This window comes from Micromonospora haikouensis (assembly GCF_900091595.1).
GTDB lineage: Bacteria > Actinomycetota > Actinomycetes > Mycobacteriales > Micromonosporaceae > Micromonospora > Micromonospora haikouensis.
Genome location: NZ_FMCW01000017.1, coordinates 57,672 through 115,342 on the forward strand (window position 1 = coordinate 57,672; position 57,671 = coordinate 115,342).

General features: G+C 74.4%; 41 protein-coding genes and 2 pseudogenes (2 of these 43 cut by a window edge). 20 read left to right on the forward strand and 23 right to left on the reverse strand.

Annotated elements, in window-relative coordinates; all coding sequences use genetic code 11:
* The 4 genes from GA0070558_RS33445 to GA0070558_RS18425 all read right to left on the reverse strand — a co-directional run.
* On the reverse strand, positions 1 to 2,028 hold the 5' portion of the coding sequence (locus GA0070558_RS33445) for a hypothetical protein (protein WP_176734262.1). The gene continues 405 nt to the left of window position 1, outside the view; only the first 2,028 of its 2,433 coding nucleotides appear in the window; it begins with the start codon at positions 2,026 to 2,028; its stop codon lies off the left edge, out of view.
* Positions 2,029 to 2,082: 54 nt separating this feature from the next.
* A complete protein-coding gene (locus GA0070558_RS18415) occupies positions 2,083 to 2,871 on the reverse strand; it encodes a hypothetical protein (protein WP_077937379.1) in 789 nt (262 codons plus the stop codon).
* 84 nt (positions 2,872 to 2,955) lie between these two features.
* Complete coding sequence (locus GA0070558_RS18420) at positions 2,956 to 3,258, reverse strand: WXG100 family type VII secretion target (RefSeq protein WP_091281709.1); 303 nt, start codon at positions 3,256 to 3,258, stop codon at positions 2,956 to 2,958.
* A gap of 27 nt (positions 3,259 to 3,285) precedes the next feature.
* Positions 3,286 to 3,606, reverse strand: coding sequence for a WXG100 family type VII secretion target (locus tag GA0070558_RS18425; RefSeq protein ID WP_074478817.1), 321 nt, complete (start codon positions 3,604 to 3,606; stop codon positions 3,286 to 3,288).
* Positions 3,607 to 3,879: 273 nt separating this feature from the next.
* Between GA0070558_RS18425 and GA0070558_RS18430 the strand changes: the two genes are divergently transcribed.
* From GA0070558_RS18430 to GA0070558_RS18450, 5 genes are all read left to right on the forward strand, one after another.
* On the forward strand, positions 3,880 to 4,296 hold the full coding sequence (locus GA0070558_RS18430) for a YbaB/EbfC family nucleoid-associated protein (RefSeq protein WP_091281714.1): 417 nt from the start codon (positions 3,880 to 3,882) through the stop codon (positions 4,294 to 4,296).
* On the forward strand, positions 4,293 to 5,090 hold the full coding sequence (locus GA0070558_RS18435; protein ID WP_091281719.1) for a hypothetical protein: 798 nt from the start codon (positions 4,293 to 4,295) through the stop codon (positions 5,088 to 5,090). The genes GA0070558_RS18430 and GA0070558_RS18435 overlap by 4 nt, the downstream gene beginning before the upstream one ends.
* 6 nt (positions 5,091 to 5,096) lie before the next feature.
* On the forward strand, positions 5,097 to 19,925 hold the full coding sequence (locus GA0070558_RS18440) for a DUF8616 domain-containing protein (RefSeq protein ID WP_091281722.1): 14,829 nt from the start codon (positions 5,097 to 5,099) through the stop codon (positions 19,923 to 19,925).
* 151 nt (positions 19,926 to 20,076) lie between these two features.
* Positions 20,077 to 21,141 (forward strand): hypothetical protein, encoded by a 1,065-nt coding sequence (locus GA0070558_RS18445; RefSeq protein ID WP_091281726.1) that lies wholly within the window; start codon positions 20,077 to 20,079, stop codon positions 21,139 to 21,141.
* 6 nt (positions 21,142 to 21,147) lie between these two features.
* Positions 21,148 to 21,924, forward strand: coding sequence for a type VII secretion system-associated protein (locus GA0070558_RS18450; protein WP_256092007.1), 777 nt, complete (start codon positions 21,148 to 21,150; stop codon positions 21,922 to 21,924).
* Here GA0070558_RS18450 and GA0070558_RS18455 read toward each other — a convergent pair.
* Positions 21,813 to 22,778: a GlcNAc-transferase family protein gene (locus GA0070558_RS18455; RefSeq protein ID WP_091281729.1), complete on the reverse strand. Its 966-nt coding sequence runs from the start codon at positions 22,776 to 22,778 to the stop codon at positions 21,813 to 21,815. The two genes, GA0070558_RS18450 and GA0070558_RS18455, sit on opposite strands and share 112 nt — an antisense overlap.
* A gap of 30 nt (positions 22,779 to 22,808) precedes the next feature.
* Positions 22,809 to 23,723, reverse strand: a complete 915-nt coding sequence (locus tag GA0070558_RS18460) for an AfsR/SARP family transcriptional regulator (RefSeq protein WP_256092008.1) — start codon at positions 23,721 to 23,723, stop codon at positions 22,809 to 22,811.
* A gap of 303 nt (positions 23,724 to 24,026) precedes the next feature.
* Between GA0070558_RS18460 and GA0070558_RS18465 the strand changes: the two genes are divergently transcribed.
* The 9 genes from GA0070558_RS18465 (at position 24,027) to GA0070558_RS18505 (ending at position 34,804) form a co-directional block, all read left to right on the forward strand.
* Positions 24,027 to 24,893, forward strand: coding sequence for a hypothetical protein (locus GA0070558_RS18465; protein WP_141722244.1), 867 nt, complete (start codon positions 24,027 to 24,029; stop codon positions 24,891 to 24,893).
* Positions 24,871 to 26,097, forward strand: a complete 1,227-nt coding sequence (locus GA0070558_RS18470) for a sensor histidine kinase (protein WP_091281738.1) — start codon at positions 24,871 to 24,873, stop codon at positions 26,095 to 26,097. Before GA0070558_RS18465 ends, GA0070558_RS18470 begins: the two co-directional genes overlap by 23 nt.
* Entirely contained in the window at positions 26,094 to 26,756 is a 663-nt protein-coding gene (locus GA0070558_RS18475) for a LuxR C-terminal-related transcriptional regulator (RefSeq protein ID WP_091281742.1), read from the forward strand. Before GA0070558_RS18470 ends, GA0070558_RS18475 begins: the two co-directional genes overlap by 4 nt.
* A 225-nt stretch (positions 26,757 to 26,981) precedes the next feature.
* Positions 26,982 to 29,555 (forward strand): hypothetical protein, encoded by a 2,574-nt coding sequence (locus GA0070558_RS18480; protein ID WP_091281746.1) that lies wholly within the window; start codon positions 26,982 to 26,984, stop codon positions 29,553 to 29,555.
* Entirely contained in the window at positions 29,552 to 32,821 is a 3,270-nt protein-coding gene (locus GA0070558_RS18485) for a right-handed parallel beta-helix repeat-containing protein (protein WP_091281939.1), read from the forward strand. Before GA0070558_RS18480 ends, GA0070558_RS18485 begins: the two co-directional genes overlap by 4 nt.
* Before the next feature lie 11 nt (positions 32,822 to 32,832).
* A complete protein-coding gene (locus GA0070558_RS18490) occupies positions 32,833 to 33,153 on the forward strand; it encodes a hypothetical protein (RefSeq protein WP_228986943.1) in 321 nt (106 codons plus the stop codon).
* 80 nt (positions 33,154 to 33,233) lie between these two features.
* On the forward strand, positions 33,234 to 33,857 hold the full coding sequence (locus tag GA0070558_RS18495) for a helix-turn-helix transcriptional regulator (RefSeq protein WP_091281752.1): 624 nt from the start codon (positions 33,234 to 33,236) through the stop codon (positions 33,855 to 33,857).
* 191 nt (positions 33,858 to 34,048) lie between these two features.
* Positions 34,049 to 34,378 carry a hypothetical protein gene (locus GA0070558_RS18500; protein WP_218107023.1) on the forward strand — a complete coding sequence of 110 codons (330 nt, stop codon included), beginning with the start codon at positions 34,049 to 34,051 and terminating at the stop codon, positions 34,376 to 34,378.
* 33 nt (positions 34,379 to 34,411) lie between these two features.
* Positions 34,412 to 34,804, forward strand: coding sequence for an ABC transporter ATP-binding protein (locus GA0070558_RS18505; protein ID WP_141722245.1), 393 nt, complete (start codon positions 34,412 to 34,414; stop codon positions 34,802 to 34,804).
* A gap of 25 nt (positions 34,805 to 34,829) precedes the next feature.
* On the opposite strand, the gene GA0070558_RS18510 is transcribed toward GA0070558_RS18505, so the two are convergent.
* The 4 genes and pseudogenes from GA0070558_RS18510 to GA0070558_RS18525 form a co-directional block, all read right to left on the reverse strand.
* Positions 34,830 to 36,035 (reverse strand): IS256 family transposase, encoded by a 1,206-nt coding sequence (locus tag GA0070558_RS18510; protein WP_256092013.1) that lies wholly within the window; start codon positions 36,033 to 36,035, stop codon positions 34,830 to 34,832.
* Between the two features lie 101 nt (positions 36,036 to 36,136).
* Positions 36,137 to 37,345 carry a hypothetical protein gene (locus GA0070558_RS18515; RefSeq protein WP_141722246.1) on the reverse strand — a complete coding sequence of 403 codons (1,209 nt, stop codon included), beginning with the start codon at positions 37,343 to 37,345 and terminating at the stop codon, positions 36,137 to 36,139.
* Complete coding sequence (locus tag GA0070558_RS18520; protein WP_256092009.1) at positions 37,342 to 37,695, reverse strand: PadR family transcriptional regulator; 354 nt, start codon at positions 37,693 to 37,695, stop codon at positions 37,342 to 37,344. The genes GA0070558_RS18515 and GA0070558_RS18520 overlap by 4 nt, the downstream gene beginning before the upstream one ends.
* A 98-nt stretch (positions 37,696 to 37,793) precedes the next feature.
* Positions 37,794 to 37,988, reverse strand: a pseudogene (locus GA0070558_RS18525) (transposase domain-containing protein); the annotation flags it as partial.
* A gap of 192 nt (positions 37,989 to 38,180) precedes the next feature.
* Here GA0070558_RS18525 and GA0070558_RS18530 point away from each other — a divergent pair.
* Positions 38,181 to 38,735, forward strand: a complete 555-nt coding sequence (locus tag GA0070558_RS18530) for a P-loop nucleotide/nucleoside kinase family protein (RefSeq protein WP_091281769.1) — start codon at positions 38,181 to 38,183, stop codon at positions 38,733 to 38,735.
* Positions 38,736 to 38,769: 34 nt separating this feature from the next.
* On the opposite strand, the gene GA0070558_RS18535 is transcribed toward GA0070558_RS18530, so the two are convergent.
* Complete coding sequence (locus GA0070558_RS18535; protein ID WP_091281772.1) at positions 38,770 to 39,738, reverse strand: aldo/keto reductase; 969 nt, start codon at positions 39,736 to 39,738, stop codon at positions 38,770 to 38,772.
* A complete protein-coding gene (locus GA0070558_RS18540) occupies positions 39,735 to 40,544 on the reverse strand; it encodes an SDR family NAD(P)-dependent oxidoreductase (RefSeq protein ID WP_091281775.1) in 810 nt (269 codons plus the stop codon). Before GA0070558_RS18540 ends, GA0070558_RS18535 begins: the two co-directional genes overlap by 4 nt.
* 174 nt (positions 40,545 to 40,718) lie before the next feature.
* Between GA0070558_RS18540 and GA0070558_RS18545 the strand changes: the two genes are divergently transcribed.
* Complete coding sequence (locus tag GA0070558_RS18545) at positions 40,719 to 41,723, forward strand: LLM class flavin-dependent oxidoreductase (RefSeq protein WP_091281779.1); 1,005 nt, start codon at positions 40,719 to 40,721, stop codon at positions 41,721 to 41,723.
* Positions 41,724 to 41,751: 28 nt separating this feature from the next.
* Here GA0070558_RS18545 and GA0070558_RS18550 read toward each other — a convergent pair whose 3' ends face one another.
* From GA0070558_RS18550 to GA0070558_RS18590, 9 genes and pseudogenes are all read right to left on the reverse strand, one after another.
* The gene (locus GA0070558_RS18550; RefSeq protein ID WP_091281783.1) at positions 41,752 to 42,696 is read right to left on the reverse strand and encodes an acyltransferase domain-containing protein; all 945 of its coding nucleotides are present in this window, start codon (positions 42,694 to 42,696) and stop codon (positions 41,752 to 41,754) included.
* 178 nt (positions 42,697 to 42,874) lie between these two features.
* Entirely contained in the window at positions 42,875 to 43,327 is a 453-nt protein-coding gene (locus GA0070558_RS18555; protein WP_091281789.1) for a protein phosphatase, read from the reverse strand.
* A gap of 25 nt (positions 43,328 to 43,352) precedes the next feature.
* Positions 43,353 to 44,261, reverse strand: coding sequence for a hypothetical protein (locus tag GA0070558_RS18560; RefSeq protein ID WP_077937354.1), 909 nt, complete (start codon positions 44,259 to 44,261; stop codon positions 43,353 to 43,355).
* 65 nt (positions 44,262 to 44,326) lie between these two features.
* Entirely contained in the window at positions 44,327 to 45,637 is a 1,311-nt protein-coding gene (locus tag GA0070558_RS18565) for a M48 family metallopeptidase (RefSeq protein WP_218107024.1), read from the reverse strand.
* 111 nt (positions 45,638 to 45,748) lie between these two features.
* Positions 45,749 to 46,051, reverse strand: a complete 303-nt coding sequence (locus tag GA0070558_RS33450) for a hypothetical protein (RefSeq protein WP_091281797.1) — start codon at positions 46,049 to 46,051, stop codon at positions 45,749 to 45,751.
* Between the two features lie 100 nt (positions 46,052 to 46,151).
* The gene (locus tag GA0070558_RS33455; protein WP_077937351.1) at positions 46,152 to 46,577 is read right to left on the reverse strand and encodes a hypothetical protein; all 426 of its coding nucleotides are present in this window, start codon (positions 46,575 to 46,577) and stop codon (positions 46,152 to 46,154) included.
* Between the two features lie 182 nt (positions 46,578 to 46,759).
* Positions 46,760 to 48,392 (reverse strand): annotated as a pseudogene (locus tag GA0070558_RS18580) (ABC-F family ATP-binding cassette domain-containing protein).
* Between the two features lie 223 nt (positions 48,393 to 48,615).
* On the reverse strand, positions 48,616 to 49,410 hold the full coding sequence (locus tag GA0070558_RS18585; RefSeq protein ID WP_176734263.1) for a class I SAM-dependent methyltransferase: 795 nt from the start codon (positions 49,408 to 49,410) through the stop codon (positions 48,616 to 48,618).
* A 129-nt stretch (positions 49,411 to 49,539) separates the two neighbouring features.
* Positions 49,540 to 50,592, reverse strand: a complete 1,053-nt coding sequence (locus GA0070558_RS18590) for a LacI family DNA-binding transcriptional regulator (RefSeq protein WP_218107025.1) — start codon at positions 50,590 to 50,592, stop codon at positions 49,540 to 49,542.
* Between the two features lie 486 nt (positions 50,593 to 51,078).
* Between GA0070558_RS18590 and GA0070558_RS18595 the strand changes: the two genes are divergently transcribed.
* Positions 51,079 to 53,178 (forward strand): cellulase family glycosylhydrolase, encoded by a 2,100-nt coding sequence (locus tag GA0070558_RS18595; RefSeq protein ID WP_091281804.1) that lies wholly within the window; start codon positions 51,079 to 51,081, stop codon positions 53,176 to 53,178.
* 102 nt (positions 53,179 to 53,280) lie between these two features.
* Here GA0070558_RS18595 and GA0070558_RS18600 read toward each other — a convergent pair whose 3' ends face one another.
* A complete protein-coding gene (locus GA0070558_RS18600; RefSeq protein ID WP_091281807.1) occupies positions 53,281 to 54,108 on the reverse strand; it encodes a PIG-L family deacetylase in 828 nt (275 codons plus the stop codon).
* 73 nt (positions 54,109 to 54,181) lie between these two features.
* Here GA0070558_RS18600 and GA0070558_RS18605 point away from each other — a divergent pair, with 73 nt between their 5' ends.
* Positions 54,182 to 54,895, forward strand: a complete 714-nt coding sequence (locus tag GA0070558_RS18605) for a hypothetical protein (protein WP_091281810.1) — start codon at positions 54,182 to 54,184, stop codon at positions 54,893 to 54,895.
* Between the two features lie 96 nt (positions 54,896 to 54,991).
* On the opposite strand, the gene GA0070558_RS18610 is transcribed toward GA0070558_RS18605, so the two are convergent.
* A complete protein-coding gene (locus GA0070558_RS18610; protein WP_218107026.1) occupies positions 54,992 to 55,810 on the reverse strand; it encodes an IclR family transcriptional regulator in 819 nt (272 codons plus the stop codon).
* 141 nt (positions 55,811 to 55,951) lie between these two features.
* Between GA0070558_RS18610 and GA0070558_RS18615 the strand changes: the two genes are divergently transcribed.
* Together GA0070558_RS18615 and dmpG are read left to right on the forward strand one after the other, a co-directional pair.
* Positions 55,952 to 56,887: an acetaldehyde dehydrogenase (acetylating) gene (locus tag GA0070558_RS18615; protein ID WP_091281812.1), complete on the forward strand. Its 936-nt coding sequence runs from the start codon at positions 55,952 to 55,954 to the stop codon at positions 56,885 to 56,887.
* A protein-coding gene (gene dmpG / locus GA0070558_RS18620) for a 4-hydroxy-2-oxovalerate aldolase (RefSeq protein ID WP_091281819.1) crosses the window boundary here: on the forward strand, positions 56,884 to 57,671 show its 5' portion. The gene runs 226 nt beyond the window's last position; the window shows 788 of its 1,014 coding nt (coding positions 1-788); its start codon is at positions 56,884 to 56,886; its stop codon lies off the right edge, out of view. The genes GA0070558_RS18615 and dmpG overlap by 4 nt, the downstream gene beginning before the upstream one ends.

Consider the following 57,671-nt stretch of genomic DNA (forward strand, 5'->3'; position numbering starts at 1 on the left):
CGACGGCACGGGCAGCGGCACCGGCACCGGCAGGTCCTGGTGCCAGCCCGGTTCGGGGTCGAGCAGTTCGGCGGCGTCCGGCCGCTCCGGCGCGGCACGCCCGTCGGGATCGGCCGGTGCGGCCGGCGGCGCCACCACCGGCGGCAGGCCGGATCCACCGGCCGGCGCGCCCTGCGGGGCGTCCGGCGCGTCGACGCCGTCCGGCACCGGAGGCTGCCAGGTCTGCGGCTCGCCCTCGACCAGTCCGGAGGCGTCCGGACGGTCGGGCGCACCGCCCCCCGCGCCACCGGGCGCACCCGACGGCGGCGGCAGGAACGGGGGCACGCCGCCGGTGGCCGCCGGGGCGGGCGGCAGCGGGGACGCGCCGAGCCCGCTGCCCCCGGCCTCCGTGCCGCCCGGCGAGTGCGGCACGTCGACGCCGCCCGAGAGCGGCGGGTCCCAGGTCTGCGGCTCCCCCTCGACCAGGCCGGACGCGTCCGGACGGTCGGGCGCACCGCCCCCCGCGCCACCCGGCGCACCCGACGGCGGCGGCAGGAACGGGGGCGCCCCGGAGGTGCCGTCCGGCCTGCCGCCACCGGTCGCGTCGGGCGGATCCACGCCGCCGAGCACCGGCGGGGCGAGCCCACCGGGCCCGTCCACGCCGGGCGGGTCGACCGTCGGCGGAGCGTCGACGCCCGGTGCCTCGAACCCCGGGAGCCCGCCGCCGTTCTGGCCGTCCGGCACCCCGCCGCTGCGGGGCGGTGGCGTGCCGGTCGGTGCCGACGGCGGCCCGCCGGGCCGGTCCACGCGCGGCGGGGGCGTGGTCACCGGCGGCGTGCCGCCGGGCGGTCGCGGGGAGCCGACCGGCAGGGGCGTCGGCGGCCTCGTCACCACCGGAGGGGACGTCACCGGCGGCCGCGTCGTCACCGGCGGCGTCACGACCGGGGCCGTCACCGTGGGCTTCGGCGGCGGCGTCACCACCGGGGACCTCGACGGCGGCCTCGTCACCGGCGGCGTCACCACGGGCGCGGAGGTCGACACCGGCGGCCTCGTCACCGGCGGCGTCGCCACCGGGGGGACCGTCGCCGAGGGTCGCGGCGTCACCGGCGGCGTCACCACCGGGGCCGTCAACGACGGCTTCGTCGGCGGCGGCGTGACCGTCGGCGGCTTGGCGGTGGTCGTCGGCGGCTTGGTCGAGGTGGGAGGCGGCGTGCCGGTCGGCGGCTTCGTGGGCGAGGGTTTCGGGGGCGGTGGCTTCGTGGTCGTCGTCGGCGGCTTGGTGGTGGTGGCCGGCGGCGTCGTCGTGGGCCTGGTCGTGGTCGTCGGCGGTGTCGTCTGGAAGTTCTGGCTCGGGGTCGGTGGGACCACCCGGCCGTACGTGAGCTGGTACTGACCGGCGAGCGTGTCCACCACCTCGAACATCTGGGCGGTCATCGGCTTGACGTACTCGGTCGAGCTGATCGCGACGAGCCCGGTGTCGGTCACCCCCGCGCCGTTCGCCTTGGCGATCTCCGCCCAGCCGACGTCGATCGTCTCCATGGCGTTCTGCGCCCAGGCGAGGTAGTTGGCGCTGTTCCAGAGCTGGTCGGGAACCGATCCGGTGCCCCCGCTGCCGCCCCCGCCCGCGATCCGTTCAGCGTTGGCCCCGAGGTAGTCGGCGAACAACTGCATCTTGGCGAGGAACGCCTCGGCGGCCACTCCCGCCCACGCCCGGTCCTCGCCCGCGATCGCGTGCGCCTGGTCGTAGATGAACGACTCCAGCCAGGACAGCAGCTCGTACGCGTACTGAAAGGCGCCGTAGGCGTCGGCGAGGGACTGCGCGTCAACGATGCCGCTGGCGATAGCCGTCTTCTCCGCCCCGGAGATGGCGGTGGCCGACACCCCGACGACCGAGGCCTTCAGCTTCTTCCACTGCGGCGGGTCGCTGTTGGCCCAGTCGACGTAGTCGTTGAGATCCTTGGCGGTGGCCGCCGTGCTGCCGAAGACGGCGTCCGGATCGATGTTCGGCCGCTTCCAGTCGGCATCGGGGTCGGAGTTGTTGTCCGCCACGGTTCATCCTCGATCCATCTGAAGTACGACCGGCTGGCTACGGCCGGCTCTTCCCTACGGCTGGTCGGTGGTGCCCTCGTCGTCGCCGTCGCCACCGGTCGAGCCGCCCGGCACGCCCGAACTGTTGTTGCCGTAGTCCTTGAACATGCCGATCTTGGACCAGGTGTCCCGCATGGCGTTGTCGAACCTGGCGGCGGTCAGCTTGTTGAGGTCCTCGGCGCTCTCGTATTCCCGCAGCATGGCGCGCAGGTTCCTGGCGAGGCCGACGAGTGCCTGGTCGACCGCGTTGAGGAAGCCGATGGTGTCGCCCTTGAGGCCGTAGTTGGTGGTGGAGCCGCTGGGTCCGGTGATCACCTCCCGCAGGGCGACGGCGTGACCGAAGGTGCCCGGTTTGATGTCCAGCACCGACAGTTTCCGCACCGCCTGGGTGAGTGACCCGTCCTCGGTGATGCTCTCGATCTGTCGGCAGAAGTATTCGATGGCCGCCGAACTGATGACGACCTCGCCCCGGTCGCCCGACCTTCCGTACACGCCCGTCGGCGGCTCGAAGTCGATGGGCGGCTTGTCCGTGTAGTGGCGCTCCGGGTCGTAGTCGCCGGGGTCGGGGGCCGGATTCTCGACGAGCTTCTCCCACTTGTCCTGCGGGAGGATGTGGTCCCGGTAGTAGATCCAGATGTTGGTCTCGTACTGGGTGTACTCGTTGTCCATGAAGTTGTCTGCGGCGTCCTCCCGCATACGCACCACGGTGTCGAACGCCCAGCCAGGATAGTGATCGCCGTCGAAGCGGTCGAGCAGCCTCAGGCTCTTGATGGCTTCGTCGTTCGGCGTGCTGTAGTCGACCATCTGACCTCCAGAACACGATGACCAGGAATGGCGCCGGCCGGGTGGGCGTCGAGGCCGCCGTCACGCGGCAGCCCCGACGCGCGGTCACCCGCCCCGGACGTCGTTCCAGATCTTCGCCGCGTTCTGTTCGGTGGTGCCGTAGTTGTCCGCGATGCTGAGCAGCGTCTGCCGCGCCGAATCCAGCGCGACCGTCATCTGGGCGGCCGCCGCGTTCCAGGCCGCCTTCGACACCTGGTACTGCTCCTGCGCCGCGCCGGTCCATTCGCCGAGCGTCCGCTCGACATTGCCCTCCATCTCGGCCAGCGCGGAGGTGATACGCCCGTTGATCCCGTTCATGTCGGTCAGCGTGGCGTCGGCCTGGGTGAAGCTGAAACGGTAGTTCGACATCGGTCAGATCCTTTCTCGACGGTTCGGTCAGAAGCCCGGCAGCGCCTGCGCGAAGGACGCCGCCGTGGAGGACGCCTCGTCCTCGGCGGCCGAGTAGGACCGGGTGTTGACACCCATGGTCTCCATGATGGTCAGCAGCTCGTTGATCACCTTCTGGAACGCGTTCTCCCAGGCGTCCATGGCCGCGTTGAACTGAGCCGACGCCTCCCCGGTCCAGGACGCCTGGAGCATTCCCATCTGGTCGTTGACGTTGCGCAGGTGAGTGGTGAACTCCTCTGCCCGGCTGGCGAACTCCTGGGCCGCCTGCTGCATGCCCGGTTCGTTGGTCTGCACCACTGGCATCGTCACAGCGAATCTCCTCCGAACGGTCGTTCCGCGATGACACCGCGCGGTCGGCGATCCGGTTCCGCGGGCGTCGGCGACAGTTTTGCCAACCGACCTACCCGTCGGGAGGCTTCCGCCGACGGGACTGCCCGTTCGACGCCCCGGATTGCCTCCCGGTGCCCTGTCGGCACACTCGGGAAGATCCGCTGCCTGTTCCGCCCTGATCAGTCGTCGGCGCCTTGGCCACGGCCGCCGCCGGTCCTGTACTGGGGGCCGCGTCCGGCGAAGGAGGAGCGCGTGGAGTTCAGCGAGCGCATCGAAAGCCTGTTCCAGCGGTACCAGCAGCAACGCGACGGCCTCGGCGCCCTGCGGCGACGGATGCGGTCGATCGCCGTCACCCGCACGTCGCCGCGGCGCGAGGTGTCCGTGACCGTGGGGCACAACGGCGTCGTCTCGGACATCTCCTTCCCCACCAACGCCTACCGCCGGCTCGCGCCGGCCGAGCTGCGCACCCTGCTCATGCAGACCATCGGGGAGGCGAGGGAGGAGGCCCAGTCACAGGCCGCGGCGGTCATCGCGCCCCTGCTGCCGGACGGGCTGAACGCCCGGGACCTGATCAGCGGCGACGTGGACACCGACACGCTGCTGCCGCCGCAGCCACGAATGGTCAACAGCGTCCGGCAGCAGCTGGGGCTGGGGCGGGTGTCGGGATGAGCGGCGACCTCTTCGTCGACCCGGAGGGCCTGGGCCGCCTCGGGGACCAGTACCGCGGCCGGGCGGACGCGTTCCGCCAGCTCCAGGCGTACATCGAGGCCCTGCGCCACACGTACGGGACCAGTTGGGGCACCGACGACCTGGGCCAGCAGTTCGCCGAGAAGTTCGTCGCCGGGCTGCTCGCGCTGGAGAACATCGTCGGCGCGGCGGCCGACACGCTCGACTACACGGCCGACGGCCTGACCGTCTCCGGCACGACCTTCCGGGGCGCCGACGACGACGCGTACGGCGCCGGCCGCAAACTCGGGACCGTCTTCGGGAACCTCCGCCCGAACTCCGGCACCAACCCCGCCACGGACAACCGCCGCTACGAGAAGCTACGGCCGGCGCTGCTGCGTACCGTGCCGGACCGACTGGAGCCGGAACGGCTGAGGCCGGGGCTGGTCCTCACCGTGCCGGCGGGCACGCTCAGCTCCTCGGTCCTCGCCCCGGCGCTGCCGCCGGACGCCGAGGTCATGGTCGGCGGCGTGCCGGTGGGCGACCACCAGCAGGTGGTGTACTTCCGGGAGGTCGCGCCGGGCACCGTGCGGGTGGACACCAACCACTACCGCGCGATCACCCCCCTGCCGCCCGGGACGGACGTGCGGCTGGGCGGCACGCCGTTCGAAGTGAAGGACGGCTACCAGCTGTTCCTGGTGGAACGCGCGCCGGCCGACGGTCCGCCCGCCGGGCCCACGTACGTCGACTACCACCCCGACGGCACGTCCGAGCCGTACGGCACGGCTCAGGGATAGCGCCCGATGCCCGACCTGCACATCTCGACCGACCCGGAATGGCAGTGGGTCTACGACGCCATCCTCTACGGCGTCGGCGAGGAGTACCCGGAGGCCGACCCGACCGCCCTGCGCCAGATGGGTGACGAGCTGCTCGCCTTCACCAACACCCTCAACGAGGAGGTGGCCGGGACCGCCGGCCTCGCGGGCAACATGCCCGCGCTCCTGAGCGGCGACGCGGCGCAGGCGTTCGAGCACTTCGCGCAGAGCCTCACCACGAACGTGCCGGTCGCCGGCGACATCTCCACCGCCCTCGGGCAGAGCGCCTACGACTTCGCCCTCGACGCGGAGCAGACGCAGTACAACATCGCCATCGCGATGTTCACCACGCTGTGGGACGTCTTCCTGGCCCTGTCCGGCGGAGCGAGCGCCTTCATGGTGCCGGCCCTGATCCGGACCGGCAGCGAGATCGTCAGCACCCTGATCGCGCAGTTGCGCAGCCGCATCCTGCAACGCATCGCCAACCTGACGTTCGACGCCATCGGCGAGGGTTTCGAGGAGCTGTGGCAGGGCCTGGCCGCCCAGGGCCTGCAGATGGCCGAGGGCAACCGGGACAAGATCGACGGCAACGACGTGCTGCTGGACTTCCTCGCCGGCATGCTGATCGGGGCGACGGCGAGCGGCGTGATGCAGGCCGGCGCGAAGTGGTTCCCCAAGGTCGGCACCCACCGGTACGGCCAGGAGATCTTCGCCGCAGCCGGCGAACTCCTCGGCGAGACCTTCCTCTGGGGGATCCTCGGCGGCGACTTCAACCCGGGTGCCACAGTGACCTCGTCCGTCATCACCGGCTTCACCCAGCAGTGGGCCGAGGACGTCGGCCAGCACGTCCGACCCGGGCCGCAGTCCGGGCCCGGCGGCCACGGCCAGGGCGGAGACGGCATCGGGGACCCGGCCGGCCTGGATGGCCCGAAGACCGACCGGTCCGGCCCCGGGCAGGACCCGTACGACTCCCCGGCAGAGAAGTCCGGTGCCGACGGGCCGGGCGGCGACCCGCCCCCGTACGAGCAGCCGCCCTCGCACGACGACGTGACCGGGGGCCCGTTGCCGGTGACGGACGGTGGGGTGCCCGGCGGGCCGGAGCGCGAGCCCGGCGCGCAGCGCTCCGGCCCGCCGACGAACGTCGACGACGAGCCGGAGCCGCGCTCGACCACGGGCGGCTCGACGGACCCCACCGACCGCCGCGAACCCCCGCCCGTGACCCGGGACCCCGTCGCCGAGGCCGGGCCCCGCACCCGCGACGAGACGCCGCCGACCCGCGACGGCGCGCCAGGCGGCCCCGCGCCCCTGGACCCCGCGCCTGTCACCGGCCCGCCCGCCACCCACGAGTCCGTCACCCGCCCGCCCACCGGCCCGGGTGACCTGCCCGCCGGCAGGGACGCGCCGCCCCTGGACCCGCCCACCGGCGGGGACACGCCGCCCGTCGACCCGCCCACCGACGGGGAGACGCCGCCCCTCGACCGGGACGGCCCCTCCCGCAGTCCCGAGCACGCGCCGCAGCGGCCCGGTGAGCAGCCGTCCACCCTCGACCCCGGGCGCGCCGACCCTGGCGAGACGCCGTCCCCGGTGGGCGACACACCCGGTCCGGCCGACCCGGAACACCGTGTCGGCGCCCCGGAACACCGACCTGCCGGCCCCGAGAACCGTCTCGACGGCCCGGAGCACCGCTCCCCGGGCCCGGAGAGCCACTTCGGCGACCCGGAGAGCCGACCCGGCGGCCCGGCGACCCGGCCCGGCGACCCGGAGGCGCGCCCGCACGGCCCCGGCGGCCACCTGCCCCCGCCCGTGGACACCGGCCTGCGGGGCGGCCCGCTCCCCCAGGACGCCGAGGGCGTCACCGCCGGGCCCACCGGCACCCCGCGCGGTCTCGACGGCCCGGCTCTCCTCGGCGGCCCGCCCGTGCCGACGGGCCCGGCCGACGAACGGCCCGACGGCACCGGCCTGCCCGGCGTGGTGACCCAGTTGACGCCCACCGGCCCGACCCCGCCGGGCGGCCCGGCGGCCGTGCCGGAGGCCGCCGCCACCGCCACCGCGCCGGCCACGACCGCCCCGGCCACCGGCACCACCGCCCCGGCCACTGGCACCATCCGCCCGGCCACCGGCACCATCCGCCCGGCCACCGGCGCCGAGGGCCCGACCACCGCGCCGACCGGCCCGGCCCGCGACGGCACCACCGCACCCCCGCGCGGAGCCACGACCAGTCCGCCCCGGCGGCGCGGACACCCCCCTCGCGACGCCGGCCCGCGCACCGCCACCGGCTCCGCCGCCGGCCCGCCACCGCAGGTCGCCGACAGCGTCGTCCGGCCGGTCGAGCCGCCGGTCGGGACCGCCCCGCCCGGGCCGGTCGCCCCTCCGGCCGAGGCGACCCGGTTGACCAAGCCGGCCCAGTCGACCGAGGAGCCCCAGTCGAGTGAGACGGCCCGGTCCAGTGAGGCGACCCGGTCGAATGAGACGGCCCGGTCCAGTGAGGTGGCCCGGTCGGATCAGACGGCCCGGTCGACCGAGCCGGTGCGGGCCACCGCCGAGCCGCCCCCGCCGACCAGGCCTGCGGGCGGCGAGGTCAGGCCGGCCCCGACCGACGGGTCACCACAGGCCCCGACCGACGGGCCACAGCCGGTCCCGGCCGGGTGGGCGCTCGTCGACCCGTACGACACGACCCACGCCGAGGCCGCCCGCTCGTTCCCCGCCCGCGACGGCGAGCTCGTCGTCTTCGCCCACGGCACCCCCGACCACCTGGTGCTCGGCGACCGGCGGGTCACGCCCGAGCAGCTCGCCGAGCTGCTCCAGGCGGACCGTCCGCAGCGGATCGTCCTGATCTCGTGCGACACGGGTGCGGACGCCGACGGCTTCGCGGCCAAGCTGTCGCGGCTGCTGCCGGGCACGTCGGTCACCGCCCCCACCGGCACGGTCTGGACGACCCCCGGCGGGCACGCGTTCGTCGCGGGCACCGCCTACGGCCCCGACGGACGCCCCCGCCCGGCCGAGCCGGACGCCGGCCACGGGTGGCGCACGTTCACCAGCGACGCCCCCGGCGACACCCACGTGCAGGAGGCCGGCGCCGACCTGCCGGGAACCCCGCCCCGCCCGGTCGCGGACGCGGCCGGGGACGCGGTCGCGTGGAAGGGCAACGGTCGGCCGTACGCCAACCGGCCGGTCCTGGAGACCACCGAGCACCTGATCTTCGCGACCCACCTGGAGGAGCAACTCGGGGCGTACCTGTACCAGCTACCCCGGGTGCGGCGGGCGGCGCAGGCCACCGTCGCGCGGCTCCGGGAGGTGCTGGACACCTTCGACGGTCGTCCCGGCGGCGTGTGGCGCTCGTTCATCAAGGACGACCCGACCAGCGCCGGGCAGGTGGGTGACCAGCTCAGCGCCGCGCAGGTCGACGAGCTGCTGGACGACGGCAACCTGCGCGAGCTGATGACGGCCTTCTACAACGCCGCCTACTTCCACCACGCCTCGCCCGATCCGACCCTGAAGACCGTCGTCCAGGAGCTGTTCGCCGGCTCGGACTGGGACCGGGCCGCGCAGCTCGGGCTGGACGTGGCGGCCCTGCAACGCCAGCACAAGCAGCTCGACACGCTCTCCGGTGCGCTGATCGGCGAGCTGGCCAAGCTGACCGGCCGGGGGCACACCTTCGGCGAGGGCGACCCGTTCGCCCTCGGCCGGGTGGCCGGGCAGTCGGAGAAACCGCTGACCGACCTGATCGCGCTCGGCGGCAGCCAGGCCAACCGGATCGCCCGCCACGGCGACCAGGCCAACCGTGGCGGGCCCGGCAAGTTCACCCCCACCCACCTGGCTTCGCTCGGCGCGCCGCTGAGCGACCGGGAGAAGAGGTATCTCTCCGGCCGGGGACGTCGGCCCTTCACCGCCGTCGAGACGGACGGCACCGGGACGGTCCACGCCGAGCCCGACACCTCGTGGACCGCCGAGGGTTCGCTGGGCGTCGAGATGCCCCTGCCCTGGATCGGCGGCCGGGCCGGCGTCGTGCTGGACACCGGTTCCCGGCTCGCCTCGGTCTGGTACCGCCGGACCCACCACGAGGCGGGCCTGCCGGTGACGGCCGGCATCTCCGGCACCACGGCCCGGCTCATGATGGCGTTCGAGTGGCTGAACGTGCCGGGGGTCAGCCGCGAGGACTTCCTGCTGGCCGTCATCGCGTGGATGCTCACCTTCCAGGACCACTCGCTGTACGAGATCCTGCGCGGCGCCGAGATCGTGGGCAGCGGCCCCCCGGTGTCCACCATGGCCGCCGACGAGGTGTACGAGGCGCTCGCCGCCCTCGGCGTTCCGGCCCCCGTCCTGCGCCAGGTCGGCGATCCGCAGCACCGGCTGCCGGCGGCCGCGCCCGAGGGGCTGCCTCCGGCGGTCGACCTGGCCGACACGGCGCTCCTGGAGCAGCTGCTGCCGCACGAGGCCGCCTACTTCGCCAAGGCCCGGGCCGCGCACACCGCGCACGGCTATGCCGCGGTGACGTCCGACGAGTTGGACGGGTCCCTGGAGGTGGCCGACGAGTTGGCCAACGCCGCCTACGACGTGGCGACGGCCAAGCAGCTCACCCAGGAGTGGCTCACCTTCAACTCCGTGGACCCGAAGGCCCTGGCCAACCGGCTCACCCGGGCCCACCTGCTCGCCCTGCAGGTGTGGACCGGCTCCAACCACAGCCTGCTCAACGCGGTCGCCCCCGCCGGCCCGTTCACCGACCTCGCCGCCGAGCTGCTGCTGGAGCACAAGATCCGGGAGGCCGTCGACCTGCTCATCGACCTCGTCCCGGCCGAGATCCCGACCATCCTCGCCAACGACCCGGTCCTGCGTGGCCTGCACGACGACATGGCCACCGACCCCGACCGGACGCCGGAGCGGATCGCCGCCGCGCGGGAGCAGGCGCAGGACCGGGGCCGGGAGATCCGGGACGCCGTCGAGGCCGAGCTACGGGCGCACTTCGACATGGTCGTCGACGCGCTGCGGCAGCTCCCCCCGGCCGACAAGGGCGTCGTGTGGCGCGCGGACTGGGCGGCCGGCGGCCTGACCAACCCGCTGGGGAAGATGTTCTCGGCCTACGGCGGGGACGACCTCACCCTCTCCGGCCTGAACAGCGCCAGCCGGGACGAGCGCGTCGCCCGGGGGATCCTGGCCAGGTACACCAACAGCGCCACCAGCCACCGGGTGCTGATCGGGATCGAGCTGGCCGGTCACGCCGGCCGGGACATCACCCCCTTCTCGGCGAAACCCACCGAGCAGGAGGTGCTCTTCCTTCCGGGCGCCCGCTTCGTCGTCACGTCCCGCGAGATCGACGAGACCGCCGGCATCGAAAAGATCATGGTGAAGGAGGTGGAGCCCGAGGGGGTCGCCCGGGAGACGCTCGTCGCCGAGGCCAAGCGGTCCGTCGCGGAGGTGTCGGGGCTCGGCGTCGCCGTCCGGAATCTCGCCGAGACCGTTCCCGCCCTGGCTGAGCAGGTGCGGGCGCTGAAGCCGGGGTTGACCACGGCCATCGCGAGGTTCCGTGACCTGCTCGACAGATCCACGGCCCCGTCCGCCGCCGACGGGTCGGTGCGGAAGCGGCGGAGCAGGGTGCTGGCGGCGCAGCGGACGACCGCCGACTACCAGCACACGATCGCGAGGGCCTGGGCCGCCGTGCGGGACCTGGAGGACCGGGCGCAGGACCCGGGCAACGCCCGGGCGATCGTGACGGAGGCCGAGCGGATCTGGGCCGACCTGTACCAGGCCGGCGAGGACGCCCACGACATCCTCGAGGCCATGGAGCACGAGGCCGTGGCCGCCAACCGGGCCCTCGGCCAGGCGCAGCACGTCCTCTTCACCGACTTCCCCGCCACCGAGTCGGGGCCGCGCACCATCGACGAGGCCGGGCAGGCCGTGGACACCATTGAGGACAGCGTCACGCAGCTCGTCGCGGCCGAGCAGGAGTCCGCGCGGCTCACCCACGGCCTGCCGGCCGACGACGACGGACTGCTGGTCCGGTCGGCGGCGCTGGCCCGCAACCGGGACGCCGCCACCCGGGCGATGCTGGAGGCCGAGGCGGCGCACGACCACCTGCCGACGCAGATCCGTGGCCTGGCCGACGACCTCCGGCGGGTCGAAACGGCGGTCGCCAACGCGGAGTGGGAGATCGGCAGCGCCGACTCGGCCCTCGACGCGGTCCGGTCCCTGGCGGAGCAGATCGACGACCGGTACGGCCGGTCGCAGGAGCTGGCCCGGTTGATCGACGAACTCCTCGACGACCTCGACGTGCTGGTGTTCGACGCCGCCAACACCTTCGGGCCGGCCGCCTCGCCGCTGGAGGGCGAGCTGACCATCGGCTGGGTCACCGACCCGGTCGTCGACGAGCAGGTCCCCGCCGGACGGGTCCTGGTCACCGCAGCCGACGGGGCAAACCTGGACGCCGCGCGGGCCTTCCCGGCCGACCCCGACCGGTACGTGATCTTCGCGCACGGCACGCCGCACGAGCTCGACCTCGGCGGGGGGCGGGGCCGCAGCCCGGCGGACGTGGCCCGGCTGATCAGGGACGACCCCGGGTGGCAGGGCCGGCCGATCCTGCTGATGTCGTGTCGCACCGCCGCCGACGCCGACACCGGCTTCGCCGCCGCGCTGGCCCGCCTGCTCGACGTGCCGGTGACCGCCCCGACCGGCACCGCCTGGAGCACCCCGGACGGTTCGGCGCTCGTCGCCGGCACCGTCCTCGACGCCGAGGGGCGGCCCCGGCCGGCGCAGCCGGGCCCCGACGACGGGTGGCGCACCTTCACCCCCACGGCCGACGACCTCCTCGCCGTCGACGACCTGGGACCCCGCCTCGCCGGGTCGGCTCCGCCCCACACCACCACCTCCGCGCCGCCGCCGCACCCGGTCGCCTGGAGTCCCGACAGCCGCCCCTACGGCGCCCGGCCCATCCTCGACACCGCCGAGTACCGGGAACACGCCACCCGGTTCGAACGCGACCTCGGCGCCCACCTCTACCAGCTCCCCCACGTCCAGCACGCCGCGAAGGCCACCGTCGAACGGCTGCGTGAGGTCCTGGAGGCGTACGCGAACGACGGGCGTCCCGACGGCGTGCGCCGCTCGTTCGTCAAGGACGACCCGACCAGCGCCGGCCAGGTGGGCGACCACCTCACCGACGCGGAGGTCCGTGCGCTGCTGCGCGACGGCAACCTGCGTGAACTCATGACCGCCTTCTACAACGCGGCCTACTACAACGACGCCGGCCCCGAGGCCACCCTCAAGAAGGTCGTCCAGAGCATCGTCGCGGACCAGGACTGGACCCGGGCCGACGCGTTGGGCCTCGACAGCGCCGCGCTGCGCAAGCTGCGCCGGCAGCTGACCGGCTGGAACCGCACCGTCATGCAGGGCATCGCCGGCATCGTCGGCAAGGGCTACAACTACGCCTTCGACCCCTTCGCCCTCGGGAACATCACCGCCCTGTCGAAGAAGCCGGCCGCCGACACCACCGCCATCACCGCCAGCCAGGCGGGCCGCTCCAACCGGCTCGGCACGGCCGACTTCGCCAAGAACCTCGGCGTGCCCGGCAAGCTCACCCCACGACAGCTCGCCGCCCTCGGCGCCGCGCTCAGCGACCGGGAACGCCGCTACCTCACCGGCCCCGGGCGCAGGGCCTTCACCGTCACCACCGCCGACGGCACCGAGCAGCGCCATGCCCAGCCGGAGAGCAGCTGGACGGACGAGGGCGCCCTCGGGGTCGAGCTGCCCCTGCCCTGGGTCGGCGGACGCGCCTGGTTCGACAACGACACCACCTCGCTGTGGTACCGCCACACCCACACCAAGACCGGCCTGCCGGTCGTCGCCGGCATCTCCGGCACCACCGCCCGGCTGCTCGCCGCCTTCGGCTGGCTCAAGGTCCCGGGCGTCGCGCCGGAGCACTTCCTGCTGGCCGTCGCCGCCTGGATGCTCACCTCCGAGGACCACTCGCTGTACGAGATCCTCCGCGGCGCCGAGATCGTCGACGTCGGGCCCGTCGTGTCGGAGGCGACGAGCGCCGAGGACGTCTACCACGCGCTCGCCACGCTCGGCCTGCCGGTCACGACCCTGCGTGGCCTCGCCGACACCGGCATGCTCCCGCACGAGGCCGCCTACCAGGCCAAGGCGGAGGCACACGGCTTCAAGAGCATCACACCGGGCGACCTGGCGCGCGCCGGCAGGAGGCGGTACGAGCTGTGGCAGGCGGTGGGCCAGCCGCACCTGGCGTCGCCGGCCATGCTCGACTGGATCGCCACCAACGGGATGGACACCCGGGCGCTGACCCGGCAACTCACCCCGGCGCACTTCACCGCGCTCCAGGCGTACACGGGCAGCAACCACAGCCTGCTCAACGCCGTCGCGCCCGCCCCCGTCGTGGGCACCGTCGCGTCGGGCCTGCTCCTCGAACGTGCGGTGCGAAGGAGCGTCGACCGCCTCGTCGAGATGGTCCTCGGCGCTACGCCCCAGGAGATCCCCTCGGCGGTCAGCACGGACCCGGCGGTCGTCGAGCTGCTCGGGCAACTCCAGGCCGACCCCGAGAAGCACGACAAGGCCGACTCCTACCGGCAGAAGCTGCGCGACCGGGCGAGCGCCCTGGCGGCCGAGCTCGAGGCGGAGATGCGGGCGCATTTCGACATGGCCATCGAGGCCATCCAGCTGCTCCCGCCCGCGACGGGCATGACGGTCTGGCGCAGTGACTGGGCCGCCGGGAAGCTGGGCGACCCGGTGTCGGGGAAACTCGGCCAGTACGGCGGCACCCAGATCACCTTCGGCACGCTCAGCAGCGCGAGCCGGCGGAGCAGGGTCGCGGAGGAGTTCCTGGCGGGCTACACCGCCGACGGCACCACCCATCCGGTGCTGCTGGAGCTGCGGCTGGACGGCCATTCGGGACGGGACATCACACCGCTGTCGGCCAAGCCCGGTGAACAGGAGGTGCTCTTCCTGCCCGGCGCCCGCTTCGAGGTGGTCAGCCGCACGACCAACGACCGCTACGAACACATCGTCGTCGAGGAGGTCACGCCGGCCGCCATCGCCCTGCACACCTTCGACACCACCGCCGAACACGCACTGTTCGAGCTGACGGGCATCGGCCGCAGCATCGAACGGACCGTCGACGCGGTCACCGACCTGACCGACGCGGCGACCCGGACGGCAGCCCAGGTCGACCAGGCCGCCGCCGACGTCGGCCCGCCGCACCGGCGGGTGGCCGACCTCGCCCGGCAGGCCCTGACCACCCTCGGCGAGGCGAAGGCACTCGACGAGCAGGCCGGACGGGACCGCCAGGCCGCGCTGACCGTTGGCGAGCGGGCCCTCGCGGAGATCGCGCCCCTGGTCACCGACCGGCCGACGCCGGCGGCGCAGCGGGCCAGGCAACGGCGGGACGCGTTGACCCAGGCGCTGCGGGGCGCGATCGCCGCCCGGTCCGCCGCCCAGCAGGCCCTGCAAGGCGCCCTGCACGCCACCCAGCAGCTCGACCTGCTCGACCGGGCGACCCGCCACGCGGCCGACGTCGCGTCGCGGGCCGCCGCCTACACCGACGGCGTCGCCCGGCACGCCCGGCAGGCGGAGGCCACGGCACAGGCCAGCGCCACCACGATCGCCACCGCCATCGCCGCCGCCTCCGTCCTGGCCAAGCAGGCCGCCGACGGGACGGCAGCCGACCCGAGGACCACCGCGCTGCTGCTGGCCCGGCACCGGGACTCGGCCGGCAACGCGGCGGCGGACGCCGAGTCGGCCCGGTCCACCACGGAGGCCGGGATGGCCGACGCCCCCCGCGCCCTCGCCGACGCCACCCGGGCCCTCGCCGAGGCGACGTCCCACGCCGGCACGGCCGAGCAGTACCGCGGTCGGCTCGACGCCGAACGTCGACACGTCGAGCACCACGCGAGCGAGGTCGCGCGCCTGAACGCACTCGTCGTGCAGGCCGCGGCGGACGCGGTCGACGCGGCCGAGATCGCCGGCATCGAGGACATGGCCGCCCTCGACGTCGCCCTCACCGACCTGGACGCCGAGGTCACGGCCGCGTCGGCCGAGGCGGGCCGGCTCACCGGGGAGTCGCGGTCGCACCGCCGCACGGCGGATCTCGACCGGGCGGCGACGGCCGGGATCGCCGCCGCCGAGGCCGCCGACGGGCAGGCGCGCACGGCGTGCGACGACGCCCGCGCGGCCGTCGAGCTGGCGGCAGCGAAGGTCACCGAACTCGCCGCCAAGGTGCCCGCCGCCAGGCTCCAGCCGGCGCGGGACGCCCAGTCGGCCGCGCAGGACGCCCTCAGCCGGGCCGAGGAGGCGCTGGCCACCGCCGCCGGGTCGCTCGACGGGGCCCGGGAGACGGCCGAGCGCCTGCACGCGTACGCCGCGTCGGTCCACCCGGCCGTCGCGCAGCTCGACCGGGCCGCGAAGGACGTCAGCGAGGCGACCGCCGAGGTCGCCAGGGCGCAGGCCGCGGCCCGGGACGGCGCGGCCCGGATCGCCGCCGCCGAACCCCACTCGGCCGCCGCCCGCCTGGCCGCCCGCGAGGCCTGGGCGGCGTACGCCGCGGCGAAGTCGGCCCACGGCCGGGCCCGGGCCGCGCTCACCGCTGCCGCCGACGGCCTCGCGCGGGCGGACGCGGTGGCGGGCAGCCCCGAGCAGTGGTCGGCCGCCCTCGACACGGCCCTGCCTGAGGTCACCCGGCAGCAGCGCAGCGCGACCCTGCTCGCCGGGGAGACGACCGAATTGGCGACCAAGGTGACCACGGCCGCGCAGCAGGCGGCCCGGGAGCCCGTGCCGTGGGCGCGGGGGGACGCGCCCGGCGACGTGGTCGACCTGTCCGTGCCCGCCGGACGGGTGCTGGTGCCGGGGTCGGACCAGGCCAACCTCGACGCCGCCCGCGCCTTCGCGCCCGACCCCGACCGGTACGTCGTCTTCGCCCACGGCACGCCCGAGCACCTCGTCGTCGGCGACCGCCGGATCACGCCCGCGCAGCTCGCGCGGATGATCCAGGACGACCCCGCCTGGGGCGGCCGCCCGGTCGTCCTGATGGCGTGCGACACGGCCGCGTCGCCGGCCGGGGCGGCGGTGCCGTCGGCGAGCTTCGCCGAGACGCTGGCGGGCCTGCTGCCGGGGACGCCCGTCACCGCGCCGAACGGCACGGCGTGGCTGGCCGGGGACGGTCAGGCGTTCGTGGCGGGCACCGACTACGACGCCGACGGACGTCCCCGGCCGGCCCCCAGCACGGAGGCCGACCAGTGGCGGACGGTGACCGTGGATCCGGACACCGGTCAGGTCGACTCCCGTCCCGACGGGGCGCGCCTGGGCGGGGCGGCGCACCCGGCGGTGGCCGGGCCGGTCAGCTGGGCGCCGTCACCGCCGCCGCCGCCGCCGTCCTGGGAGCAGCAGGCGTGGCAGGCCTTCCAGGACCTGCAGGAGGCCCGGGGCTCGGAGCGGCAGGCGGAGCGGGAGCAGCAGCTCCAGGCCCTCGCCGGCACCCCGGAGCAGCAGCAGAAGCTGCTGCTCATGGTGAGCGACCACGTGATCGAGACGACGAAGCGGCACCTCTACCGCGGCTCGGCGAACCAGGTCGACCACGTGGCCCGCACCGGCGGGCTGACCCACGAGTATCTCGGCAAGGTCCGCAGCGGCGACTACTTCACCCCGGACCAGGATCCGGCCGTGCGCCTGGCCCAGCAGGGCGTGGTCGCCACGCACCTGCACACCGGCAACTGCGGCGAGAACGCCGCGCTGGCGTTCTCGCTGCTCTGGCAGCTGCTGCCCGGGGTCCGGCTGACCCAGATCAACCACAGCCTCGACCACGCGTTCGTGGTCATCGGCGACCCCGACAGCGCCGACGCGGTGATCTGCGATCCCTGGCCGGTCCAGGCCACCGCGACGACCCGCCGCGACTACTTCATGTCCGACTACGACGGTCAGGACAACTTCACGGCGGTCTCCGACGGCACGGACCTGCTGGCCCGCGCCGCGTCCACCGTCGACCTGGAGGCCCTGGGCGCGGTCATGGACATGGAACGGCCCAGCGTCGGACTCGACGAACTCACCAGCCAGTTCGGCGACACCCTTCCGCGGGGCCTGTACCGGCACCTGCACACCACCGCCAACCCGCCTCCGCCCGTGGCGGCGGCCACCGGGCGCGGCGACGGCGACACCGGGGGCGGCGGCCGGGCCGATGCGGAGCCGGAGTCCGACGGCGGGGCCGACGCCATGGACACCGAAGACCTCGACGACGCCGCCTCGGACGACGACGCGACAACCGACGATGCCATGGACGACGCGATGGACGAGGCCCCGGACCCGGCCGACTCGGACGACGACGAGGGGGCCGACGCCGGCGACGACATGGAGCTGGACGACGCCGAGGGCGACGGCGACGGGATGGACGTGGACGCGCCCGCCGCCGTCCGGTTCGCCCAGCCGCCGACCGCCGCCGGTCCGGGCCCGATCGTGTCCACACCCGTGCCCGCCGGGTTCGTCTGGCTGCCGGCCGCCGACACCGCCAACCTGGACCTCGCCGCCAGCCACCCGCACACCTCGGGCCGGTACCTCGTCTTCGCCCACGGCACCCCCACCCACCTCGCCGCCGCCGACGTCACGCTGACCGCCGCCGAGCTCGCCGCCCTCGTCCGCGCCGACCCGGCCTGGCGTCCCGGGCAGGCCGTCACCCTCGTCAGCTGCGACACCGCCGCCCGACCCGACGGGTTCGCCACCCAGCTCGCCCACCACCTCGGCGTGCCCGTCACCGCGCCCACCCACGCCGCCTGGACCACGCCCGACCACCACACCTTCACGGCACCCACCGTCTACACCGCGGACGGCCGCCCCCGACCCGGTGCCGCCGGCACCGCCGTCTGGCACCACATCACCCCCGGCCTCGGGGCCACCACCAGCGTCGGGCCCCACCTCGACCAGCCGGCGACGGCGCCCGGCCCGGTGGCGGTGCCGTGGGGCCCGGCCACGGCACCGGTGGCCCCGCGACCGGTGCCGGCCGGGCTGCTGCTCGCCGACCCGGACGACACCGCCGCCCTCGACGCCGCGCGACGCTTCCCCGCCCGCGACGGCACGTTCGTCGTCTTCGCCGACGGCGACTCCGGCGGGATCGTCGTCGGCGACACGCCGCTGTCACCCACGCAGCTCGCGGACGCGATCCGCGCGGACCCACGCTGGACGGGGCGGCCGGTGCTGCTCGTCGCCGGGCGCACGGCGGCCGGGTCGGGCTTCGCCGAGCAGCTCGCCCGGCTGCTGCCCGGCACACCCGTCACCGCCCCGGAGGGTACGGCGTGGACCACGTCGGAGGGCCGGGCGTTCGTCGCGCCCACCCGGCTCGACGGCGGCCGGGGCCGACCTGCGGAGCCCACCACCGCCGACCGGTGGAGGACGTTCACCGTGGACCCGGCGACGGGCCTGACGAGTGAGGAGTTCCTCGCCGCCGCGCTGCTCCCGGCGCGCCCCGACGCAGTGCCGGCGGGCGGGGAGGACCCGGTCTCCTGGGACGTGTCGGCGGCCGGACCGGGCGCGCCGGACCCCACCGGCGACACCGACCTGGGCATCGGCGACACCGAGAACATCGTGCTCGCGGACAGCTCGGGGAAGGTGGTCGCCGTCGTCTTCCCCGTTCAGCCCCGCGACCGCGAGCACATGCCCGAGAGCGTGCTGGGGATCGATCAGGACGGCGATCTGGGGTCCTACACGCAGACCACCAGCCTCCAACCGGACAGCGAGGAGCAGGAGCTGCCGATGCCCTTCGGCGGCCGTCGGGCGTTCGACGGACGGGAACCGGTGTACGTCTACACCCAGGGAAACCCGACGAGGTTCGCGGTGGCGTTGCGCGGCGGCGGCACCAGACTCCTCACGGGCGGGGACTTCGCCGCCCTCGTCCGGCAGACCGGCGCGTTGCGGCGGGCGCGTTCCGGGGCGCTGGCGCCGATCCTGTTCCTGACGCCCTCCAGCGCCCGCTACCCGGGCCCGGGCGGTGCCGCGCACGACTTCTTCCGGCAGGTGCAGGAGTGGGGACATCTCGGCGAGGCGTACGGGCCGACCCAGCGGCTGGTGCCGTCCATCTTCGAGAAGAACAAGATCACTGTCTCCGACATGGGGATGTTCGTGCAGATCCCCCAGTCGCCGGGCGACCTCACCCCGGCGCCGCCGACGGCACCGGCCGTGCCCCTGGCCGTCACCGCGCCGACCGCCGCGGACCAGCCGACCAGGCGGGGACAGCCCCTGACCATCGACGACGTCGAAGACGTCGTCGTGCGCAAGGCGGACCGGGTCGTCGGCATCGTCTTCCCGATCAAGGGCAGCACCAGGATCTGGTACGAGTTCCAGGATGTCGCCGAGGACGACCCGCTGGACCACTACGCCCAGACCAGTGACGGCGACCCCGACAGTTTCCAGCAGGAGCTGCCGACCCCGTTCGGCGGTCGCGCGGGGCTCGGCCAGCGGCAACTGTTCTACATCAGCGCCCACGCCGAACCGGCGAGCTTCCTCGTCCGGCTGGCGGCCAGCGGCGCGCACCGCAAGCTCAGGGGCAACGAGCTGGCGTTCCTGGTGTGGCAGTCCGGCGCCCTTCTCCAGGCGCCCTCCGGCAAGCAGGCGCCGCTGCTGTTCGTGTCGTGCAGCGGCGCCCGCTATCCCGGGCCGGGTGGCGCGGTGTACGAGTTCGTGCGCAGCGTCCAGGCGTGGGGACACGACGGCGAGGCGTACGGCGGCACGCAGACCACGTGGGTGTCGCTCACCGACAAGCACAAGATCACCGTGTCCGACATGGGGACGCTCGTGGCGTTCCCCGGCTCCGGCCGGCCAGCCGGTGGGCCGCCGCCCTGACCCGGCCCGGCCGGCCGAGGCGGCCCGGCCGGTCGGGGCGCGGTGCGGTCGGGCAGTCCACCGCGCTGCCGGGGCAACGATGCGCGGGCACGGCTCGCGGGACGCCGCGCCGCCGTAGGTTGGGGCGCAACGACAGGACGGGAGGCGGGCGATGACCGAACCGACGACGCTCGGGCGTTACCACGAACTGCTGCTCAGGCTGGCCGGACGGGTGTCGGACGTGGTCGTCACGGGGGCCCGGCAACGGCTGTCCGAGGGGCGCGTCGAGGACGTGGCCCGGGCGCTGCGCGCCGCGGTCGGGTCGGGCCGGCTGACCGTCGACGCCGCCGAGGCGGCGCTGCTGGCCGCCGCCCTGCCGGACGTCGACGATCCCGCCCCGCGCGACGCCGGGCGGGCGGCGGCCCTGCCGGCGTACGCCTTCGCGCCGCTGCTGCCCGGGGCTTCCCCCACGATGGTGCCGGTGGTGCTGGACCTCACGTCGACCGTGGCCGCCGACGGTGGTCCGGACGCGGCGGCCGTCGCCGTGGCGGCCACCGCGCCGGGGGCCGTCGGCCTGTGGCGGGCGTGGCGGGCGCCCAACGCCACGAACCCGGGCCGGCCGGTGCCGGTCTACCTGCTGGAGACCACGGCCGATCCTGAGGGGCAGCCCGGCATCGCCGCCGCCGTGCAGGGCGCGCTGTGGTCCGCCGGGGTCGAACACCCGCAGGTCGAGGTGTACGGTCCGGCGACCGCGCTGCCGCCGTACCAGCGGCTCGCGCGCGGCCGTTCCGCGCTGCTGTGGGCCGCGCGGCCCGCCGGCCCGGTCACGATCGCCCGGGTCTTCGACCGGGTCGACCCGGTCGCCGGGCCGCGCTTCGACCCCGGCCACGAGGTGCTGCCGGCCGGCCCGGAGCGGGACCGCGTCCTGTCCTACCTGCGCGCCGGGCACGTGCTGATGGCGACGACCGCCGGCGCACCCGACGTCGTCGAGCCGCGGCGCGGCGACGTGGTGCCGATGAGCTACCGCACCGACGGGGCCTGGATCTGGACCGACACCGTGGCGTACTACCTGGAGAGTCACGGCCTGAGCCCCGACGTCGAGCTGATGGCGCACCTACGGTCGGCCGGTGACCGTCCCGTCGTCGACTCGGTGGCCGCGCACCGCGCGATGGTGGCGCTGACCGCTCCCGTCGAGCAGCCGCCCGCCTGGACCGTCGCCGCGGCTCCGGCCCGGTGAGGTCCGGTGCCCCCGACCCGAGAGGCCGCCGAGATGCAGCCTGAGCTGCCGCACGACGCCGCGCACTACTTCCTCCTGATGGACCCGGCCTGGGAGCCGGAGCCGGGCGAGGAGGTGCCGCCGCTGGAGGTGGTCGTCGGCGGATGGCCGGTGACCGACGGCGGCGACATCGGGGCGTTCCGGGCGAACCCCGGTTACGTGCCGAGCGACGAGAACGCCCCGACGGATCCGCTGGACGCCGTGCTGCGGCTCGTCATGTCCCACCGGGCTGACGCGGAACAGTTGCAGCTCGTCCTCCGCGACTCGGCCCTCGACATCGGCATGGACGGCGACGGGCGGCCCCTGGTCGCCCGGTCCCCCGACGGCGTGCCCTGCGTGGTGGTGGCGACCGGGCCCGCGCACCGGGCCCGCAGCGCGCCGCCGGCGTGGCGGCACGGGGACCTCGACGACCTGGTGACCCTGCTGGTCGACGGCGTCGACGTGCTGGTCAACCCGGGTGGCCCGGCCGCCACCCGGCTGACCGGCGAGTTCGTCCGCGAGACGGTGCTGATGACCGACGCGGAGGTGAGCGCCGCTGCCGGGCGCTGCCTGCGCGCCGACGACCGCGTCGCCGTCGTCCGGTGGGACACTCCCCCGGCCGACGGCGACGCGGCCCGCCCCGGCGACGGCGCTCAGCCGGCCGCGCCGACGCCCGCCGGGGCCCCGGACGACGGCTCCATGCCCGAGCGGCACTCCGGCGAGCTGGTGCCCGACCGGAACCCGATCCCCGCGTACCGTTCGTAGTCGGCGACCGTGCGGGCCGGGCCGCACCCCCACGGGCCCGGCGTCGCGTTGCGCAGCATCGTCACGACCCGGCGGCGGCTCGCCCGGTCCCGCGCCCACCAGGGCTTGCCCGCCCCGGGCTCGGTGTGGTCGGTCCAGTGCTTCGCGTCCTCCTGCCGCAGGTAGTAGTGCCAGGCCAGCAGGTCCGGCAGGTGGAACAGGTCGTAACCCCAGGTGTACGCGCGGACGGTCAGGCTGATCTCCTCGCCCATGAAGTAGACCCGCGGGTCGTACGGGACCTCGGTGACGAACGACCCGGGCGCGAAGAGGAAGTGCGCCGAGACGAACCGCGCCCGGGGCGGGCCGGCGAGCTGCTGCCAGCCGCCGATGGCCCGCTGGCCGAACAGCGGGATGCCGTCGTCGGTGAAGCTCTCGCACACCATCACGGTCGGCTCGCCCGTGCCGTCGCAGTCGGTGCCCGGCTCGTAGGCCGGCAGGTACGACGTGACGATCGGCTTCGCCGCGCCGGTGGCCGCCGCGTGCCGCAGCACCCTGCTGTCCCAGCCCGGCGCGAACCGAGTGTGACTGTCGATCTGGAGGAAGTGGTCCTCGCCGTCGTAGAGCCGCATGACCTCGGCGCGGGCCCAGCAGGCGCCCCGGCTCTCGGCCGCGTCGAACTCCACGATCCTGATCCGCGCGTCGCCGCGCAGCGCGGAGATGTCCTCTCCGTCGGCGTGCTGCCAGTTGACCCCGATGCGGAGGCTGTCGGGCCGGTCGGCCTTGGCCAGGCAGTCCTGGACCGTAGCGACGAGCTCCGGGTCGCGGTACGAGGCCACGGACACGAAGATCGTCCTGTTGGTGGCCGGTTCGGTCATTCCTGCTCCCTGGTTGGTCTGGCTTCCCGGTCAGGCCGTGCGCGCCGGGGCGAGGTCGTGCCGGAACGGGACCGGGTGGTCGCGGCCGTGGCCGCGCGCCGCCGACGCCGGGGCGGCCTCGGCCCGGACGGGGGGACGCCCGCACGCCGCCAGCACCCGGCGGTACGCGGCGCGCAGGGCCGGACCGGGCTCGACGCCGAGTTCCTCCCGCAGGGTGCGCCGCAGCCGCCGGAACACCACGAGGGCGTCGGCGTGGCGGCCGGCCCGGTGCAGCGCCCGGATCAGCAGCTCGTGGACGGGTTCGTGCAGGCAGTTGGCGCGGGCCAGGCCCGCCAGCTCGGCCACCAGCCCGTCGTCGCGGCCACGGTCGAGCAGCAGCCGGGCCCACTGCTCGGCGGCGGCCAGCCGCAGCTCGGTCAACCGCTCCCGCTCCCACTCCAGGTGCGGCGCGCGGAGCCCGGCGTAGGGGTCGCCGTGCCACAACCGCAGCGCGTCGCCCAGCCGCCCGATGGCGCCCTCGGCGTCCCCGGCGGCCACCTTCGCCGCCGCCTCGGCCCGCCAGCGCTCGAAGACCGCCGCGTCCAGCGCGTCGCCGGGCAGCCGCAGCACGTAGCCATGCGGCGTGGAGGTGAGCAGGTCGCCGGCCGGGGGGCGGGCCGGGTCCGGCTGGAGCCGGCGGCGCAGCCCGCAGACGTACGTGTAGACGCTGCCGACCGCCGTGGCCGGCGGGGAGGCGCCCCACACCGCCTCGACCAGCTCGTCCCGGCCGACCGCCCGGCCGGCGCGGGCGGCGAGCACCGCGAACACGGCCCGCTGCCGCGCCGGGCCGAGGTCGATCTCACTGCCGTGCACCCAGGCGCGGAGCCGGCCCAGGACCGACACCCGCAGGCGCGCCGTGGCCGCTCCGCCGACGGCGACCCGTTCCATCTGTTCTGTCTCCACCATTGCTGACCGCCTTTGCGCAGCTTCGACGAACCGTCTTCCCGGCCACCGCCGGGTGGACGCCGGAAAACATAGGTCAGCGGTTTACGACGACGATGGGTCCAAGTGCCCACCGCGGTCGTTGTGGGGGGCCCAATTCGCGGGCCCCGCCGTCGTTTCGCAATGGCGGGGCCGGATCGCCGGACGACAGTTTCCGGCGGGAACGCGCTGTTCGTATCCATGCTGGACACCGGGCGGAAACACCGCGTCAATCTGCTCCGGCTCAACTTGCTCCGCTTCCGCCGCGGCCGGTATCGTGCCCGAATCATGGGGACGGGGGACGATGTGGGCGGGAAGGATTCCTCCACAGAGGACGCCGCCGGCTCCGACCGGCACATTCTCCCCCGGGGCGAGGCCCAGCGTCGCGTCCAGCTCGGCGCGCTCCTCGTCGGCGTCGCCGTGGCGACGATCGCCCTGCCGTCCCTGATCATGGGGCCCGGCGGCGACGACGAACCGCCGGCGACGAGCCCACCGGCGATGGCGGTGTCGGTTCCGGCGAGCACGCCCGTCGGCCCACCGGCCTCGTCCGGTTCGCCGACCCCGGTGCCGTCGTCGGCTGCCGCGTCGCCGAGGTCCGGCGCGGCCACGCCCTCCGGCGGCTCCGCGTCGCGTCCCGCTTCCGGGTCGACCGCGTCGGGCACGACGCCTCGGTGCGCCGCCGAACCCGAGGGCAACGACGTCACCCTCACCGCGGCGGTCTCCTGCGGCGTCTACAACGCCGGTTTCGGCAACGGCTGGCGGGCAACCGGCGACGGGCTGAAGCTCCTGCCCGGCTGGAAGGTCCCGGACACCGGCGAGGTCGGCCTGCGGGTGGAGCGCACCCGGCCGGGGCTGCCGCAGACGGAGATGGCGCTGATCGCGGCCCGGCCCGTCCGCATCGACGGTGACGACGTGCTGCGGTTCCGGGTGTGGGGCGGCCGGGACTACGGCACCGTCCTGCGGGTCTCCGTCTCCCCCGCCGGGCGCGGCATGGTCACCGTCAGCGCCGGCGCGGACCGGTGGACCAACTACTCGGTCCGGCTGGGTCAGCTGACCGGCGCCGCCTCGCTGACCCGCATCGACCTGGTGGTGGCCGCCGACGAGGTCCCACAAGTCAACCGGTTCTACCTCGATGACATCGCCATCGTCGGCTGACCGGATCCACTCGGCCACCCAGGTCGAGCGGCTGGCGGCGGTGGCGGCGCTGTGCCGCGCCGTCCTGCTCGGGCGGGCGATCGTCACGGTCACCGCCTCGGCCGCCGGCCTGCTCATCGTCGAGCGCCCGGACCGGCTGCTGATGGTGATCGGCCTCGTCGTGCTGTCGACCGCCGTCGAGGTGACCGTGCTCTCCCGGCACCCCCACTGCGTGCGGTTCGTCGGCTCCGCCCTCACCCTCGACGCGCTGCTGCTCGGTGCGGTGCTCGCCCTCCAGGCCGGCGGCGCGGCGTTCTTCCTGTTCGCCGCCGGCGGCGCCGCCCTGGCCGGGGTGCTGCTGGGCACCCGCGCCTGGCTGTTGTGGGCGGTGGACGCGCTCCTCGGGTTCATCGCCGCGGCGCGGATCCTGCGCGCCGACGACGTGCCGTCGGAGGTGTCCGCGTTCGTGGTGGCGTTCCCGATGACGACCGTCGTGACGGGGATCGTCGCCGCGTGGGTGACGCAGGCGACCGTGCGGCACGTGGACATGCTGGTCGACATCATCGGGGTCGCGCAGCGGTCGGCGGCGGCCTCCGAGCGGGCTCGGCTGGCCCGGGAGCTGCACGACTCGGTGGCGAAGACGTTGCGGGGGGTCTCCTTCGCCGCCCTGGCCCTGCCGGCGTCGCTGCGCAGCGGCCCGGAGCTGGCCGAACAGCTCGCCAACGTCGTCGCGGCCGGTGCCGACGCCGCCGCCGGCGAGGCGCGCGACCTGATCGAGGGGCTCCGCCTCGACGACGCCGACCAGGACTTCGCCGCCAGCCTCGACAGGATCTGCCGGGAGTGGTCGGCGGCCACGGGGACGCCGGTGCGGCTGACCGCCGAGGACGTCGACCCGGCGGCGGCCGTACGCTACGAACTGAGCAGGATCCTGCGGGAGGCGCTGCACAACGTCGAGCGGCACGCCGAGGCCGGCCGGGTGACGGTCGGCCTCGCACACACCGGCACGGTGCTCCGGCTGACCATCGAGGACGACGGGAAGGGCTTCGACGTGCCGGCCGACCTCACCGAGCTGCGCGCCAGGGGCCACTACGGCCTGCTGGGGATCGCGGAGCGCGCCCGCACGGTCGGCGGCACGGCCACGGTGCGCTCCAGCCCGGGGCGCGGCCTGACGGTCGAGGTCGGCGTGCCGCGACCCGCGCCGGTCGCCGCGCACCGACCGGCATGATCGACCTCGTCGTCGTGGACGACAACCCGATCGTCCGGGCGGCCGTGCGGGGCTTCCTCGCCGCGGCGTCCGACGTGCGGATCGTCGGCGAGGCGTCGGACGGCCGGGAGGCGCTGCGGCTGGTGACCAGCCTGCGCCCGCACGTGACGCTGCTCGACTACCGCATGCCGGTCGCCGACGGGCTTTCGGTCGTCGGCGACCTGAGCGCGCACACCAGGATCCTGGCGTTGACCAGCGACACCGACCCCGGGACCGTCTCCGGGATGCTGCGCGGCGGGGCCGGCGGCTATCTGGTCTGGGGCCAGTTCCGGCCGGACGACCTGCTCGACGCCGTCCGGGAGGTCGCCGCCGGGGGAAGCTGGCTGTCGCCCACCGCGGCCTCCGTCGCGGTCACCGCGCTGCGCCGGCACGAGCCCCCGCCGGACGACGCCCGGGACCGCGACCTGGCCCGGCGGTCGGCACTGCGCAGGTACGGACTGTCCCGGCGCGAACAGGAGGTGCTCGACCTGCTGGGCACCGGCATCACCAACGCCGCCATCGGCCGCCGGCTGGGGCTCACCGAGAAGACCGTGAAGAACCACCTCAACCACGTCTTCGCGAAGCTCGGCGTCCAGAACCGCACCGAGGCCGTCCTGCTCTGGCTGAACCACGACCACTGATCCACCCCGTCGCTCCCGCCGGTCTGATTCTGCACCGCCCCGAGGCCCGCGCTCGTCCAGCCTGGCGCTCGCGTGCAGTCATGTTGCGCGCTCGTACCTCCCCGCCGCCGGGGCGCAGACCCGGCCGGGCCCCCGCTTGTACGGTCCGGTTGCCGCATGGCCCGCAGCGGGCGAGCCGCGCGGGTCGTGCGCCCGTCACCCGACCTCGACGGAAGGTGGAACGCCGTGGTATCCCTGCTCCGAGGCCGCTTCCGTGGTGACCGGGACCCCGGAGGCATCGTCCGGCACACCGTGGGCAACGCCGTGGTGCTGCACGCCGAGGGCGTGATCAGCCCGGAGGCCCAGTCGCTGGCGCTCTCCGTGGCCGAGGACCACGAGAACGACGTGGTGGTGCTGGACCTCGCCGACGGGATGCCGATCACGTCGTGGGAGTCGATGGCCGGGGCGCTGCCCCGCCGCCGCCGGGGCATCCGCCTGATGACCTGCGGTCGCCAGCACGGGCCGGCGGCGATGGCCGGGCAGTGGCTGTCCGAGCGGCTCAACCGCACGGTCGTCGCCCCCGACGGCACCCTCGTCCGGGGGGCGGCCGGATCGCTGTTCGTCCACTCCGCCTCCGACAGCGGCTGGATCCGGTTCCGGCCCGGCCGGGCACCGGAATGGGACTCGAAGCGCTATCCGGCGCCGTGCTGGGACGCCGCCGCCGTGCGGCGTCGCGCGTCCAGCTCGACGGGGGAGATCGAGCCGCTGCCGGGCGGCGTGTGGATCCACGACACCGGCGAGCCGGAGCTGATCGAGCGGCACCGCGACCGGCTGGTGAGCGGCGTGCCGTGCCACCACGAGACGATGACCGTGCTCCTCGGCTGCCCCGGCACCGCGCCGTTGTCGCTCGACGACGTCATGCGGTTCTGGCGCGATCTCGACGCGGACAGCCGCACCCGGGCCCGCTTCGTCCAGTACGGCACCGTCGACCTGCCCGACGGCGAGGCCCTCGGCCAGCGGCTCGCCGACCTCTTCCAGTCCACGGTGGTCTGCTACACCGGGGTGCCGATCGGCACCCCGGACCGGACCGAGTTCCGCACCGTACGCGCCGACGCGTCGCTGGGCTGGCCCGTCTTCGCTAGCGAGCTCGGATACGCGCCCCGCTCGCGCCCGCGGTCGGCGGCCCGGTGTCCCGTGGTGCTCAGCCACCGTGGCCCGCTGCGCTGGAGCGACGAGGTGGAGCCGCGCGTCTACTGGTACGCCGCGGACGCCGTGATCGAGGTCGTACAGGCCGGGCTGTGGATCCGGCCGCCGCAGGTGCCCCCGAACGCCGAGCGGGTCCGCGCCGCGTTCGTCGACCCGGAGCACAGCACCCTGTTCTTCGACGACTCGGTCGAGGAGACCGCCGCCCGGATGCGGGAGCTCGCCGCGGACGTGCTGGCCCGGCTCGACGAGCGCACGGCGGCGGGCAACGTGCTGCTGCCCGCGTCGGCCCTGGCCCCGGAGCCACGGCCCGCCGGGCCGGCGCTCGGCGCGCTGAGCCCCGACGGAGATCGGCCGCCGGTCGCGGCGGTCCCGGCCATCCCGGCGTCACCGGCCGTCGGGGTCCTGCCGCCCGCCCCCACCATCGGGACCGCCGCTGCCGTCGTGGGTGTCGCCGCCGAGGTCCTCGCCGCCGAGGTCGTCGCCGCGATCGAGCCGGTCACGGCCGTCGGGCCGGAGCCGGCCACCGCAGTGCCGATCGCAGCCGGGCCGGAGCCGACCGCCGCGCCGATCGCCGCCGCGCCGGGACCGGCCACCACCGTGCCGACCGCCGCGCCGATCGTCCCGCCGATCGCCGCCCTGCCGGAGCCGATCGCGTTGGCGGTCGGGCTGGCGCCGGTGTCGCCCGGGCCGGCGTCCGCCCCGCCGCCCCCCACGCCGCGCCCGCACGGCACCGCCTCCGACGCGACCGGCACCGCCCCCACGCCGCGCCCGCCCGCGCCCGCACCGGCCCCGGTCCGCCGGCAACCCGTCCCCGCTCCGGCGGCGGCGGCGCTGCTGGTCGAGGGACGACCGCTGACCGACGAGCGGGCCTGGCTGCGGCGGACGCTGAGCCGCGAGTTCGACCAGCTCGCCAGCTCGGTGGCCCGGTTGCTGTCCGAGCATCCGGGGATGCAGCGCAGCGCCGGGCACGCCGTCGACGAGGTCCTGGCCGACTGGGTGGCCGTCCGCCTCTACCTGTCCCGGCGCGGCGCGGCCATCGACGCGGGCCTGCGCAGCGGGGAGCCCGGCCCGCACGTGCCCTTCGCCCGCTGCGCGGTCGCCGGCCTGTCCCGGCTACCGTCGCACCGGGGCGCCACCGTCTACACGACCACGGCCTCCGACGCCCAGTGGGCGCTCTACCGCCGGGGCGGGCTGGTCACCGAGTGGGGCTTCGTCAACGCCCTCACCGCGCCGTGCGCCGGTCAGGACGGCGACGTGGACGTGCTGCTGTGGTCGATGACCGCGCGCCGGACCGCCCTGCTCGAACCCGGCGGCGAGGAACGCGCCGACGACCGGGTGCTGTTCGTGCCCGGCACCAGCTTCAAGATCCTTGAGGTACGCCGTCCTGAGGGCGGCCGGCGCGGTCACGTCATGATGCGGGAGCTCGGCGCCAACGAGATCGACCCCGACGGGCGGGTCGACCCCCACCGGCTGTCCCTGGACGAGCTGGCCCTGACCACGCTGCGGCGCGGGGTGGACCGGTGGGCCGGGGCCGAACCCGCCACGCGGGTGGGCCCCGGGGCGGCGGGCCGGTTCGCCGCGCTGCCCGGCCTCGTCGGCGGTGCGGCGCGATGAGCGGCGAGGTGCTGGTGGTCGGCGGCGGCCGCCCGAACGCGTACCCGAGCATCGGCTCCGCGCTGTCGCGGGCCCGCCCGGGCACGACCATCGCGGTGCACGCCGGGCGCTACAGCGAGAGGCTCGTTGTCGGCAACAGCGTCACGATCGTCGCCGAGGACGGCGTCGGCACCGTCGAGGTGCACGTCGAGGAGGGCAGCGTCCTGGTCGGCAACGGCACGGGGGCGCAACTGCGCGGCATCGTGCTCTCCAGCGCGGACGACCGGCTCGCCGCCGTGGACGTGCACTCCGGGCAGGTCGCGCTGGACAACTGCGCCGTCCGGGGCGCCGCGTGGGTGGCGCTGCTGGCCCGGCACGAGGGCTCCATCGCGCTGCACGGCTGCACGGTCGGCAGCACGGGCGGCGCCGGCATCGTGGTCACCTCGGACCGGCTCAGCACGGTCGAGGACACGGTGGTCACCGACATCAGCTCGTCCGGCATCGTGGTCGCCGAGAAGGGCGTGCTCACCCTGCGGCGCAGCGCCGTGCGCAGCCCCGGCGACAACGGCATCTGCGTCAACGGCGACGCCCGCTGCGTCATCGAGGAGTGCGAGATCACCGGTGCGGGCAAACCCGCGCTGGTGGTGGAGCAGCGCGGGCACGCCCGGGTCACCGGGCTCACCGTCCGCGACAGCCGCAACGTCGACCTCTACGTCCGCGGCGAGGTGGACGTGACGGTCACGGGCTCCGAGTTCGCCGGCGCCGAGGTGCAGGCGGCGCACGTGGCCGACGGCGCCACGCCGCACTTCCACGACTGCCTCTTCCGCTCGGCGGGCGGGGCCGCCGTGCACGTCACCGGCGGGGCCCGCCCCCGCTTCACCGACTGCACGGTCGCCGACTCCCCCGTCGGCGTCCAGGCCGACGGCGGGAGCCGGCCACGGTTCGACGGCCTGACCGTGCACGGCACCGGCGAACACGTCGCCAGGGTCGTCGGCGGCGCCGACGTCGAGCTGGGACGGCTGCGCGCGGACCGGTTCGCCGGCGCCGGCCTGCTGGTCGACGGCGCGACGGTCGAGGGCACGGACCTGCGGGTGGACGGCGGCGCGGGGGTCGCCGTCGAGGTCCGCGGCGGGGGCGTCGCGACGGTGCGCGACGCGCGGCTCTCCGGCGGCGGCGAGCACGCCGTCACGGTCGGCGGCGGGTCCACCCTGGGGCTCGAATCGGCCCGGCTGCGGGGCGCCGGACTGCTCGCCGTGGACGCGGCGACCGTCACCGTACGCGACTGCGAGATCGTGGCGGCATCGGGCACCGCGCTGACCGCCGGGGACGGGGTGGTCCTCACGGCCACTCGTACCCGGATCCGCGACGCCGGCGGCACCGGCGTGCTGCTGGGCCCCGGCAGCAGCGGCACCCTCACCGAGTGCGAGGTGCTGGACAGCGCCGGCGACGGGGTCGGCGTCGACACCGGCCTGCCGGTCGAGCTGACCCGTTGCACGGTGCGGGGCAGCGCCGGGGAGGACCTGCGCCGCGGCGCGGACGCCCGGGTGGCGCTGCGGGACACGGAGGACCCCGTTCGCGCGCCGGGCCACTCCCCCCGCCCGCCCGACGCGTCCCCGGCCGACGACGGGCCGCCGACCCCACCGCCCGGCGCGGAGTCGCCGGCCGGGGCGCTGGGCGAACTCGCCGGCCTGATCGGGCTCAGGGGCGTCAAGCAGGAGGTCAGCGCCCTGGTCAACCTCATCCGGATGGCGCAGGCGCGGCAGCGGATGGGCCTGCCGATGCCGCCGATGAGCCGGCACCTCGTCTTCGCCGGCCCGCCGGGCACCGGCAAGACCACGGTGGCCCGGCTCTACGGCTCGGTTCTGGCCGAACTCGGCGTCCTGACCAAGGGACACCTGGTCGAGGCGGCCCGGGCGGACCTGGTCGGACAGTACATCGGATCGACCGCGATCAAGACCACCGAGCTGGTCACCAGGGCGCTGGGTGGGGTCCTGTTCGTCGACGAGGCGTACACGCTCTCCGCCGGCTCGGGCGGGTCCGGGCCGGACTTCGGCCAGGAGGCCATCGACGCGCTGATGAAGATGATGGAGGACCACCGCGACGAGCTGGTCGTGATCGTGGCCGGCTACTCGGAGCTGATGGGGCGGTTCCTCGACTCCAACCCCGGCCTGGCCTCCCGGTTCACCCGGACCGTCGAGTTCCCGAACTACTCGGTCGACGAGCTGGTCACGATCACGTCGAACCTGTGCGCCAAGCACTACTACGAGCTGACCGACGACGCCCACGACGCCGTGACCCGCTACTTCGAGCGGGTGCCGAAGGGGCCGACGTTCGGCAACGGCCGGGTCGCCCGCAAACTGTTCGAGGCGATGATCAACAACCAGGCGTCCCGGCTGGCGGCCCTGCCGCCGGGCCGGGACGTCGCCCTGAACCGCCTGACCGCTGCCGACCTGGGGCCGGAGCTGGCCCTGCTCGACGAGCTGCCGACGCCGGCCGACTCCGCGCCCGACGCGGCGGCCGACCCGGCCGGCGCGGTCGACGCGACCCACGGCTGGCGGCGGATGGGCGAGCTGGTCGGCGGCGAGGCCGTGCGCGAGGCCGCCGCGGCGACCCTGGTGGAGCTCTGCCGGCTACGCGGCCGTCACCGGTCGATCGGCAGGGCCGGCAACGTCGTCATCACCGGCCGGCGGGGCGACGGCCGCACCGAGTACGCCCGGCACTACGCCGCGGCGCTGTCCGAGCTGGGCCTGGTGTCGACCGGCCAGCTGGTCCGGGTGTCGGTGGCCGGCGACCTCGCGCCGCAGTGGCCCGGCCAGGCCCGCCACCTGGTCCGGGCGGCGGTCCGCGACGCGCGGGGCGGGGTGCTCGTCGTCGAGCACGCCCGCGTCGAGGCCGCCGCCGAGGTGCTGGAGGCGTTGGTCGACGAGATGCGCGACAACCCTGCCGACCCGCTGGTGGTCCTGATCGGCGAGGAGCCGGCAACCGACGGCGTGCCGGGGCTGGCGGACGCCTTCGGCCGGCACTGGCGGGTGCCACCGCACTCGGCCGCCGAGCTGGGCGAGATCGCCGTACGGCAGCTGCTGCGCCGGGGACACGAGGTGCCCGACGAGGTCCGCGCGGCGATCGCGGACCTGGCCGCGCGGCTGGCCGAGCCCACTGTACGCGGCGCGCACCTGCTCGCCGCCGGCCTGGCCCGCACCGCCGCGTCGCGTACCCTCGCCGTGGCCGACCTGGTCGGCGTGAGCTGGAGCCCGCAGCCGACGGGCGGCCTGGCCGCGGTCGGCTGAGGGCGGGCCCGTTGGACGCCGAGGACTTCGCCGGGGACCTGTTCCTCGCCCTGGCCACGCAGGGCCGCCTGGAGCTGGACGCGGCGGTGGCCGACGAGGCCGTCGCCGGGCTGCGGCGCACGCTGGACGTCGTCGTGGAGCGGATGCGGATCCTGCGGGTGTGGGAGGGCGGGGCCCGTCCCGCCGTGTGCGACCTGCCGCCGGGGCTCGCCCAGGCCGTGGTGGACGTCGTCTTCGCCGAGCAGCTGACGCCCGGCCGGCTGGAGCACGCCGCCCGGGAGCTACCCAAGTACATCGAGGCCCTCCGGCTCGCCCGCCGGCCGCCGCGGTGAGCCGCCCGCCGGGATCGTGAAGGGTTCGTGAAGACGCCCTGCCGAGACTTGGTCGCGTGCCGAGTCACCGGGAGGTTGTTGTGGAACAGGTCAGGGTCGCCGTGCACGCGACGGATCCGCTGAGCCGGGCCGGCGTCGGCGACTACCTGCGGCATCGTGCCGAGGTGACCCTGCTCGACGACGGGCGGCAGGACGAGGCCGACGTGCTGCTCGTCGTCGCCGACCGGCTCACCACCGACGTCGTGGCGGTGCTGCGGCGCAACGCGGCCGGATCCGGCGCGCCCACCGTCCTGATCGCCAACGAGATCAGCCAGACGGAGTTGATCACGGCGGTCGACTGCCGGGTGGTGGCGATCCAGCCCCGGGCGGCGATCACCACGGACCGGCTCGTCGACAGCCTGGTGGCGGCCCGCGACGGCGGCGGGGTGATGCCCCCGAACCTGGTCGGCGAGCTGCTCAAGCACATCGAGCGGCTCCAGCGCGACGTGCTCACCCCGCACGGCCTGACCGCCTCGGGCCTGAACGCGCGGGAGATCGACGTGCTCCGCCTGATGGCCGAGGGCCTGGACACCAACGAGATCGCCAGCCGGCTCTGCTATTCCGAACGCACCGTCAAGAACGTCATCTACGGCTTCACGCACCGCCTCAAGCTGCGGAACCGCTCGCACGCGGTCGCGTACGCCCTCCGTGCCGGGATGATCTGACCGCTGCCGTCGGTTGCGGGTCGCCCCCGCGTCGCGGCGCGTGCGCAACGGCACCGGATCACTGCTGCTCCCCGCACGAGCGGCGGGCGTACGCCCGCCGGACCCGTTCCGTGTCCACCACCCCACTGTTAGCTATCGGGGGTGTCAAATCGCCCTAGGGTGCGGACCGGCCCGACCGCCGGGTCTACGCGTTGACCCCTGCCGGGCAGCAGCGGGTCGCCGCCTGGCTAGCCGAGGTGCACTGGCCGAGGCCCGACCTCACCGAGTTCCACCTCAAGCTGGTGGCCGCCGCTGCCGCCCGGCTCGCCGACCCGGTGGATCTGGTCGACGCGCAGCGGCGTGAGGTGCTGCGCCGCCTGCGCGACGCCCAGCGGGCCGCGTTGGACCGGGCGGTGGACCCGGTCGTCGGGTTGCTGTTGGAGGGGGTCGTGTTGCGGCTGCGGGCCGACCTGGAGTGGCTGGAAGCGTGCGAGCGGACCTGGACCGGGCGTGACCAGGCCGGGCAGGAGGCCAAGCGATGACCGAGGGCGGCGGGGCACGCCGGGTGGCGCCGCATGACCGGGCCGGCGGTGCTGCGGGCCCGCGCGGTGAGCAGGTGGTACGGCCGGGACAGCGCCCTCGTGCGCGCGGTCGACGACGTCGACCTGGAAGTGCCGGCGGGGCAGACGCTGGCCATCATGGGTCCCAGCGGCTGCGGCAAGTCGACCCTGCTGCACCTGCTCGGCGGGCTGCAACGCCCCACCCACGGCGAGATCGTGCTGGCCGGGCAGCGGGTCGACGCCATGAGCGAACGCGCCCTCGCCCAGCTGCGGCGACAGCACATCGGCTTCGTCTTCCAGTCGTTCCACCTCATGGACGAGCTGACCGCCGTGGAGAACGTCGAGCTGGCCGCGTTGCTGGCCGGGCGGTCTCCCCGCCGGGCCCGGCAACGCGCCCTGTCAAGTTAACGGCTGATCTTGGTTGTTGAGGTGGTCAGTTGTTGGCCGGGGTGAGCCGGCCTTCGAAGGCGATCTGGAAGGCGTTCAGGGGTGCCTTCCAGCGCATGGTCCACCGTCGGCGTACGGTGCCGGTGGGGTCGAGGCTCATCAACGCCATGTAGACGCACTTGAGTGCTGCGGCCTCGTTCGGGAAGTGGCCCCGGGCGCGGACGGCCTTGCGGATGCGGGCGTTCACGCTCTCGATCGCGTTGGTGGAGCAGATGACCTTGCGGATCTCCACGTCGAAGGCGAGGAAGGGCACGAACTCGGCCCAGGCGTTCTCCCACAGCTTCACGATCGCCGGGTACTTGCGTCCCCAGGTCTCGGCGAACTCGAGGAACCGTTCGGTCGCGGCGTCCTCGGTCGCCGCGGTGTAGACCGGTTTGAGTGCTTTGGCGATCTTGTCCCAGTCCTGGCGAGCCGCGTACCGGAACGAGTTGCGCAACAGATGCACCACACAGGTCTGCACGATCGTGCGCGGCCACACCGTCGCGACAGCGTCCGGCAGGCCCTTGAGCCCGTCACAGACCAGCATCAACACGTCGGCGACACCGCGGTTCTTCAGCTCGGTGAGCACATGCAGCCAGTGCTTCGCGCCCTCACCACCGTCACCAGCCCAGATCCCGAGGATGTCCCGGTTGCCGTCGACCGTGACCGCCATGACGACGTAGATCGGCCGGTTCGCGACCTGACCATCGCGGATCTTGACGTTGACGGCGTCGATGAACACGACCGGATACACCCTGTCGAGAGGCCGGTTCTGCCACTCGGCCATCCCGTCCATCACCTTGTCGGTGATGGTGGAGATCGTCTGCCTCGACACCTCGGCGCCATAGACCTCAGCCAGATGCGCGGCGATCTCCCCATGGGTCAAGCCCTTGGCCGACAACGACAGCACCATGTCGTCGACCCCGGTCAGGCGCCGCTGACGCTTGCGCACGATCTGCGGCTCGAACGTCCCGGCGGCATCGCGTGGAACTCGCACCTCGACCGGCCCGACGTCGGTGAGCACCGTCTTGGTCCGGCTGCCGTTGCGGGTGTTCCCGCTGCCCCGACCGGCCGGGTCGTGCTTGTCGTAGCCGACGTGGTCGGTGATCTCTCCCTCAAGGGCGGACTCGAGGACCCGCTTGGTCAGCTGCTGCAGCAGCCCGCCCTCACCGGTCAGCTTCAACCCGTCATCACGAGCCCGATCGACCAGCATCGCGATCAACTGCTCATCCGTGACCGCACCCACCGGCCCGGCGGCCGACTGTCCCACGGTGGTCTCGGTCGTCATCTGGCGTCTCTCCCTTGATCGGTCGATCAGCCGTTATTTGTACAGTCCCGCCGGTTTTTTCTGGTCCGACCCAGGTGCCCTGCCCACGCGATCGCCATGAGCACCGCGATGACGACCAGTTCTCGGCTGAACCCGGTGCAGGCGACCGTACTGATCGCCACCAGCCCGAACGTCGCGAGCACGATCGGTTTGCTGACGCGTGGGACCGGGGAGGGGCGGGACGACGGTCCTGCGCGGTGAGGGCGGCACAGGGCCAGGATCACGATCGCCACGACGGCGGCGAGCATCGTCGGTGCGAGCAGGAGTTGGCCCTCGTCGCCGAGAACGAGCCACGACCAGATCGGTCCCTCATGGGTGGCGAATCCCCACTTGAGGACGGCGAGGTAGTCCCGTACGACGTGGATGACCATGAAGACGGCGCTCCCGCCGGCCACGACGGCCAGCAGGGCGAGAACACCGCTGGCCGCCGGATGGTGCTCCGAGCGGCGGCTCGCCCAGCCCGCCAACAGCCAGCCGATCGCGGTGCCGAGCAGCCCGCCTGCCGCGAATGCGGCGGGCAGCGAGGCCGGCTCGGCCCGGCGTACCGAGACCTCGAACCAACCACCGTCTGTCGGGTTCAGGGACTGGTGGTTGTTGGCGAAGGTCAGCACCCAACCGTCCTTCGCCGCAGTCAGGGTCTCGGCGGTACGCAGATCGGTGTGACCCGCGAAGGACGTCGGCCCGAGTCTCCAGCCGACGGCGGTCAGTCGGTCGGCGACATCGGCGTCATAGCTGCGCAGGTCGGGTATCGGCGTGACATGGTCGGCCTGGTAGCGGACCTGGCTGAACTGGGCCTCGCCGTTACCGTTGACGAAGACCCGGTCGTGCCGCTCAAGTGTGGGGGCCAGGACACCCGGCGTGACCAGTGCGGCGATGCCGGCCATGTCCGTCGCGGTGGGCAGCGGCCGGTCGGTCTCGCCGACGAGGCGGGCGGCGAGCGACGCGGTCACGAAGCCGCTGAGCAGCGCGACGACGACGGCGACGGGGACCACCGCCCGGCTGCCCGGTCGCCCCAGCCGCGCTCGCGGGGCGTGCCGGAGCACGTCGAGGATCTCCCGTACGGCAGGTCTGCGGCGACCCGCTTCCTCGGCGGCCAGGAGCATCGTGTCGAGCAGTTCGGCGCGGCGAGGCCCGGGCGGGTAGGCGCGCGCGAGCAGACGGTAGCGCCGGTGCGTCGCCGATCTCGTCTCTCTCATCCGAACGTCACCGTCGCCGGCCCGGCGGGCGGACTCAGGGTGTTCAGCAGCCGGGTGGCGGTCTGCACCTTGCGACTGAGTCGTTGCGTCTCCACAGTCAACGCGGCGCCGCCCTCCTCGGTCAGTCGGTAGTAGCGGCGGAGCCGTCCGTCCACGGCCTCCTCCCGGTCGACCTCCACCAGTCCCTCGGCGGCCAGCCGGTCCAGCGCGGCGTAGAGCGTGGCCGGCAGCAGCCGCGTCTCACCACCGGACAGCTTCGCTACCTGCTGGATCACGCCGTATCCGTGGCGGGGCTGCTCCACCAGGGCGGTCAGGATCCAGAACGTCGGTTCTCTCATCGGACGTGTCACGCGATAGAATATACAAATCATTTGACTATTAAGCCAGAGTGGATCCTCGGCGTGCGTCCGCCCATCCCGAACGTCGACGGATGCAAAGGAGTGCCGCAGTCGGCGAACAAGCAGCCGGCCAGCAGCAGGTACACCACGACCCGGGCCGGCAACAGGCGCACACGTCGCTGCGTACGCCGGGTCGCGGCGAGGACGTCATCGACCATCTCGAACGGCACGAGGCGGGTCAGCTCACCGAGATGACCCGCCGCGAACGGTCCGGCAGCTACCGTGACCGTCCGTGTTATGGCAATCTGTTCCACCGAGCGGGGTTCCTGGTTCGGGTTGTCTTGGAGTGACAAACCTTGATACCGGAACCCCGCCTCTCACACCCTGATCAACACACCCCTTGACCAGCCCCGCCACGCCCTAACTGAACGGCGTTGCCACTAGCACCCCTACCAGACGACCAGCCACACAGATCAGAAACAGGCTATAACGACCTGATGGAAACAAGGCCGACGCTCGTCGTCGTCAGCGGACCGTCGGGGGCGGGCAAGACGACACTCGCCCACCTGCTCGCCCGGCGGATCGGGTGCCCGGCGATCTGTCGGGACGAGATCAAGGAGGGCATGGTCCACGCGGCCGGCGACTTCGTCGCCGCACCGACCGACGAGCTGAGCCTCCGGACCCTGCCCACGTTCTTCGAGGTGCTGCGGCTGCTGTTGACCGCAGGCGTCACGACGGTCGCCGAGGCGGCCTTCCAGGACCGCCTCTGGCGCCCCGGCCTGCAGCCGTTGCTCGGGATCGCCGACGTCCGGGTGGTGCACTGCCGGGTCACCGCGCAGGCGGCCTTCGACCGCGTCCGGCGACGGCAGGACGAGAACGCGATCCGGCGGGCCCACGCCGACGCGTACCTCGGTGACCGGCAGACCCACGCCCTCGGCCACCGGGGCTTCCAACCCGTCCGGCTCGCCGTGCCCGAGATCGAGGTGGACACCAGCGACGGCTACCGCCCGGGGCTCGACGAGATCGCCGCCTTCGTGAACGCCGGCCGATGAGGCGCTGCCGCCCGCACGCCGCACGGAGGGAACGTCACGGGTCGATGAGCCCCTCGGCCAGCAGATCGCCCCACAGGGCGTCGGGCACCGGCGTGGCGGCGAGCTGCACGTTGCGGTCGACCTGTTCGGCGTTGCCCGCGCCGAACAGCACGGAGACGACGGCGGGATGCCGCGCCACGAAGGCCATGGCCGCCTGCGGCAGGCTCACCCCGTGTGCGCGGCACACCTGCGCGATCCGCACCGCCCTGGCGTACGTCGCGTCCGGCACCGGCCCGTAGTCGTACGTCCGTCCCGGTGGCTCGGTGGCGAGGATGCCGCTGTTGAAGACCCCGGCGGCGAGCACACCGACCGCCCGTTCCCGGCACCGGGGCAGCAGCGTACGCGCCGCCGACTGGTCGAGCAGGGTGTAACGGCCGGCGAGCATCACGGCGTCGATGTCGGTGTCGGTGACGAACCGCTCCAGCATCTGCCACTGGTTCATCCCGACGCCGATCGCGCCCACCACGCCCTGGTCGCGCAGCTCGTGCAGGGCCGGGTACGCCTCGTCGACCGCCTGCCGCCAGTGCTCGTCCGGGTCGTGGATCAGCACGACGTCCACCCGGTCGAGGCCCAGCCGGGCGAGGCTGGACTCCAGCGACCGGCGCACCCCGTCGGCGCTGAAGTCCCAGCGGCGCGCGTGGTCGGCGGGAACGTCGAACCCGCCGGCTTCGTCGCGCAGATGCGCGGTCTGCGGCGACGGCACCAGGATCCGGCCGACCTTCGTGGAGACCGTGAACTCCGCGCGGGGCCGGCCCGCCAGCGCCGCGCCGAGCCGGCGCTCCGACAGGCCGAGGCCGTAGTGCGGGGCGGTGTCGTAGTAGCGGATGCCGGCATGCCACGCGGCCTCGACCGCCCGACGGGCCGTGTCGTCGTCGACCGCCCGGTACAGGTTGCCGATCCCGGCCGCGCCGAACCCCACTGTCGTGACCGGGGCCGACGAGCGCCCCAGGCGGGTGGTCCTCATGACGTCTCCTCGTTGCCGGGTCGGGGGTGGGTGCTCGGCGGGGGGCCTCCGGCGGCGGCCGGCCGGACGCGCAGGCCGTGCACGCCGCCGTCGACGGCGAGCACGGTCCCGGTGGTGGAGGCGGCCAGCGGGCTGGCCAGGTAGGCGATCGCGGCGGCGACCTCGTCGGCGGCGACCAGCCGGCCCATGGGCTGGCGGGCCCGCAGTGCGACGAGCTCGGCGGCCGGGTCGGCGGCCGAGTCGAGCAGCCGGCGCACCCAGGGGGTGTCGGCGGTGCCCGGGTTGACGCAGTTGACCCTGATCCCCTCCGCGACGTGGTCGGCGGCCATGGCGAGGGTCAACGCCTGCACGGCGCCCTTCGTGGCGCTGTAGAGCGCCCGGTCGGGCAGACCCACGGTCGCCGCGATGGAGCAGGTGTTGACGACGGCCGCGCAGGCGGAGGCCCGCAGGTGGGGCAGGGCCGCCCGGGTGACCCGGACGATGCCCACCACGTTGACGTCGAAGACCCGGTGCCACTCGTCGGACGGATTCGCCTCGACGGACCCCTGCGCGCCGACGCCGGCGTTGTTGACCAGGATGTCGATGCCGCCGAGGTGGTGGGCCGCGGCGGCGACGGCCTCGGTCACCGACGTGTCGCTCGTGACGTCGCAGCGCAGGCCGTGCAGCGGGGCCGGCACCCCGAACGGGTCCAGGTCGAGGCAGGCGACGGCCGCCCCCCGCCCGGCGAGCATGCGGGCGGTGGCCAGGCCGATGCCGGAGGCACCGCCGGTCACCACGGCGGTCAGTCCGGTGAACTCGCCGGTCATGACTCTCCCCACTCGGTCCGGACGCGGCCGTCCCGGCCGGCGTGGTCGCTCATCGTCTCCTGTCGAAGCATCGCACCGAAACCCCGGCGCCGCAGTCACCACCGGTCGCCCATTTCCCATGACCCAGGGGGGTTATCGTGGTGACGCCCTCCCCCACCAGCGACGGAGACCCCAGTGTCCCTGCACAAGCTCGGCTTCCTCACGATCGGCCTCTTCGACGAGGCGGATCCCCTGGCGGGCCACGAGGCGACGCTGAGCCTCATCGAGCTCGGCGAGCAGCTCGGCTTCGACAGCGCCTGGGTGCGCCACCGCCACCTCCAGTTCGGCATCTCCTCGCCGGTGGCCGTGCTGGCGGCCGCCACGCAGCGCACCCGCCGCATCGAGCTCGGCACCGCGGTCATCCCGCTCGGCTGGGAGAACCCGCTCCGCCTCGCGGAGGACCTGGCCACGGTGGACGTCCTCTCCGGCGGCCGGTTGAACCCGGGGGTCAGCGTGGGCCCGCCGATGCACTACGACCGGGTGCGGCACGCACTGTATCCGGACACCGGCGACGCCGAGGACTTCGGCCACACCCGGGTCCGTCGGCTGCTCGACCTCGTACGCGGGGAGCCGGCCAGCGACCTCGACGGCGTCGAGGGATTCGAGGCGTACTCCCGCCGGGTGCAGCCGTACTCCCCCGGCCTGATCCACCGGATGTGGTACGGCGCCGGCAGCCTCCGGTCGGCGCGCTGGGCCGGCGAGCAGGGCATGAACCTGCTGACCAGCAGCGTGGTCAAGGCCGAGGAGGCCACCGAATTCGACGACATCCAGCTCGCGCACATCCGCGCGTACCGCGCCCACCACCCGGCCGGGCCCGCCGCCCGGGTGTCGCAGGGGCTGGTGGTCATTCCCACCGACAGCGCCACCGCCGAGCAGCGCGCCCGCTACGAGGAGTATGTCCGTCGGCGCACCCCTCGGACGGCGGCGCCGCAGGGGCCGCAGCGGATGGTGTTCGCCCGCGACCTGATCGGGCCGTCCGACCGGATCGCCGAGGAACTGACCGCCCTCGCCGCGTTCCGGGAGGTCGACGAGGTGGCCTTCGCCCTGCCCTTCACCTTCGACCACGCCGACTACGTGCAGCTGCTCACCGACATCGCGACCCGGCTGGGCCCCCTGCTCGGCTGGCGCCCGGCACGCTGACCCCGCCCGCCGGGAAGCACCGGACGGCCTAGAGCGGGAAGCGGCCCTGCCGCCACTGCCAGTGACGCCCGGCCGTCAGGTGGTCGACGACCGCCCGCTGGAGCGCGGTGCGGCGCGGCAGCCGGTCCAGCGGCGTGGTCAGGGTGCGGAACACGAACCGCAGCACCTCGACGTCGGCGTCGAGCCCTTCCGGCTCCTCGTAGGGTTCCAGCTCGAACCTCCGCTGGAACCGCACGATGTTGGAGCTCTCGGGCAGGTATTCCCGCAGCTGCGGGTCGAGCAGCCACGAGCCGCAGGCGAACGCCGTGTAGCGCTCGTCGGGGAAGTGGCGCGGGAAGAATCCGCGGGCCTCGTCGAGCGACGCCGCGACCGCCTCCGGGGTCAACGGCCCCGAGTCGGGGATGTGCAGGCCGATCGCGCCGTCGCCCCGGTGGTGCTGCAACCGGCCCAGCTCGTAGAGGCCGCCGCGCACGTGCAGCGTCAGCCAGCTCTGCATCACCGGCCAGCCCTCGCCGCGCATCCGCCGGTCGACCGCGAGGTTGCGGCCCAGGTCCGCGAGGGTCGTCCACGACACGGCGTCGGCGATGCCGTGGTCGCGGTGGTAGCCCCTGACGACGTCGACCAGCGCCAGGTAGGCGTAGCCGTAGAGGTGCCGCCAGGCGGGACCCCGGTCGCGGGGCAGCGCCGGGCCGGGCGACAGCCAGCCGTGCCCCCCGAGATCTGCGCGGACCAGGGCGGTCGAGCGGTCGAGCAGCCAGCGCAGCTCGGGTGTCCACAGCGGAGAGCCGGCGTCCGGCCAGCCGGCCATGATCTCGGCGGCGTCGTCCGGGGGCACCGCGAGCCGGTCGAGGATCGCGGGCGCGTCGGCCCTGGCGGGCAGCGGAGCCGACGGCCCGTCCCCGGCGAGCCGGTGCACGCGCTCGACGTCCTCGACGGGCACCCCGAGCCGGGCGGCGATGGCGGCGAAATCCACGCCGACGACGCTACCGGCCGCCGGGCCGCCGCGACAGGCCGGCGACCTCGGCCGCCTCGGTTGGACCGCTCGGTTCGGCTGGCCTCGGTTGGGCCGCCTCGGTCCGGCCGACCTCGCCGCGCTGGCCCGGTGCGGGCGGGAGCACGAACAGGGGGCGGCGGACCGGGGCACGGGCCGGTCAGCGGCGGTGCTGCGCCGCCGGGTCGAAGCGGGCGACGAACCGCCGCTGCCACGGCGTCTCCACGGCCTGGGGCAGGTAGTGCGCGCGGACGTAGGCGACGGCCTCGACCGGGGGCACCCCGTCGAGGATCGCCAGGCACGACAGCCCCGTCCCGGTGCGCCCGAAGCCGCCCCCGCAGGCCAGCTCGACCCGCTGCGTACCGGCCCGGTCCAGCGCCTCGCGCAGGGCGGCCGCGAAGTCCACGCGGTCGGCCGGCAGCCAGAAGTCACGGCAGCGGACCCACCGGCTGTCCCACGGCACCGGCCCCGGCGGGGCGCCTACCAGGTAGACCCCGAACTGCGGCTCGGGCCCGTCCGGCAGCGGGTTCCGCAGGCCACGGCCACGCACCAGCCGTCCGGACGGCAGTCGCATGACGCCCGGCGCGCTCGGCTGCCAACCGGCTTCGGTCATCGCCACACCTTCCCCACCGCCGCCGTCAGCGCCGGGCACCGCCCGGTCGACGCCGGTCGCCGCCAGCGGCCCGGTGGCCGACGCGGGGAGCCTGCACCACCGGGGAGTTGCCCCGCCCGGGGCGGGGGCTTCGCGCCGCGTCGGCGACCATCTCGTCGGGGTCGTCACGGAGCGCCTGCCGGATGTGCGGCGGGACCAGCTCCGACGTCGCCACCGCCATCCGCACCTGCACCGACCGGTCGTCGACCAGGTGCCGCAGGTCCGCCTCCGTCAGCTCGACCGCGAGCACCAACGCGACGCGCACGTCCGCCACGGGGTCCCGGGCGAGCGCGCCACGCTGGGCGGTGCTGGTCCGCGGGTTGCGGGCGAGCCCCCGGCGTACGCGCGCGGTGCGGTCGGCCAGCAGGGCGGTGATCACCTCGGGGTCGTGGGTGTGGGTGGCGAGACGTTCCCGCACCTCGGGGGAGACGTCGTCGACCAGCCGCGCGGCCAGGTCGGGCTCCAGTTCGCGCGACTCGGCGAGGAGACCGCGAAGCTCCTTGTCGTGGGCCTGCGCCATCACCCGGCGAACCGACTCGTCGCAGGCCGGATTGCCGGCGACCGCCCAGCGGACCCACCGGTCGGCGTCCTTGACCAGCCGCACCAGGTTGCCGACCGAGGCCGAGGGGTTCCTCGCCACGGCCTCCCTGACCTGACGGTCGTGGTCCCGGGCCAACGGCCGCAGCGCCTGGGCGGGCGCGTCGGTGCGGCCCGCGACCGCCCTGCGGACCAGGGGCGACGGGTCGGCCGCCAGGTCGATGAGGGTCAGCTGGGGCGTCTCGGGGTGCTGGGCGAGGGCGAGCCGCGCCTCGGCGCTGTCACCGTCCGCGCCGTCCGCGAGAGCGCCCGACCCACTGCGGCGGTGGGGCCCGCCGACGTCCCCCTGGTTTGCCATGGGCGCCATCATGTCACGGGCCCGTCCGGGTACGAAGTTCGTCGGCCGGGCGGCGGGCAGGCGCCTCAGTACCGGTCCCGGGTTCCCAGGAGGGCGTGGTGCGCGGCACGACGCCAGGGCTTGAGTTCGGTGTCGATCGCGGCCCAGCGGGTGTCGTCGACGCAAAGGGCCCCGTCGACGTCGGGCAGGGCCTCGATCAGGCGCATCCGCTGGTCCTCGCTCGGGTGGGTGCTCCACAGGTCGGTGGCCCGCCGGCTGACCTGACGGGCCAGCGGCAGCTGGACGGCCAGGCGCTGCCGGGCCTCGGCCGCCAGCTCCTCGAGCTGTTCACCGTCGATGCGGGGCGCCAGATGCCACAGGTCCCGCCAGATCCGGTCGGCGAGCAGCACCGTCTCCGACGAGCGGAGGAAGGGCGCGGTGCCGGCGACCCGGCGGGCGACCAGATCGGCCCGGTACTCGGCGCGGCGGCTGTCGGGCATCGCGACGCTGTCGACGAGCAGCTGCACGGTCGCGCCGACGACATTGACCAGGGCGATGGTCCCGTGGACGGCCATCCCGAGGAGGACGACCAGGCCACTCTGCCGTTCGGCCAGCGAGTCCGCCGTGCCGAGGGCCCGCCGCCACGGGTTCCGCCCACCGGTGGCCGCCACCGCCCGGGCGCCGAACGTCCTCGCCGGCAGCGTCCACCGCACCCGCAACGGGTCGCCGTTGGCGAGGTGACCCAGTTCGTGGGCCAGGACCGAGACGCGGGCGGCCCGCGGCAGCATCACCCAGAGGGGGATGCCGATGACGAGCACCGACCGCTGGCGCCACCCCAGCTGGGCGACTGCGGCGTTGATGCTCAGGTCGGCGCAGATCACGTCAGGGACCGGCGTTCCGGCGGCCTCGGCGACCTCGCGCACCAGCCGGTGCAGCTCGGGGGCCGCGCGCTCGGTGATCAGGCCGTGCCTGGGCACCCGCCCGAACGCGGGCTTGACCAGCAGCAGGACGAGCACGGCGGGGATCGCCAGGACCAGCCGGATCCCCGGCGACAGACCGCTGGCGACCACGAGCCAGCCGAGGTAGCCCAGCGCGGCCACCCCGAGCAGGGCCAGCACCACGGAGACCGCCAACAGCCAGACCTCACCGGTCGACGCACCGGCCTCGCGCCCCTGCGGGTCGGCCAGCAGCTGCTCGTGCGTCGATCGGTCGAGCTTGAGCCCGCGCCGGAATCCCCATCGGCCGATCGTCCTGGTGCCGCGCCAGGGAGCCAGGGCGACGTCGTACACCTCCAGGTTCCACCGGCAGGCGAGGCACCAGGGAACCGTGCCCACCTGCGGCGGAACCAGGTCGTGGGCACAGGACGGACACCTGCTCGGCGTCCTCGTCGTCGGCACGACGCCGGATTCTATAGCGCGGCGCCTGCGGATCCAGGCGTGGCGATCAGACGGGTCGCGACGGGTGGCCCACCGTGGCCGGCGGCCACCATCCACTGTGGCGCGCCGGCGTCACGCCGGTTGGCCCCAGACGACGGCGACGCTGTTCGGGTCGGTCGGGCTGTAGCGGACCGCCACCGTGCCGCCGGGTCGGAGTTGACCGAGGTACACCGGCGGCACGAGGCCGGTGTGCGTGGCGGGGAACGGCGGCCGGTCGGCGGGGGTGACCATGAGCTGGATCTCGACGAGGGGGGCGTGGTTGACGTACCCCCCGGTCTGGCGGAGCCCGACGATCGTGGCCGTCGCCGGCGTGCCGGTCGTGGCGAGGTGGGCGGTCGCCTGCTGACCGGCCAGTTGCTGGCGCATCTGCTGCATGGCGGCCAGCCCCTGGCGCAGTTGGGCCCCGGGTCGTAGGTGCGGTCGATCTCGTCGGCCTGGCGGCGCAGGTCCCGCAGCGAGCTGAGGAATCCCATGGTCAGACCTGCGCTTCCTGGTAGAGCCGACCGAAGTGGGTGGCGAGCTGCATGTCGCCCCGCATCCGGGCGTTCCACCCGGCGACGGCCGCCGGCCAGGCGGCCGGGTCGACGCCGAGGGTGGCGGCGTACCGGGCCATGCCGGCCTCGTCGAGGCCGCGGGTGGCGGCGGCCTTCGACGCCCGGGCGTACAGCTCCAGGCCGACCCCCTCGATCGGGGTGAGGCGCGGGTCGCCCGGCGGCACGTCGGCCGGCTGCGGCACCGCCACGTTGCCGTAGCCGGCGACGCCACCGCCGTAGCCGGGGCCGAAGCCGCCGGCGGCCTGGGCCTGGCTGGCCTGCTGCTGCAGGGCGCGGGCCTCGGAGATCATCGCGGGGGCCGCCTCGACGACGTTCCGCATGTCCTTGAGCTGCTTGAACAGTCCCATTGCCGGGTTCCTTCCCTCTCGGCGCCGGCGCGGTGCCGGCGGTGGAACCAGTTCACGCCACCGCGCGGCCCGACGCCTGAGTAGCCGCTACTCATCCCCTGCCCAGGCCGTTGCTCAGCCGCCGGCCGGCGCACACCCCCTAGAGCGTCCTAGGACAGATTCGTCGGCGGGTGGCCGGCCGATCACTGCGGCCCGCCCGCCTCGGTGAGCCGGCCGCCGGCCAGCCGGAGCCAGCGGTCCACCCCGATCGCGGCCAGGAAACGGTCGTCGTGGCTGACCACGACGAACGCCCCCCCGGTACGCCAGGAGCGCGCTCTCCAGCTGCGCCACGCTGGCCAGGTCGAGGTTGTTGGTGGGCTCGTCGAGCAGCAGCAGCTGCGGTGCCGGCTCGGCGTTCAGGACGCACGCCAGCGTGGCGCGCAGCAGTTCGCCGCCGGACAGCACGCCGACCGGCAGGTGGGCGCGGGCGCCCCGGAACAGGAAGCGGGCCAGCAGGTTCATCCGGTCCGCCTCGCTGCGCGAGGGCGCGAAGACGGCGAGGTTGGCGGCGACCGTCCGGTCCGGGTCGAGCAGGTCGAGGCGCTGCGACAGGTACGCCACCCGGCCCTCCGCCCGCGCGACGGTGCCGGAGACCGGCTCCTGGTGGCCGCCGACCAACCGCAGCAGGGTCGACTTGCCCGCGCCGTTCGGCCCGACGAGGGCGACCCGTTCGGGGCCACGGATGTCCAGGCCGACGCCGTCGCCGGCGAAGACCGGACGCCCGTCGTAGGCGGCCTGCAGGGCCTCGCCGTGGAAGACGGTGCGGCCGGCGGGCACCGTCGTCTCCGGCAGGTCGAGGGCGAGGTCGTCGTCCCGGCGGGCAGCCGCGCTCGCCTGGTCCAGCCGGGCCTGCGCCGTGCCGAGGCGCGCGGCGTGCACGTCGTTGGACCGGGCCGCCGACACCTGCGCGTCGCGCTTGAGGTTGCCGGCGACGATCCGGGCCAGCCCCGCGTCGGCCAGGTTGCGCGAGGCGGTGGACGCGCGGCGGGCGGCCCGCTCGCGAGCCTGCTGGAGCTCGCGCTTCTGCCGCTTGACGTCCTGCGCGGCCTGCCGCACCTGCCGCTCGGCGACCTCCCGCTCGGCCCGCACCGCCTGCTCGTACTCGGTGTGGTCGCTGCCGTACCAGCGGATCTCGCCGTGGTCGAGGGCGGCGATGCGGTCCATCTCGTCCAGCAGCGCCCGGTCGTGGCTGACCACGAGCAGGCAGCCGGCCCAGGAGCGGAGCACGGCGGTCAGCCGCGCCCGCGCCTCGCCGTCGAGGTTGTTGGTCGGCTCGTCCAGCAGGAGCACGTCGGGCCGCTTGAGCAACTGGGCGGCGAGGCCGAGGGACACCACCTCGCCGCCGCTGAGGGTGCCGAGCCGGCGGTCCAACGCGACGTCGGTCAGCCCGAGGCGGTCGAGTTCGGCGCGGGCCCGTTCCTCGACGTCCCAGTCGTCGCCGACGGTGGTGAAGTGCTCCTCGGCGGCGTCGCCGGCCTCGATGGCGTGCAGCGCGGCGACGACGTGGTCGACCCCGAGCACCCGGGCGACCGTCTGGTGCCGGGCGAAGGGCAGGTGCTGGGGCAGGTAGCCCAGCGTTCCCTCGACGGTGATGCTGCCGCTGGCAGGCCGGAGCTCGCCGGCGACGAGCCGCAGCAGGGTCGACTTGCCGGCGCCGTTGGGCGCGACCAGGCCGGTGCGGCCGCCGGGCACGGAGAACGACAGGTCCTGGAAGACGGGGGTGCCGTCCGGCCAGGAAAAGGACAGGGCGGAGCTGACGACATGACTGTCGGACATGGGGAACCTCGGCAGACAGGTGATCCGGGCGCGCACGCGCCGCCCGGCGTGAGCAGGGCATGACGACATGGGCGACGCGAAGGCGCGGGTCGTGCGCCGTCGGTCACCGCTGCGGGCTCTCACCCGGAGATGTCGTCGTCACCTGCCACGCTGCGCTCCTGTCCCGTCGGCTGGAGCCAGGATAGCTCACCGGGCCTTCGCCGCCCGGCGTCCTGGATCCGGCTCAGGCCGCACCGCGCGACGACGCGGCGCGGCCGCTGATCTGGATGAAGTGGAAACCGTTCACGATCACCCGGTGATCGCCGAGAGCCTCGATCGCCGCCGCCAGATCCGCGTCGGTCAGGCCCTGCGCCAGCAGCGCGGGCCGCAACTGCGGGATGCCGGCACGCAGCAGCCGGCAGCCCGGATCGCCGCCGCGCCAGCTGCCGCCCCGCACCCGGAAGGCCACCTCGGTGAGGCCCGCCGCGACGAAGGCCGCAGGAGCCCGCTGGGGCCACGCGAGGTCGAAGCCGGCGGCCACGAGAGCCGCCGCATGAGCCGCCATGTAGCGGGTCAGCACGTCGGCGGTCGCCTCGTCCGGCGCGTACGTCACGAAGTCGCCGGGGGCGGGCGCGAACTCGCCGACGAGCAGCACGCCGCCGGGCGCCACCGCCGCGACCATCCGCCGCAGGGCCTCCTCACGTCGGGGCAGGTGGCCGAGCAGCAGGCGGGCATGCACGAGGTCGAAGACGCCCAGCGGCCCGTCGGCGACGATGTCGTGTCGGCGGACGGCCAGGCGCGCACGAGCCGGGATGTGCTGCGGCGCGATGTCCGTGGCGACCACCTCGGCGCCCCGTTCGGCCAACCACCCGGCGATGCTTCCCGCGCCGGCGGCCACCTCGAGGCAGCGCTTGCCGTCCAGTTCGGTCAGCGCCCCGAGCAGCTCACGGGTCGACTCGTCCAGCAGGTCGGCCAGCGCGTCGTGGTGGCTGCCGGCCTGTTCGCTCGCGTTGTCGAACGCGTAACCCTTCGTGGTCATCTCACCATCGTGCATCGTGGCTCTGCCGAAACGGTGACGCGCCCGCCCGCCGGGCGGCCGGGCCACCCCGTGCGCCAGCCGCGCACCCTGGGTCTGACGGGCCGGGACCTGCGCCGGCCCGGGGCCACGTCAGCCCGCCGGGGGTGCGGTGCTCTGCCGGACCGTGAGGGTCGTCGCCAGTTCCAGTCGCACCTGGGCGGTGCGTTCCCCCCGCCCGAGGGCGAGCGCCAGCTCGGTGGCGGTGGCGGCCATCTCGGCCAGCGGCTGGTGGACGGTGGTCAGCGGGGGGTCGACCAGCGCCGCCAGCGGCAGATCGTCGAAGCCCACCACGCTGAGGTCGGCGGGGATCCGCAGCCCGCGCTCCCGCGCGGCCTGGTAGACGCCGAGGGCCTGCTGGTCGTTGCAGGCGAAGATCGCCGTGGGCCGGTCGGGTCGGCCCAGCAGGCCGAGCGCGGCGGACCGGCCGTCGACGTGGTTCAGCCCGGTGTGGACGACCAGGCCGGGCTCCACCGGCAGGCCCGACGCGTCGATGGCGGCCCGGTAGCCGTCCAGCCGGGCCCGGCAGCACAGGACGTGCTGCGGGCCCCCGATCATCGCGATGCGCCGGTGGCCCAGCTCGATCAGGTGGCGGGTGGCGGACCTTCCGCCGGCCCAGTTCGTCGCCCCGACGAACGGCACGTCGTCGGGCAGCTCGGCGGTGGGATCGAAGACCACGAACGGGATCCCGCGGGCGCGTAGCTGGTCGTGCTGCTCCGCGCCGAGCTGGGCGACCACCACCAGGCAGTCCGGGCGGCGGGCGAGCGTGTCGTCGATCCAGTACCGGATCGCGTTGTGCTGCGGGCCGAACTCCGTCAGGACGACGCCGACGCGCTGCTTGCGGGCCGCCCGCTCGACGCCGCGGATGATCTGCAGGCCCCACATGTCCTCGATCTCGTCGAAGACGAGCTCCATCATGTTGCTGCGGGTGACCGGCGCCGACCGGCGGTATCCGTGCTGGCTGAGGGCCGCCTCCACCCTGGCCCGGGTGTCGGCGGCGACGCCCGACCTCCCGTTGATCACCTTTGACACGGTCGGGATCGACACTCCGGCCGACCGGGCGATGACGGCGATCGTCACCGGCCTGGTCGAATCGGTGACCGAGCCCGCCTCGTCGACCGGCTCGCCCGACTCGCCGTGTGTCAACCCGGCCCCCTCTTCCGCACCAGCCTCGCCGACGACGCCGACGCACCGCTCCCGCGACGGCCACCCCCACGCCGGTCCCGCCGCGTGGCGGGCCACCGGCGTCGTTCCGCGCGCAAGGATAGCCGTTCGGCCGTCGCCCGGCGGGCACCGACGCTTTCCACGCTTGATCTGAAAATTCCCGAAGTGGATCGCCACCCGCGGGGAAGGCTTCTCGCCTGGCGAGGACCCGGCGACATCGCCGCCCGCCGGCCCCCGTCCCCGGGGAGGCGAGATTCATTGACGCACATCAGCGGTTGACGTACCGTCGGGCCGGAAACTTTCGGCCTTGACGGACCGATCGTTTCCCTTCGGGAGCCTTGAAGGTCGCGGCGGACGCCTGGGCAGCGTCCGCACACTCCGCATTCTCCGGTCGCGCGGGCGGGCAGCGCTGTCCGCCCGCGCGGCCCCGCGTACCCCCTCAACCGCCACCATGGCGAGGAGTCCCTGATGAGTTCGCAGTACCTCGGAAAGACACGACGGCGGATCGGCCTGATCGCCGCCGCGGTCGCCACGCTGATGATGGCGGGCACGATGGTCGCCGGCAACGCCCAGGCGGCGGCCGGCTGCCGGGTGGCGTACGCGGTGCCGTCCCAGTGGCAGGGCGGCTTCACCGCCGACGTGTCGGTCACCAACCTCGGCGACGCCGTCAACGGGTGGACGCTGGGCTGGACGTTCCCGTCCGGCCAGCGGGTCACCCAGGCGTGGAACGCCACGGTCACCTCATCGGGTGACCAGGTCACCGCGAAGAGCATGAGCTACAATGCGGCGATCGCCACGAACGGCTCGGTCTCCTTCGGCTTCAACGGCTCGTGGTCGGGCGGCAACACCGCACCGACCTCGTTCACCCTCAACGGTGTGGCCTGCACCGGGAGCGTGGGCGGCACGCCGACCCCGACCCCGACCAGCACCCCACCCCCGTCCCCGACGCCCACCACCTCGCCGTCGCCGTCACCGGGCGGGGACGCGATGGCCACGGTCGCGGCGATGCAGCCCGGGTGGAACCTGGGCAACACCTACGACGCCATCCCCGACGAGACCGCCTGGGGCAACCCGCCGGTGACCCAGGCGCTGCTGCAGAAGATCCGTTCGCAGGGCTACCGCAGCATCCGGATCCCGGTGACCTGGAGCAACCACCACGGGCCCGCGCCGACGTACACCCTCGACCCGGCCTGGCTGGCCAAGGTCCGGCAGGTCGTCGACTGGTCGCTGGCGGAGGGTCTCTACGTGTTGGTCAACCTGCACCACGACTCCTGGCAGTGGATCAACACCTATCCCGGTGACCGCACGAACGTGATGAACCGGTACACCGCGCTGTGGACCCAGCTCGCCACCACCTTCCGCGACCACTCCTCGAAGCTGACGTTCGAGAGCATCAACGAGCCGCAGTTCACCGGCACGTCCGGGGACGCCCAGAGCGACGAGGTGCTGCGCGAGCTGAACGTCGCGTTCGTCCGCCTGATGCGCCAGTCCGGGGGCAACAACGCCACCCGGCTGCTCGTGCTGCCCACCCTCTACACCAACTCCAACCAGGAGCGGCTCGACGCGCTGACGGCCACGATCGACCAGCTCGGGGACCGCAACATCGCCGCGACCGTCCACTTCTACGGCTGGTGGCCGTTCAGCGTCAACATCGCCGGCGGCACCCGCTACGACAGCAACGTCGAGCAGGACATCGTCGACGGCTTCGACCGCGTCCAGCAGACGTTCGTCTCCCGGGGCATCCCGGTGATCGTCGGCGAGTGGGCGCTGCTCAGCTACGACTACACCCGGCCCGGCATCATCGAACGCGGCGAGCTGCTCAAGTTCTTCGAGGCCGTCGGCTACCACGCCCGGATCCGCAAGCTCACCACGATGCTCTGGGACGCGGGCTCGTTCCTCAACCGCAACACGCTGCAATGGCGGGACCAGGGCATCTACGACATGATGAAGGCGAGCCTGACCACCCGCTCCGCCACCGCCTCCTCGGACCAGGTCTACGTGCCCCGCACCGGCACCATCACCAGCAGGTCGCTCACCCTGAACCTCAACGGTGCGACGTTCCAGGGCCTCCGGCAGGGCAGCACCAACCTGGTCAACGGCACCGACTACACCGTCTCCGGCACCACCCTCACCCTGACCGCCTCGGCCCTGACCCGGCTGGTCGGCAGCCGCGCCTACGGCGTCAACGCCACCATCGAGGCCCGCTTCTCGCAGGGCGTGCCGTGGCAGATCAGCATCATCACCTACGACCCGCCGACGCAGGCGGCGGCCACCGGGACGACCAGCTCGTTCACCATCCCCACCCAGTTCCGCGGCGACCAGCTCGCCACCATGGAGGCCACGTACGCCGACGGCAGCCCCGCCGGCCCGGCCAACTGGACCCCCTACAAGGAGTTCTGGTCCAACTTCCAGCCCGACTACACCGCCAACACGATCATCATGAAGCCCGAGTTCTTCGCCGAGGTCAAGGACGGCCCGGTCACGCTGACGTTCCACTTCTGGAGCGGCACGAAGATCAAATACCAGGTGACCAGGTCCGGGACGTCGGTCACCGGCGCGCCCGCCTGACCCGCGTCCGGCAACAGGCGGGGCCCGCAGCCAGGCGGCTGCGGGCCCCGTCGCGTCGGGGAACAGCGGGGATACGGCCCGCCGGGGCGGGGCGCGTCCGCCTCAGCGCAGCCCGGCGAACAGGTCGTCCTCGGGCGTCGGCGCGCCGGTGGTGTCGCGGACCCGGACGAAGGTCTCCACGCCCATCAGCTCGGTGAACCGTTCCTGGCCCAGTTGCAGGAAGAAGATGTTCTCGGCCTGGCTGGCGTGCGTGGCCAGCGACTCGAACTTCTGCGCGCCGTAGGCGCTCGTGTCCACCCAGGTGGTGATCTCCTCGTCGGGCAGGCCGAGCGGCGGCAGCTCCGCGGACCCGTCCGGCTCGGGGAACTCGGCGCCGATCTCCTTCATGACGCGGCCGAACTCCTGGAACGCGCTGCGCGGCACGGTGGTCCAGTAGACCTTCGCCGGGATGCCCGTCCGCTCGACGGCGGCCATGGTGATCCGGTGCGCCTGGATGTGGTCCGGGTGGCCGTAGAAGCCGTTCTCGTCGTAGGTGACGACGACGTCGGGCCGGTAGCGCCGCATCAATTCGGCCAGCCGGTCGGCCGCCTCCGCCACCGGCGTGTTCCAGAACGCGCCCGGCGCGTCGTTGGCCGCCCAGCCCATCATGCCCGAGTCGGCGTAGTCGAGCGTCTCCAGGTGCGTGACCTTCAGCGCCTCGCAACTGGCCGCCAGCTCGGCCCGGCGCATCGCCACCACGGCCTGCGTGTCGTGCGCCTCGTCGCCCGGCTTGACGCCGCCGGGGCCGTCGCCGCACCCGCCGTCCGTGCAGGTCACGAGCACCGTCGTGATGCCCTCCGCCGCATACCGGGCGAGGACGCCGCCGGTGCTGGTCGCCTCGTCGTCGGGGTGCGCGTGCACCGCCATCAGGGTCAGATTTCGTTGGGCCACCCCACCACGATACGGGGCAAGCCCGGCCCACTAGCATTGCCGCGGTCCGCGACGTCTGCTGAATCGAGGCGAGATGCGTTGGCTGCGGCAGTTACTGGGTGGCAACCGGGTCCAGCTCGACCCGGAGCGGCAGCAGGCGCTGCTGCGCGACGTCCGGCACCGGTACGGCGCCCGCTCGCAGGCGCGGTTCCCGGAACAGGCCGAGGCCATCTCCCGGCTGCTGGACGACGACGACGGGCTGGTGGTGGCGGCCCGGATCCTCGGCGAGGCCGCCGACGAGGCCCACACGGAGCTGCAGGCCCAGGTGCACGACGTGCACCGGCGCACGGGCCGGCGGCTGCTGCTGCACCGCCGCAACTACCGGCCGCTGTGGAAGGAGGCCGGTCCCTCGCTGCGGTGGCCCCTGTTCGCGCTGCCGTCCGGCCTGCACCCGTACGCGCAGGTGGCCGCCGCCGTCGCGGTGGTCGGCAACCGGGCGTCCCGGCTCGACCGGGTGACCGACCCGACCCCGCTGGTGACCCACGTGTTCGAGGTGCTCGACCTCACCACCGCCGGCTGGGAGTACGGCCGGGTGCGGGTGGACACCGACGCCGCGGCCCTGGCCGATCGTCTGATCTCGACCGCCGGTCAGGTCCTCGCCACCATGGACGACCCGCCCCGGCTGCCGCCCGCGGTGCGCGAGCTGATGCGCCGCAACAACACCCTCGACGTGCACGACCCGGCCGGTACCCGGGTGGTCGGCGGGTTCAACCCGGGCGCGCGGATGCGGGAGGTCCTGCTCGCCTGAGGCCGCGCGGGCCGGGGGCGGCGACGAACTCCGGCGGCGGCCCCGACCGGGCCCGCGCGGCGGCCCGTCGCGAGCGGGCGGGCCGCCGGGGAGCCCTCAGTGGTCGCCGGGCGCCCGGGACAGGACGCGGGAGAGGGCGAGGCTGGCGGTGCGCACCGCCGGGGCGAGCCGGGCCGGCGGCAGCCGGTGGGCGGGCACCGAGATGGACAGCGCGGCGACGATCCGGCCGTGCACCAGGACGGGCGACGCCACGCAGGAGAGCCCCGGGGCCGCCTCCTGCCGGTCGTAGCCGACGCCGGCGTGGCGGATCCGGGCCAGCTCGTCGGCGAGCCGCCCGGGGTCGGTGACCGAGTGCGGGGTGAGCCGGGGCAGCGGCTGCGCCAGCACCTCGTCGATGAGCTCCTGCCCGGACCAGGCGAGCAGCACCTTGCCGACGCCGGTGCAGGTCAACGGCAGGCGACCGCCGACCCGCGACGGCGTGTCGACGCCCGCGTGCCCGCGGATCCTGTCGGCGTAGACCACGTCGAGGCCGTCGCGGACGCCGAGGTGGATGGTCTCGTGGGTGGCCTCGTAGAGGTCCTGCAGGAACGGCAGCGCGGCCTCGCGCAGGCGCAGCTTGACCGGCACGAGTTCGCCCAGTTCGAACAGCGCGATGCCGAGTCCGAAGCCCGCCGGGGCGCGGCGCAGCAGCCCCAGCCCGACGAGTTGCTCGGCCAGCCGGTGCACGGTGGCCTTCGGCAGGCCCGTGCGCCGGGACAGCTCGGTCAGGCGCAGGGTCTCCTCCGCCGGGCGGAACGCGCGCAGCAGCCGTACCCCCCGGTCGAGCACGTTGCCCCGGGTGGGGCCCGCCGGGCCGGACGGCGGCGCGCCCGGGCCGTCGGCGTCGGCGGATCCCGCCGTGTTGTTCCGTGGCATGGAACACGAGGTTGCCAGCCGGTGGGCGCGGCGTCTACACCTGGAGGCCGGGATGCCGGGTGCGCCAGCGCCGGCATGGTCGTCCCGCCGGGCGGAACGGCCGGGGTGTCCGTTTTCGTCCCAGGCCAAGGAGCAGGAGACATGCCCAAGACGAAGGTCGCCATCATCGGCTCCGGCAACATCGGCACCGACCTGATGATCAAGATCCTGCGGGGGTCGGAGACGATGGAGGTCGCCGCCCTCGTCGGCATCGACCCCCGCTCCGACGGGCTGGCGCGGGCGGCCCGGCTCGGCGTGCCGGTCGTCCCGACCGGCGTGCGGGGGCTGCTCGACCATCCCGACTTCGGCGACGTCCGGATCGTGTTCGACGCCACGTCGGCGCAGGCCCACCTCGCCAACGACGCCGCCCTGCGGGGGGCCGACCTCACGCTCGTCGACCTGACGCCGGCGGCGATCGGCCCGTACGTGGTGCCGCCGGTCAACCTCGACGAGCACCTCGGCGCCCGCAACCTGAACATGGTGACCTGCGGCGGGCAGGCGACCATCCCGATGGTCGCCGCGATCTCCTCGGCCGCCACCACGCACTACGCCGAGATCGTCGCGTCGATCTCGTCGCGCTCGGCCGGCCCCGGCACCCGGGCCAACATCGACGAGTTCACCGAGACCACCTCGCGGGCGATCGAGCAGGTGGGCGGGGTCCGGCGCGGCAAGGCGATCATCGTGCTGAACCCCGCCGAGCCGCCGCTGATCATGCGCGACACCGTCTTCTGCGTCGTCGACGACTGCGACCGCGACGCGGTCACGGCGGCCGTGCTGGCCATGGCCGAGAAGGTCCGGGCCTACGTGCCCGGGTACCGGCTCAAGCAGGACGTCCAGTTCCGCAGGATCACGGCGAGCAGCCCGGAAGCCGACCTCGTCCCGCACGCCCCACCCGGCGACCGCTGGGTGGTCAGCGTGTTCCTGGAGGTGGAGGGGGCGGGCCACTACCTGCCGACGTACGCGGGCAACCTGGACATCATGACCTCCGCCGCGCGGCAGGTCGGCGAGCGACTGGCGACGGCGGTGGCGGCCCGATGAGCACCCGGATCTACATCCAGGACGTCACCCTCCGCGACGGCATGCACGCCATCCGGCACCGCTACACCCTCGACCAGGTCCGGGCCGTCGCTGCGGCCCTGGACGCCGCCGGCGTCGCCGCGATCGAGGTGTCGCACGGCGACGGGCTCGCCGGCAGCAGCATCAACTACGGGCCCGGGGCGCACACCGACTGGGAGTGGATCGAGGCCGCCGCCGAGGTGGTGCGCCGGGCGACCCTCACCGGCCTCCTGCTGCCCGGCATCGGCACCGTGCGCGAGCTGCGGAAGGCCTGGGACCACGGCATCCGTTCGATCCGCATCGCCACCCACTGCACCGAGGCGGACATCGCCAACCAGCACATCGCCGCCGCGCGGGAGCTGGGCATGGACGTCTCGGGCTTCCTGATGATGTCGCACATGGCGCCGCCGAAGCTGCTCGCCGAGCAGGCGAGGATCATGGAGGCGGCCGGCGCGCACTGCGTCTACGTCACCGACTCCGGGGGCCGGCTGACGATGGACGGCGTCCGGGAGCGCGTGCGCGCGTACCGCGACGTGCTCGCGCCGGAGACCCAGATCGGCATCCACGCCCACCACAACCTGGGCCTCGGCGTGGCCAACTCGGTCGCCGCCGTCGAGGAGGGGGTGTACCGGGTCGACGCGTCCCTGGCGGGCCAGGGCGCCGGCGCCGGGAACTGCCCGATCGAGGCGTTCGTCGCCGTCGCCGACCTCACCGGTTGGGAGCACGGCTGCGACCTGTTCGCGCTCATGGACGCCGCCGACGACAT

Bases quoted from the DNA above. Each gene is read 5' to 3' on its own strand.
- GA0070558_RS18475 (WP_091281742.1), top strand. From the start codon at position 26,094: ATGATCGACCTCGTCGTCGTGGACGACAACCCGATCGTCCGGGCGGCC.
- GA0070558_RS18540 (WP_091281775.1), bottom strand. From the start codon at position 40,544: ATGACCGGCGAGTTCACCGGACTGACCGCCGTGGTGACCGGCGGTGCC.
- GA0070558_RS18465 (WP_141722244.1), top strand. From the start codon at position 24,027: ATGGGGACGGGGGACGATGTGGGCGGGAAGGATTCCTCCACAGAGGAC.
- GA0070558_RS18610 (WP_218107026.1), bottom strand. From the start codon at position 55,810: ATGCCACGGAACAACACGGCGGGATCCGCCGACGCCGACGGCCCGGGC.
- GA0070558_RS18470 (WP_091281738.1), top strand. From the start codon at position 24,871: ATGACATCGCCATCGTCGGCTGACCGGATCCACTCGGCCACCCAGGTC.
- GA0070558_RS18560 (WP_077937354.1), bottom strand. From the start codon at position 44,261: ATGGCAAACCAGGGGGACGTCGGCGGGCCCCACCGCCGCAGTGGGTCG.
- GA0070558_RS18585 (WP_176734263.1), bottom strand. From the start codon at position 49,410: ATGACCACGAAGGGTTACGCGTTCGACAACGCGAGCGAACAGGCCGGC.
- GA0070558_RS18445 (WP_091281726.1), top strand. From the start codon at position 20,077: ATGACCGAACCGACGACGCTCGGGCGTTACCACGAACTGCTGCTCAGG.
- GA0070558_RS18595 (WP_091281804.1), top strand. From the start codon at position 51,079: ATGAGTTCGCAGTACCTCGGAAAGACACGACGGCGGATCGGCCTGATC.
- GA0070558_RS18435 (WP_091281719.1), top strand. From the start codon at position 4,293: ATGAGCGGCGACCTCTTCGTCGACCCGGAGGGCCTGGGCCGCCTCGGG.
- GA0070558_RS18515 (WP_141722246.1), bottom strand. From the start codon at position 37,345: ATGAGAGAGACGAGATCGGCGACGCACCGGCGCTACCGTCTGCTCGCG.
- GA0070558_RS18510 (WP_256092013.1), bottom strand. From the start codon at position 36,035: ATGCTGGTCGATCGGGCTCGTGATGACGGGTTGAAGCTGACCGGTGAG.
- GA0070558_RS33455 (WP_077937351.1), bottom strand. From the start codon at position 46,577: ATGGGACTGTTCAAGCAGCTCAAGGACATGCGGAACGTCGTCGAGGCG.
- GA0070558_RS18615 (WP_091281812.1), top strand. From the start codon at position 55,952: ATGCCCAAGACGAAGGTCGCCATCATCGGCTCCGGCAACATCGGCACC.
- GA0070558_RS18455 (WP_091281729.1), bottom strand. From the start codon at position 22,778: ATGACCGAACCGGCCACCAACAGGACGATCTTCGTGTCCGTGGCCTCG.
- GA0070558_RS33450 (WP_091281797.1), bottom strand. From the start codon at position 46,051: ATGCAGCAGATGCGCCAGCAACTGGCCGGTCAGCAGGCGACCGCCCAC.
- GA0070558_RS18605 (WP_091281810.1), top strand. From the start codon at position 54,182: ATGCGTTGGCTGCGGCAGTTACTGGGTGGCAACCGGGTCCAGCTCGAC.
- GA0070558_RS18420 (WP_091281709.1), bottom strand. From the start codon at position 3,258: ATGTCGAACTACCGTTTCAGCTTCACCCAGGCCGACGCCACGCTGACC.
- GA0070558_RS18460 (WP_256092008.1), bottom strand. From the start codon at position 23,723: ATGGTGGAGACAGAACAGATGGAACGGGTCGCCGTCGGCGGAGCGGCC.
- GA0070558_RS18505 (WP_141722245.1), top strand. From the start codon at position 34,412: ATGACCGGGCCGGCGGTGCTGCGGGCCCGCGCGGTGAGCAGGTGGTAC.
- GA0070558_RS18415 (WP_077937379.1), bottom strand. From the start codon at position 2,871: ATGGTCGACTACAGCACGCCGAACGACGAAGCCATCAAGAGCCTGAGG.
- GA0070558_RS18530 (WP_091281769.1), top strand. From the start codon at position 38,181: ATGGAAACAAGGCCGACGCTCGTCGTCGTCAGCGGACCGTCGGGGGCG.
- GA0070558_RS18485 (WP_091281939.1), top strand. From the start codon at position 29,552: ATGAGCGGCGAGGTGCTGGTGGTCGGCGGCGGCCGCCCGAACGCGTAC.
- GA0070558_RS18440 (WP_091281722.1), top strand. From the start codon at position 5,097: ATGCCCGACCTGCACATCTCGACCGACCCGGAATGGCAGTGGGTCTAC.
- GA0070558_RS18535 (WP_091281772.1), bottom strand. From the start codon at position 39,738: ATGAGGACCACCCGCCTGGGGCGCTCGTCGGCCCCGGTCACGACAGTG.
- GA0070558_RS18555 (WP_091281789.1), bottom strand. From the start codon at position 43,327: ATGACCGAAGCCGGTTGGCAGCCGAGCGCGCCGGGCGTCATGCGACTG.